The sequence below is a fragment of the Roseibium aggregatum genome (assembly GCF_014692675.1).
Classification (GTDB): domain Bacteria; phylum Pseudomonadota; class Alphaproteobacteria; order Rhizobiales; family Stappiaceae; genus Roseibium; species Roseibium aggregatum_C.
On record NZ_JABFCZ010000012.1, the window covers coordinates 113,788 to 170,743 of the forward strand.

The following is a 56,956-nucleotide window of genomic DNA, read 5'->3' on the forward strand; positions in this document are numbered from 1 at the left end:
TCGGCGGCATGGTCGACGAGTTCCTGACCCAGATCTACTTACGCAAGGCGCCGGCCCTGGCGCATTTCGCGGACGATCCGGAAGCGGTCGCCGATCTCTTGACCGATCTCTGGCTGAAAGGCGCTTACGGGACTGTCAGTCCCTCTTGAAGATGACGCTGGCGAGCCAGCCGGTGAAGATCGCGAAGAACACGGCCAGGAGACCGTAGGCGACCGGCATCTTCTGGGCCAGGTTGTAGGTCACCTGCTCGAAGCCGGTCTTGGCGACATGCATCTTCGCTTCCGTCTTGGAAAGCAGGCTTCCCTGGTGCAGCAGGAAGCTTTTGACTTTGTAGGTGCCGACGGGAATATTGGCCGGCAGGGGAACATTGGTCCGGAACATGGTGCTGGTCAGGAATTCGATGGCCCCGGGGCGTTCGGAAAACAGCCCCTGCTGTTGGCGCAGGCGCAAGAATGCCTGGCGGAAATCGTCCCGCTCCGACAGGGGCACGGAGGAACGGCGGGCAATGGCCAGGTTCAGGTGATTGAGCCCGATCCGATATTCGTCCAGCAGTTCCCGCGAGCCGAGATCGCTCACCTTCGCCGTGCTGGCCAGCGCGTAGAACGCAGGCACGTTCTCGAAGGTCTCGTAATAACGGTTGACCCAGACCCCCAGGAAACGGCCCTTGCGCCGCGTCGTGATTTCCTGGGGCGGCCCCTCGACGACGATCACCAGATCATAGTCCCCGCTCCGGCTGATGCTGTTAACATCGCGCGACACCTGGCCGAAAATGACGATATCCGTTCCGGTAAAGTTGGACCGGATCGAGACGAGGTCCGAAGAGATCGCGGTAACCAGTTCCTCCGCGTGAACCGCCTTCGCGGAGGCGAGGCCGGCGAGGAAAGCCGCGATCGCGAGGGCGAGATAACGGATCATGACCCGGCCCCCGTCACGATCGCGATGGAATAGAGGTCTTCCGGCGTCAGCAGCAGATCGACGGCGAAGCGCATGCCAACGGCAAGTACCAGCAGCGCAAGCAGAAGGCGGAGCTGGTCGCCGCGCAGGTTCTGGCCCATGCGCGCGCCGAACTGCGCGCCGATCACCCCGCCGATCATCAGCGTCAGGGCAAGCACGATATCCACGGTCTGGGTGCTGACGGCATGGAGGACCGTTGCCGACGACATGGTGAACAGGATCTGGAACAGGGACGTGCCGATCACCACGGAGGTCGGGACGCGCAGGAGATAGATCAGCGCCGGGACCATCATGAAGCCGCCGCCGATGCCCAGCACCGTGCCGAGGAAGCCGATGATGCCGCCGAGCGCCAGGATCGGGATAACGCTGACATAGAGCTTGGACTGGCGAAACCGCATCTTGAACGGCAGGCCGTGGATCCAGTTGTGCTGGCCCGGACGGCGCGCGGTGACCTTCGCCCCGGTCTTGCGCCGGCGGATGGCGCGGATCGATTCAAACAGCATCAGGCCGCCGATGGTGCCCAGAAAGGTCACGTAGGACAGCGAGATCACGAGATCGAGCTGGCCGAGGGACTGCAGCAGATCGAACAGCATGACGCCGACGGTCGACCCGCTGACACCGCCGACCAGGAGCATGATGGCCAGCTTGAAATCGATGGCCCTGCGCCGCCAGTAGCTGATCACTGCCGATGCGGAAGAGGCGACGACCTGGGTCGTGACCGTTGCGACCGACACCGCGGGCGGAATTCCGGAAAAGATCAAAAGCGGCGTCAGCAGGAACCCGCCGCCGATCCCGAACAGACCCGACAGAAACCCCACGGCACCGCCCATGCCGAATATGACGAAGATATTGACCGGTATCTCGGCGATGGGCAGATAAAGTTGCACGATGGGCTGCCGGAGTTCATCGCAGCGCACGGCCTGCGCTGCTGGTGATTTCACACCCGGTTTAAGACCTTCCCTTGAAGATCTGTCAACCGGCGAAACTTGTTCAATACCGAATTGACGCGGTTAAATGGACTGGCTGTCCAGCTCCTTGATCAAATCCGCGTCAATCACCCCGGTTTCCTTGAGCCCGAGACTGCGCTGGAACGCCTTCACCGCGCTGCGGGTTCTCGGTCCCATCTGGCCGTCCGGCGTTCCGGTATCGAAGCCGAGCTGGTTGAGCTGGGTCTGCGCCTTGCGCACCATCGCCGTGTAATCGACCCGGTCCGAGCCACCGACCGAAGCGTTGGTCGCCCCGATCCCCGCATCCGCCCATTCCGGATCCGTTGCCACCTTGTTGGCCGACGGGTCAGGCGCCTTCAGCTTGAAATTCTCCACCGCCAGCCGGGCCTTCGCCAGTCCGGCCTGGTCGAGCGAATTGGCGACGCCGTCGCGTTTCTTGGCGGCATCCTGATCGCCCTGTTCGGCGGCGATCGCGAACCACTTGTAGCTCTGGGTCAGATCCTTCTCCACCCCCAGACCCCGGGCATAGAGAATGCCCAGATTGAACAGGCTGTCCTTGATGCCGTAGATGGCGGCGCTCTCGAACCACTTGGCCGCCTTGGCGAAGTCCGGTGCGCCGTCGGCGCCTTCCGCGTAAAGCACGGCAAGATTATGCATGGCCTTGGCGTTGCCGGCCTCGGCCGCCTTGAGGTACCAGTCCTTGGCCTTCGTCAGATCCTTTTCGACCCCGCGGCCTTTCTCGTAGAGGCTGGCCAGACGGTACTGCGCCGGAGCCAGCCCCTGATCGGCGGCCTTCTGATACCATTTCGCGGCTTCAGCCAGATCCGCGGGCACCCCGTCGCCCTCGGTGTATTTCACACCGACCAGGAACTCGGCAGCCGCATTGCCGCTTGCCGCGGCGCTGCGCAGGGCCATGGGCCCGACCGCTTCCGGAGGCAGGCTGGCCACCAGGCTTGCCGGATGGGTATCGGCCTTGGTCCCGGGTTTGCCCGGTTCGAATTTCGTTTCCGGCTGGACCTTTTCGCCGCCGAAGCTGCTGCTGACGCCTGCTGGCGGCGCAAAGGCCAGGTCCTCGCCGCTTTCGGCAGGGGCCATGACGTTTTCGGGAGCCGCGGCAGCGGCTTGTGAGTGCGGCTTGGCCGCAGGACCGGGGGTTTCGGCAGAGGCTGTTGCGGCCCGGACGGGCGCTGGCTTGCGGTCTGCATCGCCGGTCGCCGTCAGGTCCTTGTTTTCAGCACCGGGCTTCGGCGCGCTGACCTTCCCGGGAGCCGCTGCGTGATCGGCAGCGCCTGGCGGCGCCTTGACAGCCTTGTCCGGCATCCCGGCGACCTTGACCGGCTTGGCACCTGCTGCCTTGACGTCCGGGGTTTTGGCATCCGGCACCTTGGCGGCCGTCACCTGCGGCGCAGGTGTCTGGGTCGTCGCGGCAACCTTGGTATCGCCTGCTTCCGGCGCCATGGCCATCTTGAACACCTGAAGGGTGCCGATGGCCAGGACGACGGCGGCCGCCGCGAACAGGAGCGCGCGGCGGCGTCCTCCGCCGGACGGTTGCGGTTCTTCCGGAGCCGGTCGGTCACCCGGCAGCACGTGGCCCGGATCGGCGGACGGCTGAGCGGGTTCGGCAGATGCTGCTTTTTCTTCCGCGACAGAAGCCTCTTCTTCCCGATCCTGTTTCTTCCTGCCGCGCTTCAGTGCGCCCTTGAGCCAGCCGACACGCGCCTCGCTGCGGGCCTCGTCCCGTTCCGTGGACTGCGCCGCCATCGGGCTTTCGGCCTTCAGCTGCGCGGCTTCTTCCGAGGCGGCCTGGGCCGCCCGGCGGGCTGCGGCGATGAAATTCGCCTTGCGGTCACGGACCCGTTCCGACGGACGCTCCTTTGAGGCATCGACGGTCTCACGCGCGCCGGTATTTTCAGCGCCGGCACGCCCGCGTTTCGGAGCCAGGAAGGACCCTGCAGGCCGGCCGCTCGCGCTGCCTGACCGTTCCAGGCTTTCCAGGCGTTCCGTCAGGGAGCTGAGAACGGCCTGAACCCCGTCGAAGGTATTGCGCGTGCGTTCATCGGACCCTTCAGCGGCATCCAGCAGCCGTTTCAGATCGCCCTGGAGACCTTCGATTGCCTCGTCATAGTCCGCTGAACGGGCGGCAGGTGCGCCGCTGACGGCTTCGCGCGCCGCCTTTTGCGCGATATCGACGACATCGCGCCGGGTTTCCTGGAGACCGCTTTCGATGCGCGCGAGAGTTGTCGCCACATCCGACATGTCGCCGGTGCGGTCCGATGAGGTTTCCAGTTGTTCGGCAAGGGCTGCGACCTTCGCACCGAGCTGTTCCAGCCGGCTCTCGTCCAGGCCCGTGCTGCCCTGCTGGATCGCTTGCGCCAGATCGTTGATCCTCTGCTCCAGAGCTTCGGTGGAAGCGGGCGCGGCGACGCTTTCGCGCATCGCGCCGATTTCCGCGCGCAATTTGTCCAGATCCGCGGTCGTAACAGAGTCCCTGGGCTGTTCAAGCTGCTCGGACAGGACGTTCAGCCGTGCCTGCAATTGCGACAGGAGGCTCGTGTCAATACTGCTGCCGCGCGATGCGTCCGCGTCGAGCGCCGGGGCCGGCTTGGCGGCCTTTTTCTCGATCGCCTCGATCTTGCCGGTGATGGTGTCGAGCCGTTCGGCGATCGCGGAATAGGCGCCGTCATTCGCCGCTGCCGGTCCGGCCTGTTCCATCCGCTCCAGCCGGCCGACGATTTCATCGAGCCGGTTGTCGACCCGGTCGATGTCGGCACCCGCATCACTGTGAGCGCGGTCGTCGGAGATCATGCCGACGATTTCCTCAAGCCGGCCTTGCAGGCGGCTCAGGGTTTCCGGCGCCGGCATGCGCTCTTCCATGGCGCTCAGGCGGCTATCCAGTCCCTTCTGCTCGCGCGCCAGTTGCTCCAGGTCATCCAGACGATTGGAGACAAAGCGCATGCGGTCGTCGATGCCTTCGACCAGACCCTTGATGTCGATCTGCTCGATGAACTGGCGAACCTCCAGCAACTCGTTGCGCAGCGGTTCGATATCCGCATGGTTCTTGCGCTGAAGCAGCACTTCCATGCGTTCGGAAATGTCGCCGATCCGATCCTGGAGCACGAGAATATGCTCGCTGCGCGGCAAGGCGGCGAAAGCCTCCTCGATCTCGTTCAACCGGGAGGCCAGATTGCGCAGGGAGCGCGGATCGACCGCCCCCCGGGACAGCTCGTCGAGGCGCTGCAGGATATGGGCATAGCCGTGCTCCAGCGTCTGCAGGGAGCCTTCCACGTTTGTCCTGGCCATCATGGCCTTCAGATCGGAAATCTCCTTGCGGATATCCTTGGCCAGCAGATCGTCGTGACGGTCGACGCGAAGACGCTCGACCATGTCGGCCAGGCGGCGCAGTTCCGCGTTCTGCCGTCCCACCTTTTCATGAGTGCCGCGGGAATAGCCGCCGAGCGCATCGCGCAGGGATCCCAGTTCCTCGCGCACCCGGCCGTAGGCCTCCTCCTGCGGCTGGCGCAGGGCCTCGATCCGACGGCCGAGGTCCCTGTAGATATGGATCGCCGGATCCGGAGACCGTCGTCTGGAGCGGCGACGCGGCTGCCGGCGCGGGCGCTCGTCATAATCGTCCTGTTCGATGTCATCGAAATCATCCGGCTCATAGGCATAGGATGCCGGCCTGGGATCTTCGTAACGCTCTTCCGGGTCGCGTTCGTAACCGTCTTCATAGTCGTCATCATAGTCGGAACCGCCGGTCAGGTCCTGAACCTGCCGGTCGAGGCGCTCGAGAGCGCCGAGCACGTCGTCCAGACGGTCATTCGGGCGGTCGGCCAACCGATCATCCCGGCGGGGCGCTTCCGCCCGACGGCTGCGGCGGGGCTCCGGCCGTTCGCGCCGGACATCCCGGCCGGCCGGCCTATGGCGTCCGCCACGCTCGCGCGTGTCCAGCAGCCGGTCGAGTTCGTCGGCGACCGCTTCCAGTTCGTCTTCCCCGTTCGAATAATCCATGTGACCCGGCCCGAGCGCGGTTGCGGTTCTGGTCAGCCGCTCGATGCGGTCGAGTTCCGCACGGCGGGATCGTCTGGGGCCCGAACCTTCGAAATCATCGCGCAGCGGACGTCCGCGCCGATCCTGCATTTCGAAACGTTCATGCCCGCGGCGTCCTGCATCGCGGTTTTTCCAACCCGGCATGTCTTGACCCTGAACTGACGGTCTTCTGACCGCTGAAAAAGACGCGCTGCGTTGCGCCGAAACAAGGTACAAGTGGCATTGCAGCAGTTGGTGAATCTTTGTCCCTTCAGGGTAAACAGGGCGTTAATCGGAATAGCCAAATGCAAAAACTGCGGGTGCAAGCCTCCGCAAAATGTGCAGAAAGCCTGACCTGACGTCATTTCCAGCGTTAACGTAATTAAACGGTTATCGCCTTGCCCACTGGACGGTGACGTAAACGTAAGCTACACATAACCCCAACGGAAGCGGCTGCCATCCTGCGGTATCGCGATGCGTGAGCGGCTTCCGACACGATCAATCTCAGATACCTCGAGATCATTACGGCCGGCCCGGCCGCAATAAGCAACAATGTGAACACAGGCGAATACCCGATGAGCGAAGCCCTCTCCATCCTGAGCGACAATGAACTGGTCGATGTCGTCGCGGCGCGAGACGAAAGCACCAAGAAAACCCAATTCACGATCGGCGACCTCGCCAAGGAATTCGGCTGCACCTTGCGCACCCTGCGCTTTTACGAAGACAAGGGCCTGTTGAACCCAAAGCGCGACGGCATGAACCGGATCTACAACCGGCGCGACCGGGCGCGGCTGAAGCTGGTCCTGATGGGCAAGCGGGTGGGCTTTTCGCTGACCGAAATCCGCGACATGCTCGATCTCTATGACCTGCGCGACGGCCAGGTGACGCAGCTGCGCGTCGCGCTCTCGCGTTTCAACGAGCAGATCGCCATCCTGGAAGTCCAGCGCAAAGACATCGAACAGGCGATCGAGGAACTGTCGCGCACGGTCGAAATCGTCTCCGGCATGCTGAAGCAGAAAGAAGCCGAAGGCGAGGAATAAGGCCCCGCAGCTTACCCGTTTTCACACCGAAACCTGGCAGCTGTCCGGAAGAATGTCTGCCAGGGTCTCGCATAACATCGAAGCCAGGTGCTCAGCCGTCGGGCTCAAGGTCTTGCCGGCACGATGAAGCGTCAGCCCGAGCGACGGCAGTTCGGGAAGATCATGGGCGGCCGGATCCAGGACCCGCACCCCGTTCGGCAGGCCGATGGCTGTGCGCACGGAGATCCCGAGCCCCGCTGCGACCGCAGCGCCCAGGCCGGCAAGGCCCGGGCTCACGAACGCCAGGCGCCATGACCGGCCCTGCCGGTCCAGCCGATCGCAGGCGACCGACCTGAAAAGGCACGGCGCCTCCAATGCGGCCAGCGCCACCGGACCGCCACCGTCCGGGCGCCAGTCAGCATCCAGATCAGCCGCTCCCAGCCAGCACAACGGGACCTCGGCAATGCGCCGGGCGAAAGGCAATGTCTCCTCACCCGCCCAGGCAATGGCAAGGTCAAGATCGCCAGACCTGACCTTTTCGATCAGTTCGCTGTTGCGGGCGATGCGCCCCTCGATACTGACCCGGGGATGGGAACGGGCAAACCGGCCCAACACCTGGGGCAGAAGCGCGTCGCCGAAATCCTCCTGCAACCCCAGGCGCACCCACCCTTCCAGATCCGCATCCTTTACCGCACCGACCGCCTCGTCGTTCAGATCCAGGATCCGGCGGCCGTAAGACAGAAGCAACTCGCCGCTCGTCGTTGGTGCCAGCCCCCTCCCCGACTTGCGCACGAGGGACACGCCCGCCTGCTCTTCCAGCTTTTTCAGTTGCGCACTGATTGCCGATGTCGACCGGCCGAGACGGTCAGCGGCACGTGCGAAGGAGCCAAGTTCCATGCCGGTCACAAAGCTGCGCAGGGCATCCATGTCGAGATTGGTGAAGCGCATTCAATCATCCATTTTTTCAGGACTAATAATCAAATATTTCCTTATTTTCCGGATAATACTGCTGCTCTAGGGTGCCCGTGTCAATCAATGTCCCCGTTTATCCGGAGAGGAACCCATGAGCGTTGAATTTGGAATGAGCGACGCCTGTCCGCCCGAAATGAAGATTTTTCGTCCAGGCGCCGGCGTCAGCGAAGTTCCCGCGGGCATGTCGAACAAACCGTTCTGGTACGAGATGCTTCTCGGCAGCAAAACGGACGGGGAGAACACCGTCATGCGCGGTTTTGCCGGTCCGGGCGTTGTTACCCACTGGCACAGACATCCGCGCGGACAGGTCCTGATCGTGGTCGACGGTGTCGGCCAGGTGCAGCGGGACGGCGGCGACATCTGCGAAATCCGCGCCGGCGACTGCGTCTGGATCGCTCCGGGCGAACGCCACTGGCACGGCGCCGCACCAACGGCGCCTTTCAGCTACATCAGCATCCAGGGCGTCAAGGACGGCAGCGCCGTGGACTGGCAGGAACCCGTCGACCTTTCGGAGGCAGCACAATGATGGCGATGCAATACCACTTCGTGCTGCCGGCAGACTATGACATGGAGATCATTGCCCGGCGCATTCGCGACAAGGGACATCTGCTTGACGGGTTTCCCCACCTGCGTTTCAAGGCCTATCTCTTCGCCGACCGCAATGACTGCGATATCGGGACCTGCGACAATCTCTATGCACCGTTCTATCTCTGGGATGCGCCGGCGGGCGCCGACCAATTCCTCACGGGCCCCGGGTTCGACGTGCTGTCGCGGGACTTCGGCCGGCCGAGCGTGGAGACCTGGATCGGCTGGCATGCGGAGCTGGGCGACGATCTCTCCCGGGCGCGTTTTGCCAGCCGGGAGATCCGGCCGATCCCTGCATACAGCGACCTGCAGGCCCTGCGCGCCCGGACCGTCGAGGAGACGCAGACCGCGCTGACGGACAGTCAGGCCGTCGCCTGTCTCACTGCCTTCGATCCAACAAGCTGGAATACCTTGCGATTTTGCCTCTGGCAGTCACCGCCGGAACGCGGATCGGAGGAGACACGACTCTACAGGGTCGGCTACGTCGCCCTGCCCTAACTAAGGACAGCGCGCCTTCCGATCCTTTCAACAAGCTGAAACCGGGAAGAAATCTCCGGTTTTTCCATTGCTGATTTCAATCCCGCGCTATTATTCAAAAAAAGAGCACAGGTTGACGTTAGGACATCACTTGTTTCCCAGATGACAAACGCGTATCTGTCTCGCGAGGTTTACGTTTACGCAAACGTAATGTAGCAATCATGCGGAAACGTTCAGGGAGGATTTCATGCCGAGCTACAATGCCCCCGTCGAAGATACGCTCTTCCTGCTCAATGACGTCCTCGGGTTCGAGCGTTACAGCAATCTTCCCGGCTTCGAAGATGCCACGCCGGATCTCGTGGAGGCGATCCTGCGCGAAGGCGCGAAATTCTGCGAGGAAATCGTCCAGCCGCTGAACCGTACGGGCGACCTGGAAGGCTGCAAACGGGCCGACGACGGCACCGTGACCGCGCCGAACGGTTTCAAGGACGCCTATTCGGCCTTTTGCGAGGCCGGCTGGGGCAGTCTTTCCGCGTCTGCCGAGTTCGGCGGACAGGGCCTGCCGCACACGCTTGCCGCGATCATGAACGAGTATCTGTCTTCCGCGAATATGGCCTTTGCCATGTATCCGGGCCTGACGGCCGGCGCGATCGCCGCCCTCACCCTGCACGGGACGGACGAGCAGAAGGCGAAATACCTTCCCAACATGATCGCCGGAACCTGGACCGGGACGATGAACCTGACCGAACCGCATTGCGGCACGGATCTCGGCCTGATCCGGACCAAGGCGGTTCCCCAGGCGGACGGCAGCTACCGGATAACCGGCACGAAGATCTTCATCTCCGCCGGCGACCACGACCTGTCGGAAAACATCATCCACCTGGTGCTGGCGCGCATCGAAGGAGCGCCGGAAGGCACCAAGGGCATTTCCCTGTTCGTGGTGCCGAAGAAGCTCATCGGCGAGGACGGAACGCCGGGCGACGCCAACGGCGTTTCCTGCGGCGCGCTGGAACACAAGATGGGCATTCACGGCAATGCCACCTGCGTCATGAACTACGACGAGGCGAAAGGCTGGCTCGTCGGCGAGGAAGACAAGGGCCTGCGTGCCATGTTCACCATGATGAACGAAGCGCGCCTCGGCGTGGCGATCCAGGGCCTGGCCCAGTCGGAAGTCGCCTACCAGAACGCGGTGACCTATACCAAGGACCGCCTGCAGGGCCGGTCGCTGTCGGGACCCAAGGAACCGGGCAAGGCCGCCGACCCGATCATCGTCCATCCGGACGTACGCCGCGTGCTGATGGGCATCCGGGCCTTCAACGAGGCCGCCCGCGCACTGGTCTTGTGGACCGCGCTCAACGGCGACATCTCCCATCGGTCGGAAGACGAAAAGGCGCGGCAGGCCGCCGACGACATGATGGGCCTGATGACGCCGGTGCTGAAGGGCGTTCTGACCGACACAGGCTTTGCCAATACGGTCAACGCCCAGCAGATGTTCGGCGGTCACGGTTATATTGCCGAATGGGGCATGGAGCAGTTCGTCCGCGACGCCCGTATCGCCATGATCTACGAGGGCGCGAACGGCATCCAGGCACTCGACCTGGTCGGCCGCAAGCTGCCCGCACAAGACGGCCGCGCGGTCATGGGTTTCTTCAACGAGGTCGGATCCTTCCTGCAGGAAAACGCCGAGAATGCGGAACTCGCCGCCTTTACCGGCCCGCTGAAGAACGGCCTGGAAGATCTGCAGAAAGCCACCATGTGGTTCATGAACAACGCCATGACCAAACCCGACAATGCCGGCGCCGGGTCGACCGACTACATGCATCTCTTCGGCCTGGTCGCGCTTGGCTACATGTGGACCAAGATCGCAAAAACCGTGCAGGACAAGCTCGCTGCAGGCGCCGGAGACAAAGAAGACTGGCTCAAGGCCAAGCTGACCTTCGGCACGTTCTTCATGGAGCGGCTGATGCCGGAGACCGGGGCGCATCTGGCCCGGATTTCGACCGGCGCCGACACGATGATGGCGCTGCCCGCGGAGGCCTTCTAGTCTGCGTCGCGGGCAGGAGGAACAGGATGCCCGTGAAATAAAGAACAGAGAATTCGGGAGAAGCAGCCATGGGTGTTCTGGAGGTTCCGGCACCGTCCTATCAGGATGAGGAAATCAATCTTCTGGACGAAGCGTTCGCACGTTTTCTGGAACAGGAGATCGCGCCGGACTACGAGGACTTCGTCACGGCCGGAAGCGTCAGCCGGGAGGCCTGGAAGAAGACCGGTGACGGCGGTTTCCTGTGCCCGGCCATCCCGGAAGCCTACGGCGGCGCCGGCGGCACCTTTGCCCATGAGGCGGCGATCATCCACCGTCTGGGCGTCGACGGCTTCGACCATTTCGGCATCGCGCTGCATTCGGCAATCGTCGCCCCCTATATCCTGCACTACGGATCGGAGGACCAGAAGAAGCGCTGGCTCCCCGGTCTCGTCTCCGGCGATCTCGTCGGCGCCATCGCCATGACCGAGCCGGGGGCCGGTTCTGACCTTCAGGGCGTAAAAACCACCGCGCGCAAGGACGGCAATCACTACGTCATCAACGGCAGCAAGACCTTTATCACCAACGGCCAGCTCGCCAACCTGATCATCGTCGTCGCCAAGACCGATCCCGCCCAGGGCGCCAAGGGCATATCCCTGTTCGTCGTCGAAACCGAACACGTCGAAGGGTTCAAGCGCGGCCGCAATCTGGACAAGCTGGGGCTGAAGGGCAACGACACGTCGGAGCTCTTTTTCGAGGACGTGCGCGTTCCCGCCGACGCCCTGATCGGGGCGGAGGAAGGCCGGGGGTTCTATCAGCTGATGGAGCAATTGCCGCAGGAACGGCTGCTGGTCGCCTGTCAGGCCATGGCGGCGATCGAACGGGCGCTCAAGGTCACGCTCGACTACGTCAAGGAGCGCAAGGCGTTCGGCAAGTCCATCCTGGACTTCCAGAACACCCAGTTCAAGCTGGCGGAAGTCAAGACCGAGGCCACGATCGGCCGGGTGTTCGTCAACGATTGCATTCAGCGCCACATCGAAGGCAAGCTCGACAGCGTCACCGCCTCCATGGCCAAGTACTGGACAACCGATCTTCAATGCAAAGTGATGGACGAGTGCCTCCAGCTTCATGGCGGATACGGTTACATGAACGAGTACCCGATCGCCCGGCTTTACGCGGATGCCCGCGTGCAACGCATCTACGCCGGGACGAATGAAATCATGAAGGTGCTGATCGCCCGCAGCCTTTGAGGCACAAGCGACAGCCAAACCCTGAGAGTTTTTCATGGCCGAATACGTACTGCACTGCTTCGCCCAATCCGGCAACGCCTACAAGCCCGCCCTCATGCTGGAACTGTCCGGGGCCGACTGGGAGCCGAAGTGGAACGATTTTTTCAACGGCGGTTCGCGCGCGCCGAATTTCCGGGAAAGCTATAACGAAATGGGCGAAATCCCGGTGCTGGAGCACGAGGGATTGAAACTGACCCAGTCCGGGGTGATCCTCGATTATCTGGTCGAAAAGCTCGGTACCTTCGGCTGGGCGGACGACACGGAGCGGCGCGAGGTGCTGCGCTGGATCCTGTTCGACAACCACAAGCTGACCAGCTACACCGCGACACTGCGATACCTGCGTGTCTTCGCCAAGACCGGCGAAACCGAGGTGGTGAAGTGGCTCGAAGGCCGGGCCATCGGCGCCTACAAGGTCCTGGAACACCATCTGGAAGGCCGCGACTTCGTCGTCGGCGGCAAGCCGACCATCGCCGACCTGTCTCTTTGCGCCTACCTGTACTGGCCTGAGGAAATCGGCATCGACTTTACACCGTTCAAGAACATCAACCGCTGGCTGGGGAACATCAGTGCCCTGCCCGGCTGGAAAGCGCCCTACGACCTGATGCCCGGCCATCCGCTGCCGGCGTAGGCTGCAACCAAAGCTTTTAGGAGGAAACCATGCCGGAAGCCTATATCTACGATCACGTTCGCACGCCGCGCGGGCGCGGAAAAAAGGACGGCGCCCTGCACGAAGTCCCGAGTGTGCGCCTCGCGGCGACCGCGCTCGAGGCCGTGCGTGACCGCAACGGCCTGGACACCCGCAAACTGGACGACGTCATCCTCGGCTGCGTCGACCCGGTCGGCGAAGCGGGCGGCGACATCGCCCGCGCGGCCGTCTTTGCCGCCGGGTACGACACGACGGTGCCGGGCATGCAGATCAACCGGTTCTGCGCGTCCGGCCTCGATGCGGTCAACACGGCCTCCGCACAGGTCATGGCCGGCCAGCATCAGCTTGTGATCGCCGGCGGCGTGGAAAGCATGAGCCGGGTCGGGATTGGGGCGTCCGGCGGCGCTTGGCCGATCGAACCGCAGGTGGCGCTCCCCGGCTATTTCGTGCCCCAGGGCGTCTCCGCCGACCTGATCGCCAGCAAATACGGTTTTTCCCGCGACGACTGCGACGCCTATGCGGTGGAAAGCCAGAAGCGGGCCGCCAAATCCTGGAAGGAAGGGCGGTTCGCGAAGTCCGTCGTTCCGGTGAAGGACATCAACGGGATCACCATTCTCGACCGTGACGAGCACATGCGACCCGAAACCGACATGCAGTCGCTCGCCTCGCTCAATCCCTCCTTCGAGCTGATGGGCAGCATGGGCGGCTTCGACGCGGTCGGCATCCAGGCCCATCCGGAAGTGGAAAAGATCACCCATGTCCACCATGCCGGCAACTCTTCCGGCATCGTCGACGGGGCTGCAGCCGTTCTGATCGGTTCCAAGAGGGCGGGCAAATCTGCAGACCTGAAACCGCGCGCCCGGATCCGGGCCTTCACCAATATCGGATCGGAACCGGCGATCATGCTGACCGGACCGGTCGATGTGACGGAGAAGCTGCTGCACAACACCAAGATGACCTTGAAGGACATCGACCTGTTCGAAATCAACGAGGCCTTCGCCTCCGTCGTGCTGCGCTACCAGCAGGCCTTCGACCTCGATCCGGAGACCGTCAACGTCAACGGCGGCGCGATTGCCATGGGTCATCCGCTGGGTGCCACCGGCGCCATGATCCTCGGCACCGTGCTCGACGAACTGGAACGGCGCGACCTGAACACCGCGCTCGTCACGCTGTGCATCGGTGCAGGCATGGGAACGGCAACGATCATCGAGCGTGTTTGAGGAGACGGCATGCCCAAGATCGATATCGGATCCATTCCGGTCCGCTCGATGACCATCTATCCCGAGCCCTATGCGAAAGCGACCGAAGGTCGGGAGAAACAGGCGCTCGGCGATGCCGCGAACCTGACCCAGTTCGGGGTCAACCTGACCCGGCTCAAGCCCGGCGCCGGTTCGGCACTGAAGCACTGGCATGAAAACGAAGACGAGTTCGTTTTCATCCTGGAGGGCGAAGCGGTCCTGGAGGAAGGCGACAGCGTCGAGATCCTGAAGGCGGGCGAGGCTGCCGGCTTCAAGGCCGGAGCGGGCCTCGGACACCGTCTTCTCAACAAATCAGATCGGGACCTGGTCTATCTGGAGGTCGGCACACGCGCTTCCGCCGAAAGCGTCCACTACACGGACGCGGACCTGCATTTCGAGCGGATCAACCAGTCGAAGCGGCTGATGCACAAAGATGGAACGCCCTACTGAGTACCGGGTGGTTGAGATGACCGACGAGACCTACAATCCAGAGACCGGCGCCAAAACTGCTGCGATGATCCGGCATGTCTCATGCGCTCAGCCGCTCAAGACCATGAACGGCAGGCAGGCACGCGACCGCGGGCCTGGAGAAATAGTATCCCTGCATCAGGTCAATGCCGATCTCCGAGAGAGTTTCCATCTCGGCTTCGGTCTCGATGCCTTCCGCCAGCAGCGTGATATCAAGCTCGCGGCAGATCGAAACGATACCGTTGACAATCGCGCGGCGCGATTGGCTGGCGTCAATGCCACGAACGAGATCCATGTCGATCTTGACGAGATCGGGCGTGAAATCCGCAAGCAGATTGAGCCCGGAGAAACCGGCGCCGAAGTCGTCGATCGCCGTGACGAAGCCGCGACGGCGGTATTCGTTGATGATCGCCTGCAGGTGGCCGGTATCCTGTACCTGTTCCGTCTCGGTGAATTCGAACATGATCCGGTCGAGGCGGAAGCCGGTCCGCGCCGCCGTGAGAAGCGTCGTGCGAATACAGGCCGACGGTTCATAGACAGCGTTGGGCATGAAATTGATCGACAGCCGGGTTTCGTCATCGGGAAAAAGACCGGCAGCAAGCTCAATCGCCTTGACCCGGCAGTCCTGGTCGAACCGGTAGCGGGTTTCCGGCGTGACCTGGTTCAGCACATGATATGCAGACTCGCCGCCGGAGCCGCGGACAAGAGCCTCATATCCCCAAATTCGCCCGATATTGACATCCACGATCGGCTGGAACGCCATCGTGAAATCAAAATCCAGTACCGCGCCTTCACGGCAGGCTGCGCAGGTCAAAGCAATAAAACTCCTTTGGCGCGACATGAGGTCGACATACCCGTCAAAATTACCGGATTTGCTTTTACAAAGCCTTACCACTGCGATCCCGAACGTTCCGCTGCAGCCTTTGCTTTCGCATGCGTTCACATCGATACGGATCCGCCAAGAACAACCTTCCATTGATCGGGGAGATGCCCATGACCTACAAGAATTTCACCCTGCAGACCGACAATGACGGCATTGCGCTGATCACCTGGGACATGCCCGGCCGCTCGATGAACGTGATCGACATGACGGTCATGGACGAACTCGATGCGCTGGTCGACGAGGTCACCGGCACCGAGGCGATCAAGGGCGCCGTCATCACTTCCGGCAAGTCGTCCTTTACCGGCGGCGCCGACCTGACCATGCTGGAAAGCCTGCTGCAGGATTTCCATCTCAAGCGCCGGGCCGATCCGGAAGCCGCGGCGAAGACCCTGTTCGAAGGTTCCCGCCGCCTGTCGGTGATCTACCGGAAGCTGGAAACCTGCGGCAAGCCGTTCGTCGCCGCGGTCGCCGGCACCTGCATGGGCGGCGGCACGGAACTGGCGCTTGCCTGCCATGCCCGCATCGTCGCCGACGACGACGGCTTCAAGATGGGGCTGCCGGAGGTCAAGGTCGGCCTCTTCCCCGGTGCCGGCGGCACCCAGCGCGTCATGCGCATGACCGACGGCCAGCAGGGCATGCAGTTCCTGCTGCAGGGCAAGACGCTGAGGACCAAGCAGGCGCTCGCCATGAAGCTCGTCGACGGCGCGGCTCCCGCCCGCAAACTGGTCGAGGCGGCGAAAAAGCTGCTCAAGGCGGGCGTCGACCCGGTCAAGCCCTGGGACAAGAAGGGCTTCAAGCTGCCCAACGGCAAGATCTACTCGCCGCAGGGTTTCCAGTTCTGGCCGGCGGCCAACGCCATCTACCGGCGCGAGACCTATGACAACTACCCCGGACCGCGTTACCTGCTGCATTCGGTGGTGGAAGGCCTTCAGTTGCCGATGGATCTCGCCCTGCAGGTGGAAAGCCGCTATTTCGCCAAGGTGCTGCAGACGCCGGAAGCGGCCAACATGATCCGCTCCCTGTTCGTCTCCATGCAGGAACTGAACAAGGGCGCACGCCGTCCGCAAGCCGAGCGGCCGAACAAGATAAAGAAGATCGGCATTCTCGGCGCCGGTTTCATGGGGGCCGGCATTGCCTACGTCACCGCCCAGGCGGGCATTGATGTGGTGCTGATCGACCGGGACCAGGAAAGCGCGGACAAGGGCAAGGCCCATTCCGACGCCTTGCTGACCAAGGCAATTCAGCGCGGCCGGGCGACACAGGAGCAGAAGGACAAGCTGCTGTCGAAAATCCTGCCGACGACCGACTATGAGGAACTCGCCAGCTGCGACCTTGTGATCGAGGCGGTCTTCGAGGACCGCGAGATCAAGCGCGCTGTGACGGAAAAGGCGGAAGCGGTGATGAAGAGCCGCGCGATCTTCGCCTCCAACACCTCGACGCTGCCGATCACCTCGCTCGCCCAGGCCTCCAAGCGCCCGAAGAGCTTCATCGGCATCCATTTCTTCTCGCCGGTCGACAAGATGATGCTGGTGGAAGTGATCATGGGCAAGAAGACCTCCGACCGGGCGCTCGCCATGGCGCTCGACTATATCAAGGCGATCAAGAAGACCCCGATCGTCGTCAACGATAGCCGCGGCTTCTACACCTCCCGCGTGGTCATGACCTATATCCGCGAAGGCCTGATGATGCTCGCAGACGGTGTCCCGGCCGCCATGATCGAAAACGCCGGCAGGATGGCCGGCATGCCGGTCGGTCCACTGTCGCTCGGCGACGAGGTCGCACTGGACCTTGCCTGGAAAATCGTCTCGGCGACCCGCAAGGATCTCGGCATCAAATATGTCGAAGGCCCGCTGGACAACATCCTGGAAGACATGGTGGTCAAGCGCGAACGCTTCGGCCGCAAGAACGGCAAGGGCTTCTATGACTACCAGGGCCGGGACAAGCAGCTATGGCCCGGCATTCCGGAGGTTGTCGGCGCGCCGAAGCCGGCCGAGCAGTTCAACATCGAGGAACTCAAGCAGCGCCTGTTGGTGATGCAGGCTCTGGAGACGGCGCGGATCTTCGAGGAGAAGTGCCTGACGGATGTTCGCGAAGCGGATGTCGGCTCGATCCTCGGCTTCGGATTCGCGCCCTATTCCGGCGGCACCCTGTCCTACATCGACACGATGGGAACGGCGGCCTTCGTCAAGCTTTGCCGGCAGTTCACCAAGAAATGGGGCCCGCGCTTCAAGCCGAACCGGCTGCTGCGCGAAATGGCGAAGACCAACGAAACCTTCTACGGAAAATTCCCGCCGAAGGAATCCGAAAAATCCGCAGAGGCGGCCTGACGCTTCAATCGCGGGAGGGCCGGGTTTTCCTGCCCCTCCCGCGAGGCGACGTTCGTTCCGGAGGATGGTCCGCAGGCCGGAAACATTTCCTCAGGAAAATTTCTTCCAGAGAAAATAATCCATCTCCTCTGTGCAGCCGTATGCATAAATAGACTTACGCAACGTTCGAAACTCGGCTCCGAACGGGAGGATCATGTTTCAGCCGACCGACAAAGCATGGATCCAGGGAAGCCCGGTCGCCCGTCTGGGCGTGCTGGCCAAGGCGCGAGGACTGGACTGGGAGGCCATTTTAAGATCCTACGACATCGACGCGGCAAGGATTGAAGACCCGGACGCGACGGTGGGCATGGCGACCGCACTCGATCTTTTCAATCACGTGGCGGAAGTCATCGGCGACGATGCCTGTATCCTTGATCACTTCTATGAAACGCCTGTCGGTTTCACCCAGGGGTATGACTATGTCGGACTTTGTGCGTCGACCGTCAGGGAGGGGCTGAGCAATTGGGCAAAGGTCACGCTTCTGCGAAGCAATTGCGCCAAAACGATCTACTCGGAAGATGCTGAAACCGCAAAGCTGGAATGGACGATTCCGGGCCTGTATCATGATTTCAGGCAATTTTCCCTGGCCTTCCTGGGTTGGGCGATCAGACGAGCCGAAATGCTCCTGGACGATGCATATTGGAATTTGACGATCCACGTCTCCTCTCCCAGACCCGTTTCGTCGTCCCGGGTGCTGCAAAAATACGGACACAGGGTGAAGTTCAATCAATCCGATCACGGGGTCATCGTACCGGCCGGGCTGCTGGACCGTCGTCCTCCCACCGCAGATCCGGTTTTGCTGCAAATCATCGAGCAGCACGTCTACAGCATCATCAAGGAACACAGCGCGGAGATATCGCCGCTCAGCAGGATCGTGGACGCGATGGACACCCTGCTCACGTCTGGAGACTGCTCGGCCGAGGCTGTTGCCCGAGAGCTCGGCATGTCGCGCCGCAGTCTTCAGAGAACGCTTGGCGATCACGGAACCACCTACAGAAACCTGCTGGCGGAAGTCCGCCGTTCCCTGGCTGAGAAGTATCTGGTCAACACGGAACTGCCGATGAAGGAAATCGCCTACCTTCTGGGCTTCTCCGAAATCAGCGCCTTTTCCCGCGCCGTCAAAAGCTGGTACGGCGTTCCGCCCAGATCCGTCCGGCAGCGCGTGCATGCGTTACCGTCAGCACGCGTTTCCCTGCTCCGCCATCACTAATTTTCGCCCCGACGGGACATTCAAAGTTTTCAACAGGTGAACGCACATATTGCACGCAATATATCGCGCATCACTTAGTATTTTATACAGTATAATTTTTCATTCTTTGATTTTCCACCTCACCCCCTCCAGCAACTCTTGACTCGATCAACTCTTACGCTACGTCATAAATATACATGATTATACATATTCGCCGGAATTGAGATCGAAAGTCCGCTCCTTGCCCGAAAACGTAACCTCCAACCAAACGGCACCGTCAGCCATCCCGGATATCTCCGCCGGCAAGACAGAAGCTGCCGAATGGGTTGTGGCAAGACCGCTTTCGGTGTTGGCCGGTATCGCCAGGTCCAGAGGCTGCGATGCAAATCAGGCAACATATACTTTCGTGGCCTGGATTGCCGGGCGTATCGAACTGGTCCTTGAAACCGTATCGGAACAGATCCGTCTCGAGTTTGCGGTCCCGGCGCCGAAGCAAAGCTGCAGTTTTCTGGAAAAACACGCGACCCGGACCTCTTTCGGACGGACCGCCAACCGCATCCTTATACCTGCACGGCTTCTGGACAGTCGTCCGCCCCGGGCCGACCGCGGCCTTTTGAGGATCATAGAAAACGCCGCCGAGCTGGAATTGCAGGACCGGTTGCGGGGGGTGTCTCCGCTCGCTGAATTAGACGCGATGGTCAAAATTTGCCTGAAGTCCGGCGACTGCTCGATGAACAGGGCGGCCTCCACCATGGGGGTGACCCAAAAGGCCTTGCACAAACCGCTTGAGCGGGAGGGAACGTGTTTTCGGAACATCCTGGAAAATGTCCGCAGTTCAATGGCCGGACACTATCTCATCGACACGGATCTGCCGATGAAGGAAATCGCCTATCTGCTTGGGTTTTCCGAAGCCAGCGCACTTTCCAGAGCCGTCAAGAGATGGCTTGGTCATCCGCCACGCGTTATCCGTCAACAGGGCCGCGACAGGCCATCAGGTGCCTGACCGGCCTTTTCCCGCCCGGCCATCGGCTTCCGCGGTTCATTCAGGAAGATCACTGTCCGGCTTATTTTTGTGATGGGGCCACATGCCGGTATTAAATGATGCTTTCCGAACCTCTGGGAGATGCTGTACAGACCCGGCATCTCCACACGCGGCGATTGAATTAACCGGCTGATTTCACGTCAAAATTTCCGGTCGATTCACTCAAGGATTCCGTGTAAGTGATAATACGTAACTTTCCATATTTTGCAACTTCTTTTGCAAACCACGCCAAATGCCTGCAACAGCTTTGCAGACTGAAACGATCCAACTTGATCCCCGGCGGCCGTATCGCTTCCGATTTTCAACGCCGTGTATTGGTAGTTATCCGGGCTGCAAACTTGGCCAAATAAACCGTAAATTAGACAAAACACGCCATTAGAGATATTTTACAAAAATGCACTTTCTGCGTGCATTTCCGCAAACGGGATATGTCCGTGCCCGCCAAATCCGAATGGATGCGTTCCGACGCATTTAAGGCCCTGAAGTACTATTCCCCGGCCTCCAGGCTGGATTGGCAGGTCATTGCCAAGCTTTATGAATTCGACCCCGCGGTTATCGACGACCCGGAAGGCACCGTAGCGATAACCACCTTGTTCGACGTGTTCGAACACGTGGCGCGGGAACTTGGCAGTGACGCCATCATGTTCGACATTTTCAACAAGATGGACGTCGGGGCGTTTTCGGTTTTCGATTACCTTTTCATCTGTGCGCCGACGCTCAGGGACGCCTGCAAGGCCTGGAAGCGCTTCATGCCCATGCGCACCAATGCTTACGAACTGCAGTATCATGAGGATCAGCTCACCGGCACCCTCGAATGGCCTATCATGGAAGGGCGCGGTATCTGGTATCAAAGCATGTATGCGCGCATTGGCTGGGCGGCCAGACGCTTCGAAATCGTGCTTGAAACCGATCATCCGCCGCTCGACATCGAACTGGCGACGCCGGAACCGAAAGATCCGTCGGAGTTTCTGGAGCGTTACGGCGGGAAAATCAGGTTCAACCGCCTTCGCAACAGTATTTCGGTTCCCGCGTATCTGCTGTCAAAACCCCTGCCGCAGAACGAGGACAATCTGTATGCAATTATCCAGAAGTCGGCGTTCCGCGAATTGGGCCTGTTCCAAAACCGGAACTCGCCACTTTCACGGATTGCGAACGAGATCGCGGAAACCCTGAAGAGCGGCACCTGCAACCTCGCACAGGTCGCTCAGAATCTCGGGATGTCGCAACGCTCCGTCCAGCGGGTCCTGGAACAGCAAGGGACCACGTTTCGCAAGCTGACGGAAGACATCCGAAAGACTGCCGCAGAACGCTACCTGCAGAGCACCGACCTGCCGTTCAAGGAAATAGCCTTTCTTCTCGGCTTTTCGGAATTGAGTACGTTCTCCCGCGCGGTAAAGACCTGGTACGGCGTTCCGCCACGAAAAATCCGCGAAGGCGGCACAAGGCAGATCGGTTAGTTAAGAATACCATTGAATCGAAACTTATTAATCAAGCTTTCGCGGCCCAAACTATTGCACCCGATATTTTATTGGTAGCAGAATGTGCTGGGAGGAATGACGGCTTGGCTGGCAGAAAACTGCATTCCGAAGAATGGGGACAGGCTGAGCAGATCGGCTACCTGGAGCAGCTCCTGATCTCGAAAGGGCGCAGCTGGAATGACCTTGCCCGGCGGTTCCCGCTCCCCAGTCGTGCCTCGGATCTGAAAGACCAGAAGGTGGAAATGTCGCTCATGCTCGAAATATTCGAGTATGCGGCGGAACTCATCGGCGACGATGCGGCGATGCTGGACTACTTCTCCGACTTGCCGCACGGCGCCATTCCGATCTTCGACTATGTCGCCCTTTGTGCACCTTCGCTTCGCGCTGCCCTGCAAAACTGGCAGCGGTTCATAGCGCTTCGCACCAACTGCTATCACATGATTTTCACCGAGGAGCCCCGGTACGGCATACTCAGTTGGGATATTCCGGACCGGCTTGGTCCGAGGACCCAGAACATGTTCGCCAAAATCGCCTGGGCATCGAGCCGTATCGAGAACATCGTTCAGGATCCCGATTTACGCCTCATGATCGAACTGACCGTTCCGCCACCTAAATGCACTTCCCGTTTCCAGAAGAAATACGGCAACCGTCTTTTATTCTCGCAGGCTCAGGACAGGATCCTGATCCCCAGCCCGTATCTCGATGCCGTTCCCCCGAAAAACGAGGCAAATCTTTACAGCCTGGTCGAGTCGACCGCCCTGGCCGAAGTCGAAAAGCTCCTGTCCCTGAACGATCCGATTACCCGGATCAAGGCGGCCATCAACGAACATCTCAAGGCCGGCGACTGCAAGCTGGAGACGGTTGCCAAAAGCCTGGGCATGTCCCAGCGCAGCCTGCAGCGTCACCTTGAAATGGAGGGAACGTCCTTTCGAGAACTCACGGACACGATCCGCCGAACCCTGGCATCCAGATATTTGCGCGAAACAAACCTGAATCTGAAGGAAATCGCCTTTCTGCTCGGCTTTTCCGAGCTGAGTTCCTTTTCCCGGGCGGTCAAGTTCTGGTTCGGGGTCTCGCCGAGCCAATACCGGCGGAACCGTTAGAGCACGTTGCGTGCAAGTGGCGTCCGGCACATCAGACGAAGGACATGAAAAAACGGGCCCCGCACGCCGCACGGGACCCGTTCTTAAATGTCCGGCCTCTCTGGGACTACCTTGCGATAGTCCCTTCTTCTGCGGGCAACGGGCCTGCATCCGCCTTATGCAGGATCGAAGCTCTTCGGTCCACCGGACCAGATTCAGCCTTGTTCTTGTTTATACCGCCGCTTTCGAACCGCAACTAAAAACAGCCGCAGCCAGATGGGGCCATGTGCGGATGCCGGTGCCTCGTCACGATTCGTCTTTCAGCGCGATAGCTGAACCGCGTCAGCCCGGACCGGAGGTTTCAAGGGAGGAACGAAACCAACCGTCCGTCACGACGCAGCTTGGTAAATACCTCAAATACCCACACGGGTAATTGGCAGAACTTGATTCAAATTTACCCAAATATGCCAAATTTCATATAAGTGTCATATCTCATGCAAGCTCAAAGAAAATGCATTTGTCGTTTCCCTGCGAATTCTGCTGAAAATTCCCCGGGGATTGCGGTTGTCATTCGCTCGACTTAAGTATGAAAAATTCATCAGGTCGCATTCCATCCGACCGAAATCCCAGATCCGCACCAACGACAGGATTGAAAATGTCTGACAGCAGCCTCACCAAATTCTTGGGCGGTTCCCCCGGTCAGGTGATTCTCCGGCTTGTGTTCCTGTCGTTCGTGGTCGGCGTGATCCTGTCTGCGCTCGATCTCGATCCGCTCCAGATCGTCGACTACGCCGTGCGCTTCGTCCAGCGGCTGTGGGACATGGGTTTTGCGGCAATCGAAAACCTCCTGCGCTACTTCGCGATCGGCGCGGTGATTGTCGTGCCCATCTGGCTGGTCATGCGGCTGATCAAGTCGGTCGGCAGATAGCAGCTTCACCAATCCCCAACCGGGTGCCCGATGCCGCACAGGCGTAAGGCTTCCCGGTGCAGGGTGACGTGCCTGTCGGACAGTTCTTCGATGTCTGCCGAATAGCCCCCGCCCAGGACGCCTGCGACCGGCAACCCCGCGTCGCGTAAAGTTTCAAGCACATACCGGTCGCGGCGGATCAATCCGTCCCGGCTCAGCCCGAGACGGCCGAGCCTGTCGTCGCGATACGGATCCACGCCGGCGTTGAAAAAGACGATATCCGCCCGCGCCCGTTCGATTGCCAGGGGGAATGCGCGCATCAGGTTTTCCAGATAGGCCTCGTCGCCCGTGCTGTCCGGCAGGGCGACATCCAGATCGGAGGGAACCTTCCTGACCGGATAGTTCTTCTCGCTGTGCATGGACAAGGTGAAGACGCTGTCATCGCCGGTGAAGATATCGGCGGTTCCGTCGCCCTGGTGTACGTCCAGGTCGACGACCAGCGCTTTCCGGATTGCGCCGTCTGCCTGCATCACCCGGATTGCGACCGCCACGTCGTTGAAGACGCAGAAGCCGGCGCCATGAGCGCGCCTTGCATGATGACTGCCGCCGGCGGTGTTGCAGGCAATGCCGTGCTCCAGGGCGAGATACCCGGTCAGGACGGTGCCGCCGGTCGCGCAGCGGGCGCGCCGGGCAATCTCCCCGTTCATCGGAAAACCGATCTCCCGGGCGATCTCCGCCGGAACACGGGCATCAAACACCTGATCGACATAGCGCCGGTCATGGGCCAGGGCGACCCACTCCGCCGGTGCGGGCCGCGGCCTGATAAACTCTCCACCGCAGAGCAGTCCCTCGGCAACGATCCGTTCCGCGACGGCACGAAACTTGTCCATCGGAAACCGGTGGTTTGCAGGCAGGTCGGCGCAATAGTCGGGATGATGTACGATGGGCAGCGTCATGACGGCCGACTATAGCCCGAAAAACCGCCGCGCCAGCGGCGATTTTCATTCCCGCAACACGCCAGGGCCCGAAGCGGCCTGCCGGGTTGCGGAAGCATTCATGTCCGCTTGACGGCGCAGGGCAAATACCGAAGAGTGCGTCATCACCTTCCGGACTTTCCATGACAACGCAGTCTTCCGACATCAGGCCCGAAAAGGCGTTTGACGTGACCCATCGCAGTGTCCTTGCGATCGCGGTGCCGATGACGCTTGCATTCCTGTCGACGCCGCTTCTCGGCGTCGTGGACACGGCCGTGATCGGGCGGCTCGGGGACGCGGCCCTGGTCGGCGGTATCGCCATCGGCGGGGTGATCTTCGATCTCGTCTTCACCACCTTCAATTTCCTGCGCTCCGGTACCACGGGGCTGACCGCGCAGGCCTACGGCGCCGACGATCAAAGCGAGATCAAGGCGACGTTTCTGCGCGCCCTGTTCATTGCCGCGGTTGCCGGTCTTGCGGTCATTCTCCTGCAGGTGCCGTTTCTGGAAATCGGCCTGACGTTCATGGGCGGCAGCGCGGACGTGCAGTCGGCCACCCGCAGATATTTCGAGATCCGCGTCTACAGCGCCCCGTTCCTGCTCGCCAATTACGCGATCCTCGGCTGGTTTTTGGGGCTGAGCCGCGCCGGGACCGGGCTGTTCCTGCAACTGTTCCTGAACGGGCTCAATATTGCCTTGAGCATCTGGTTCGTCATGGGGCTGGGCTGGAGCATCGAGGGTGTCGCCGCCGCCACCGTCTTGAGCGAGGCGGCCGCCTGCCTGGCCGGGCTTCTGCTTATCCTGCGCGCGGCCAGAGGCAGCGTCTGGCCCATGTGGTCCGTCGTTTTCGACCGCCGGCTGCTCCTGCGCATGATGGCGATCAACCGCGACATCATGATCCGCTCGTTCAGCCTGCTGTTCGCCTTCGCCTTCTTCACCGCCCGCTCTGCGGATCAGGGCGATGTCCTTCTGGCGGCAAACGCCATCCTGGAGAAGTTCTTCCTGGTCGGCGGCTATTTCCTCGACGGCCTGGCAACCGCGGTCGAACAACTGGCCGGCCGGGCGGTCGGCGCGCGCTACCGGCCGGCGTTCGACCGGGCGGTGAAGCTGACCACGCTCTGGGGTTTCGCGCTGGCGCTTTGTCTCGCGCTTGTCTATTTCGCGACCGGTCCGCTCCTGGTCGACCTGATGACCGTTTCCCCGGGCGTCAGGGAGCTCGGGCGCGTCTACCTGCCCTGGGCGGCGCTCACGCCGCTTTTCGGCGTGCTCGCCTTCCAGATGGACGGGGTCTTCATCGGCGCGACCTGGTCGCGCGACATGCGCAACATGATGTTGTTGTCGCTGGCGATCTATATCGCCGCCTACTACACCCTGTTTCCGCTCATGGGAAACCACGGTCTGTGGCTGTCGCTGGAAATCTTCCTGGGCGCGCGCGGCATCAGCCTGGCCGCCATGTGCCGCCACCGCGCCAACCAGACGTTTCAGCCCGCTTGAGGGCTCTCTTAGAGATCCAGACCGGCCCAGGCGTCCAGATTGACGCCGCGCGCCTCGGAAATGTGGTTCAGTCCGTGCCGGTCGAGCTTGTCCGACAGGCCCTTCAGGATCTCTCCGACAAGACCGATGCCGTGATAGGTCAGCGATGAATAGAGCTGCAGCAGGTCGGCGCCCGCGGTAATTTTGGTCCAGGCGCTTTCCGCGCTGTCGATCCCGCCGACACCGATGATCGGCAGATCGGGACCGGCGAGCCGGCGCGCCTTGGCAAGGGCAATGGTGGATTTGCGGAACAGGGGCCGGCCCGACAGTCCGCCGGTTTCCCGCGCGGTCGCCGTGTCGGTCAGGCCGTCACGGGAAACCGTCGTGTTGGAGACGATCAGTCCGTCGACGCATTTGGCCTGCACTTCCTCGATGATGTCGGCAAGCGAGGCCTCGTCCACGTCCGGTGCGATCTTCAACAGGACGGGCACATGCCGTCCGACGACCTGCGTACGTTCGTCCCGCGCGGTAATGACGCCGGTCAGAAGTTCCGCAAGCGCCTCCCGCGCCTGCAGGTCGCGCAGGCCCGGCGTGTTCGGCGAGGACACGTTGACGGTGAAATAGGAGGCGAGATCGGCGAAGGCGTGAATCCCCGCCACGTAATCGGCGACCCGATCCGTGGCATCCTTGTTGGCGCCGACATTGACGCCGACGATACCGGTCTGACGCCTGCGCCCGTCCAGCCGGCGGCGCAGCGCCTCATGGCCTTCGTTGTTGAAACCATAGCGGTTGATCACGCCCTGATCGGCGGGCAGACGGAACACGCGGGGCTTCGGATTTCCCGGCTGTGGCCTCGGCGTGACGGAGCCGACCTCGGTGAAGCCGAAGCCCAGTTTCAAAAGCGCATCGGGAACCTCGCCGTTCTTGTCGAAACCTGCCGCCATGCCCAGAGGATTGGGAAAGCGCAGATCCCAGAGCCGCACTTCCAGGCGCGGATCGGCGGCGACCGGGCACTTCGGCATCAGACCCGTCTTCAGCGCCTTGATGGTCAGGCCGTGGGCTGTCTCCGCGTCCAGAAAATGAAGCCCGGCCAGGGCCAGTTTTTCAAACGGAGACGCGGTCATTGTCCAAGGTCCGGAAAGACATGCGCACCATCGGCTCCGAGCGGCAACTGCCGGACCCAGACGGCAAGCGATGTCGGCAGATCGGCATAAAGATGCGGGAACAGGTCCCCTCCCCGCGACGGCTCCCATTTCAGGTCCGGGCCGAGGCCGTCCGCATCGAAAGCGGCAAGCAGCAGGCCGTCCTGACCGGCGAAATGTTTGGCAGCGGTTTCCCGCGCCTGGTCCGCGGTGGAGAAATGGATGAAGCCGTCGGCCAGATCCACCGGTGCGCCCTTGAAGACGCCAAGCGCTTCGGCTTCCTGCCAGAGGTCTTCGGGCACAATCTTGAAAATCAGTCGCATGCGGATCACGTCCTGGAAGTCGGGTTGGTCGCCCGGCTCCGTCACCGGAACCGGGCGGCGCGGACCCTATCGCCTGACGCACCGCAGAACAAGCGTGGGCAATGGCCTACCGGGCTTTGACAGAAATTTTCGCCCCGAACATAATTATCAAAAGGGATATTCCTGCCGCACCAATGCCCGTAATCAAAAAACCAATCGGAGCACGGATTGGGATTGCTTAAGCAGCTCCGCCCGGTCCTGATACCGGCCATTGTCCTGATTGCCGGAGCGAGTTTGCTTGCCTGGCTGCTTCTGGCCGAACCGCCGGCGCCGCCGAGCGCCCAGAAAGTGGCTTCCGCTGATACGGGGCACGAAGCCTCCTCTCCGCCTCCCACCCGCAAAACCGCTGCACCGCAGGCGGATTCGCAAAGCGAAACCACCGGATCGCACATACCGTTGCCGAGCGAAATCCGGGACGTCTCTCCGGAAGGAATCAGCCCGCCGGACGTCACGGGCAGGCTGACACGCATCAGGCCGTCGCAGCGCCTCCTCGACCTTATCAATCCGCCGGTGGAACCGGTACCCGACGGAGAGTTCGAATTGCGCCGGCCGCAGGTGATCGATGCGGGGACCCTCGGGACCGAAGATCTTGTTGTCCGCATTGCCCATGTCAACGCCCTGAAGGCGGACGAAACCTGCGTTTCCCGCGTGGGCGGCACATGGCCCTGCGGCGCGCGCGCCCGAACGGCTCTGCGCGGGCTGGTTCGCATGTTCACGGTCGTCTGCCAGAAGACGGAAGACCTCGGCCCGCGGCAGATCGCGGCGACCTGCACCCGCCGCAAGATCGATATCGGCGAATGGCTCGTCCGCTATGGCTGGGCGGCCCCGGCGGCGACTGCGCCGGAGCCTTACGCTGCGCTGGCGCAAGAGGCGAAGAAGCACAAGCGCGGCAAATGGCAGGCGGAGTGGCTGAAGGATTTGCCGGAACCGGCAGCGGATCTCTCCCTGCCGGACCTCCCGTCCGGCCTGCCCGGAGACTTGCCGGATGACGGTAGCAATATTCTGGTCAGCCCCCAGGATCCGCCGTCGACCGGCCCTGGTCTGCGCGAGACGCTGCCGCCGAACGGCTGACGCCTGCCCCCGAACGCGAAAAGCCGCGCAAACCGCGCGGCTTTTGCCAATCCGATCAGGGGAAGGACGTGCCTTAGGCCGTCAGTTCGCCCTTCAGCGCCTTTTCGATCAGCGCCCGGGTTTCCTTGATGCCGTAAAGAGCCACGAAGGATCCGAAGCGGGGTCCGCGTTCCTGGCCGAGCAGAACCTGGTAGAGGGCCTGGAACCAGGCCACCGAAACGCCGGGACCGCCGTCCGGGCTCTTCTTGTTGTGGTCCTGGTAACGCTCGATCGCACGGGCCACATCGAGGGCGGCATCCTGGATCATCGCGCCGTCCGCATCGGCGGGAAGGGCTGCAAGCTGGGCGTCCAGTTGCTCCAGAGCGGCCCGCTCCACCTCGTCCGGTGCGCGGAACGACTTGGTCGGTTTGACGAAATCGTCGAAGTAGCGGATCGCATAGCCGACCAGCGCATCAAGTTCCGGATGGTTCTCCGGCGTCACACCCGGGGCATAGCGGGAGATGAAGGCCCACAGCACGTCCTTGTTCTCGGCGTTGGAGGCCGAGACCAGGTTGAGCAGCATGGAGAACGGCACCGGCAGATCGATCGCCGGCACCTTGCCGGAGTGAATGTGCCAGGCCGGGTTGCCGAGCTGCTGGTCGAGCGGCATCGACGGGTACTTCTGGGCGAAGGTGTAATATTCGTCGACCGCCTTCGGAATTACGTCGAAATAGAGCTTCTTGGCCGTGCGCGGCTTCTGGAACATGTAGAGCGACAGGCTCTCCGTCGGCGCGTAGGTCAGCCATTCGTCGATGGTCAGGCCGTTGCCCTTGGATTTGGAGATCTTTTCGCCGTTCTCGTCGAGGAACAGTTCGTAGACATAGTGTTCCGGCGGCCGGCCGCCGAGCACCTGGCAAATCCGGTCGTAGACGGCCATGTTCGGGCCGTGGTCCTTGCCGAACATCTCGAAATCGACATCGAGCGCCGCCCAGCGCGCACCGAAATCCGGCTTCCACTGCAGCTTCACATTGCCGCCGGTGACCGGCAGGGTGATGTCGGTACCGTCTTCGTCGGCGAAGGTGATCGTGCCGTTCTTTGCGTCGACATCCTTCATCGGCACATAGAGCACGCGGCCGGAGGTCGGCGAGATCGGCAGGAACGGGCTGTAGGTCGCCTGGCGCTCGGCGCCGAGCGTCGGCAGCATGACATCCATGATCGCCTGGTATTTTTCCAAGGCCTTCATCAGGATCGCGTCGAACTTGCCGGACTTGTAGTACTCGGTCGCACTGGCGAATTCGTAATTGAAGCCGAACGTGTCCAGGAACCGGCGCAGCATGGCGTTGTTGTGCGCGGCAAAGCTGTCGTAGTCGCCGCCGAAGGGGTTCGGCACCGAGGTCAGCGGTTTGTGCAGATGCGGCTCCAGCATTGCCCGGTCCGGCACGTTTTCCGGGATCTTGCGCATGCCGTCCATGTCGTCGGAGAAGCACAGCAGCCGGGTCGGGATCTTGTCCTCGGTGATCAGCCGGAAGGCGGTGCGCACCATGGTGGTGCGGGCGACCTCGCCGAAGGTGCCGATGTGGGGCAGGCCCGAGGGTCCGTATCCGGTCTCGAACAGAACCGGCCGGCCCGGATCCCGTTTCTCGATCCGTTTGACCAGTTTCCGCGCTTCTTCGAAGGGCCAGGCTTTGGAAGCCCGGGCCGCCTCGACAAGATCTTGCGAGAGGTCAAGCGGTGGCAGGGATTGGTCGGTCATAATGTGTTTTCAGTTCTGTTGAGGTGAAGAAATCCGCGCTGCGTGGCCTCAACGAAAGCCCGCAAACCGCGGCGACAGACGCGTAGAGCATAGCCGACGCGATGGTCAAGTGTCTTTTGCCCGCAGGAGAGCGCCCGAAAGCGCGCCTTCGTGCCGGTTAACAGGGGGCTTCCGGTCACTCGATTGTCGACCTTGTGTGACTTGAAGTGCGATGCGTGAGCGGGTACCACACGCAAAACCTATAGCTGGCGACAAGGCAATACACTCAATGAGCGACACAATCAGCATTCAGGAAGCCCTGATCTACGTCATGGTCATCACATCGGCATCCGACGCCAGCATGACCGATAGCGAGCTGGCCACCATCGGCGAAGTGGCCAAGACCCTTCCGGTGTTCCGCGACTATGATTCCGCGAATGTGCTGCCGGCCGCCCAGCGTTGCGGCGAGAGGCTTCAGGCAGAAGACGGCCTGACCGAAGTGCTGCGCCTGGTGGCCGACACTTTGCCGGTCCATCTGTTCGACACCGCCTATGCGCTGGCGGTTGAGGTCGCTGCAGCCGATCTCGGCGTCTCCAAGGAGGAATTGCGCATCCTCCAGCTGCTGCGCGACCGCTTCAACCTCGACAAGCTGACGGTGGCCGCCATCGAGCGCGGCGCGATCGCCCGGCACCGGACGGTATAATCTTTCAGTTCATGCTCCGGATCGCATCCGGCAGGTCGAGCGAAAAGGCCGGGATGGCCACGTCGAAGGTCGTCCCGTCCTGGCGTTCCATGCCGTAGCTGCCCTGCATGAAGCCGGAGTCGGTGGAAAGCGGGCATCCGGAGGAATATTCGAAGGTCTCGCCCGGGCTGATCACCGGCTGTTCGCCGACAACGCCTGCGCCGCGCACTTCCTCCACGCGCCCCTGCGCATCCATGATTTTCCAGTACCGGGTCTTGAGCTGAACCGGCTCGTCGCCGTCATTGCGGATTTCCACCGCATAGGCCCAGATATACTCGTTTTCCTCCGGATTGGATTCGTCATCGAGGTAATAAGGCTCGACGGAAACCTCAATTCGGTTGGTGACCGCGCGATACATTCCAAAACTCCAGTCGTCTCGTGCAGTGTGTCTGTCTGCCCTTTATGCGCTTATAGGGCCGATGACGCATCCGTGAAAGGGATCGGCTGTTCAAAGTCTCGATATTAAGTAGTTAGACGGAAATAATGCCGGTCCCGAAGTGAGAGAACCATGTTCGATAGCCGTCTGCGCCCCCTGATCGACCCGCCGCTGAATGCAGCCGGCAAGCGCCTTGCCCGCACGGGGATCAGCGCCAATGCGGTCACGGTATCGGGTTTCGTCTTCGGCATGGCGGCCGCCGTCCTGATCGCCCTTGGCGCCCCGCTGGCAGGCCTCGTGTTCGTGCTCCTGAACCGCCTGGCAGACGGTCTGGACGGCGCGGTCGCAAGGGTCAACGGCAAGACAGATCTGGGCGGCTACCTCGACATCACTCTCGATTTCTTCTTCTACGGCGCAGTGCCCTTTGCCTTCGCAGTCTTCGATCCGTCAAAGAACGCACTTGCCGCCGCGGCCCTGCTTTTAAGCTTCTACGCCAATGGCGCGTCGTTTCTCGCCTTCGCTATCATGGCGGAAAAGCACGGCCTCGAAACCGACCGGCAGGGATCCAAGTCGCTCTATTATCTGGGGGGGCTGGCAGAGGGCGCGGAAACCATCGCCCTCTTTATCCTGATGTGCCTGTGGCCGTCCGGCTTCGTCCTTCTCGCGTGGACCTTCGCCGCCGTCTGCATCGTCTCCGCCGGCGCCCGGATCCTGATCGGCGTCCGGACGCTCAGGCGGATGCCGACTACTTGATTGCGTCGAGTGCGCCCTGGATGTCCTCCAGCAGGTCTTCTGGATCCTCCAGGCCGATGGACAATCGGAGCAGGCCGTCGGAGATATCGAGCTCGGCCCGCGCCTCCTCGCCGATCGACTGGTGGGTCGTCGTCGCCGGATGGGTGATCAGGCTCTTCGCATCGCCCAGGTTGTTGGAAATCTTCACGATCTCCAGCGCATTGGTGAAACGGAACGCGGCCTCCTTGCCGCCGTCGATCTCGAAGGCGAGCATGGTGGAGCCGGCGCGCATCTGCCGCTTCGCGACGTCCGCCTGAGGGTGATCGTCCCGGCCGGGATAAATCAGCCGCGAGACCGCGGACTGTCCGGCAAGGAAGTCGGCGATACGGCCGGCGGTGGCGGTCTGCTTCTCGACCCTGAGCGGCAGGGTTTCCAGACCCTTCAAGAGCACCCAGGCGTTGAACGGGCTCATATGCGGCCCGGTGTGCTTGACGAAGGGCATGACCTCGTCGGCAATCCATTCCTCGTCGGACAGCACGATGCCGCCGAGACAACGGCCCTGGCCGTCTATGTGCTTGGTCGCCGAATAGACGACCACATCGGCGCCGAGCGTGAGCGGCGCCTGATAGATCGGCGTCGCGAAGACGTTGTCCACGATGAGCCGTGCGCCGACCGAATGGGCGATGTCGGCCACAGCAGCGATATCGATCACTTCCAGCGTCGGGTTGGTCGGGCTTTCCAGGAACAGGGCCGCCGTATTCGGTTTCACCGCCGCCTTCCACTGGTCCAGGTCGGTGCCGTCGACCAGGGTCGATTCAACGCCGTAACGCGGCAGCAGCGTTTCGACGATATAGCGGCAGGACCCGAACAGGGCCTTGGCGGCGACCACGTGATCGCCCGCCTTGACGGAGGCCATGAGCGCCAGATTGACCGCGGCCATGCCGCTGGCGGTCGCCCGCGCGGCCTCCGCGCCTTCCAGCACCTTCATGCGGTCCTCGAACATGGCCGTCGTCGGATTGGCATAGCGCGAATAGACGAAACCCGGATTCTCGCCGTTAAACCGGGCTTCCGCCGCTTCGGCATCCGCATAGACGAAGCCCTGCGTCAGAAAAAGCGCTTCGGACGTCTCCCCGTGTTGAGAGCGGGATGTTCCGCCGTGAACCAGCTCCGTCGCCGGGCGCCAGGTCTTCTTCGCTTTCGTGTCGTTGGTCGTCATAGAAATTCACCCCAAAATGCAAAAACCCCGGCCTGGACCGGGGTTTTTTACAACCCGGCCTTTTTAGCTACTTGTTTAACGTGGCTGCAAGCCGGCCGGCCCAAATCACCACGGATCCCGGACACGAATAGGGTAAAACCCCTCGCAGGTCAAATAGCTCAGGTCGAATATGTGTTGGCCTCCATGTGCCGATCCGCTAAGCACGGGGGTAAGGAACGCATTGAAACGGGAAGAACGGATGACAGCGGCACCGACGGGCATATTGCCGGCGCATACGATCGAAGCAATGTTCGGCGACAATACGATCTTCGCCGAAAGCGCACCGGTGAAGGGGCAGATCCAGCCGGCAAGTCTCGATCTGCGTCTGGGCCACACCGCCTACCGGGTCCGCGCCAGTTTCCTGCCCGGACCGGGCGCCACGGTTGCCGAAAAGCTCGAAGCGCTGGAACTTCATGCGTTCAATATTTCCGAGGGCGCGGTTCTGGAAACCGGCTGCGTCTATATCGTTCCCCTGCAGGAAAACCTCGCTTTACCGGGCGACATTTCGGCGACCGCAAATCCGAAAAGCTCCACCGGGCGGCTTGACGTGTTCACCCGGGTGATTGCCGACCACGGGCTTGCGTTCGACACGGTTCCCGCCGGCTACAGCGGCCCGCTTTACGCTGAAATCTCGCCGCTGACTTTCCCGATCCTGGTGCGCGCCGGTTCGCGCCTCAGCCAGATCCGATTCCGGCGCGGCCATGCGGCGGTATCCGACGAGGACCTGCAAAAGGTTCATAGCGCGCACACGCTGGTTTCCGGCGGCAACGAACGTATCGGCGGCGGCGTCCAGCTTTCCATCGACCTGGAGGGCGAAGGCGAAGGCAGCCTGGTCGGCTACCGCGCCAAGCACCATTCCGGCCTGATCGACGTGGATCTGCCGGGCGAAAAGGACCCGCTCGACTTCTGGGAACCGATCTACCGGCGCGGGGCTGCCGAACTGATCCTCGACCCGAACGAATTTTATATCCTGGTCAGCCAGGAGGCCGTTCATGTGCCGCCGGAATATGCAGCGGAAATGGTGCCCTTCGATGCGCTGGTCGGCGAGTTCCGGGTCCATTACGCCGGCTTTTTCGACCCGGGCTTCGGCCATGCGGGCGCCGGCGGCATCGGTTCGCGCGCCGTCCTCGAAGTCCGTTCCCACGACGTGCCGTTTATCGTGGAGCACGGGCAGACGGTCGGCCGCCTGGTTTACGAGAAAATGGCCGAACGGCCGAAACAGCTCTACGGCGAAGGCATCGGTTCCAACTACCAGGGCCAGGCGCTGAAGCTTTCCAAGCATTTCAAGGTGCCCTCCTGAGGGCCGTCATGGACCTCTTCACGGTATCAAGCGAAGCCACCGGCGAGCTGGAAGACCGCAAGTCGCGGTTTCTGGCGTTTCTGGTGCCCTATGCCGATTTCGCGGCCCGGCTGGAAGCGTTGCGCAAGGAGCACCGCAAGGCGAACCATTTCGTCACCGCCCATCGACATCTTCTTGATGACGATCGGATCGAGGAAAGCGGCAAGGACGACGGCGAACCCGCCGGCACCTCCGGCATGCCGACGCTCAAGGTGCTGCAGGGCGCGAAGCTGATCGATGCGGGCGTCATCGTCGTGCGCTATTTCGGCGGCGTGAAGCTCGGCGGCGGCGGTCTGGCACGCGCCTATTCAGGTGCCGCGGCCGATGCCATTGCCAACGCGAGGCTGGTACCGTTTCAGAAGCTGGCCCGCAAGACGGTCAGTGCGGAGTTCGCCCACAGTTCCGACCTGGAACGGCAGGTGGAAACGCTCGGCTTGACCGTGATATCCCGCGACTACACCGCGACGGGCGTGACGCTTGTGGTCGAGGGGCCGGAAGACCTGATTGAACAGGTCTAGTTTGCGCTGGAAAACAATGCCTACTGGCTCGCCGCTCCATCAAGGACGTGGATGCACAGGCCGGGGCCGACATTCATAAGCGTCTTGTCCGTCAGCTCAAATCCGCCGCCCGCCATGCCGCCGACCACGGAGAAGACGAGATCGCTGACAAGTATCGCCTCAATGTCCGAAAACGGATAGTCCTTCTCTCGTTCCAGTACTGTCTTCGCCACTGTCGGCCCCAACTGGGATTGCATTTCATCTATGTCCTCCTGGCTGGAGACCTGAAAGCGGTTCATCATCCCCAGGACAATGGACGCGTTTTCCATCACGTTCTTGCATACGTAAAAGCGAAACTCCCAGTCATTGAGACGCTTTATGGGAATTCCCTGCGCCGCAACAGGCAATGAATGACAGATGCCGATGGCAAGAGCCAAAATCGGTATGAAAACTCTTTTCAACTCAAGGAAACGCGCCTTTGCGGCCGACTTAAAACATTCGAACAATTCACTGCCCCCGGTTCAACTCCACTTGCGGCGGGTCCATATCCCGGATCTGCCGCATAGCCGGGAAAGACCATACAAATATTGCCTCCGGGGCAACAGCCTGAGATTGAGAAAATCTTCAGAAACAATCAGAACTTGGCTTCAGGCGTGATCAGGCCCGTTCCAGCAGCCAGTCCCGCACCTGTTTCGCCGGGTCCGACAGGGTCCGGGTCTTGTGCCAGACCACATAGAACGCCTTGCCGGTCTTCAGGGTGTGGCCCGTCACCCGCTGAAGCAGGCCTGCGCCGACCATGTGTTCGGTCAGATGGGTCCAGCCGAGGGCGATCCCCTGCCCTTCGATGGCCGCCTGCATGACCAGTGCGTAGTCGTTGATCACCAGGCCACGGAGCGGACGCGGCGCCTGCACGCCGGCGCTTGCAAGCCAGTCGGCCCAGTCGATGGCGTCGCGATAGGGCTCTTCCAGATGGATCAGGCGGTGGCTCAGCAATTCCTCCGGCGTATCGGGCAGGCCCGCGATTTCCTTGTATCGGATACCGGCGACCGCGATGATTTCCTCTTCGGCCAGAAAGGCGCAGTCGTATTCCGGCCAGTCCTCGGGCTGGCCGCCGCGAATGCCGAGCGGGATACCTTCCGTCAGAAGGTCCAGATCCCGGTCCGCACTCTGAATCCGTAACTCGATATCCGGCAGGTCGTTTCTGATCCGCTGCAGCTTGGGCATCATCCAGAAGGATGCGAAGGCTGTGGAGCCGACCAGCGTGACGTGGGTTTCGGTCGCAAAGGACCGCAGCTCTTCCGCCGATTTTCGAATATGCGACAGACCCAGGGTCACATCGGCGAAGAACCGTCGCCCCGCGTCGGTCAGAACGACCTTCCTGTGCTCGCGCCGGAACAGGCTCACACCCAGTTGCGCTTCCAGGGAGCGGATCGCCTGGGAGACGGCCGCCTGGCTCATGCCGAGTTCCCGCCCGGCCGCAGTGAAACTCTGCAGGCGTCCGGCCGTTTCGAATACGATCAGGGCGCCCGCGGAGGGCACGAGGAAACGCAGGTTTCGCATAAGTCCAGCTTATCTCACTAATTAGAATTTTCCAGCTTCACCGCGCATTTTTCCGCTCCTAGGCTGAACCGGTCAGCGAAGGAGATGCGCCATGGAACCGTTGCGGAGCGTCGACGAAAACACCCTCACCACCCCACGCCGGACAAGGGAAGGCGGCCGTCAGGGAAGACGGGAGAAACGCACCGCCCCATCGCAGGCCCTGCACCGGCCGTTCATTGCCCGCAACATTCCACCTTACGAGGTTCTCTCAGAAGAAAATCTTATGCGGATCGAGGCAGCCGCCGACCGGATTCTGGCCGAGGTCGGGATCGAGTTTCGCGGCGATGACGAGGCTCTCGCCATGTGGCGAAAGGCCGGTGCCGATGTTTGCGGAGAGCTGGTGCGCTTCGCGCCGGGCATGCTGCGGGAAATCCTGAAGACAGCGCCGGCGGAATTCACCCAGCTTGCGCGCAACCGGGAAAACAGCGTCCGGATCGGCGGGAAAAATGTCGTCTTCGCCCCGGCCTACGGGTCACCCTTCGTCATGGACCTGGACAAGGGCCGGCGTTACGGCACGCTGGAGGATTTCAGGAACTTCATCAAGCTCGCCCAGAGTTCTCCCTGGCTGCACCATTCCGGCGGAACCATCTGCGAGCCGGTCGACGTGCCGGTCAACAAGCGCCATCTCGACATGGTCTACAGCCATATCCGCTATTCCGACCGGCCGTTCATGGGGTCCGTCACCACAGACGAGCGGGCGCAAGACTGCATCGACATGTGCCGCCTCCTGTTCGGCGAACAGACGGTGGAGGACAACTGCGTTATCCTCGGCAACGTCAACGTGAACTCGCCCTTGGTCTGGGACGGCATGGCGACAAAGGTCATCCGGACCTATGCCCGCGCCAATCAGGCCGCCGTGATCGTGCCCTTCATCCTGGGCGGTGCCATGGGACCGGTAACCAACGCGGGCGCCATCGCCCAGGCGCTGGCGGAAACTATGGCAGGCTGTGCCCTGACCCAGCTGGAACGGCCCGGCGCGCCGGTGATCTTCGGCAATTTCCTGTCATCCATTGCGCTGCGCTCCGGTTCGCCCACATTCGGTACGCCGGAGCCTGCGGTCGGGTCGCTGGTGGTGGGCCAGCTTGCCCGCCGGCTCAAGCTGCCGTTGCGCTGTTCGGGAAATTTCACCACCTCCAAGCTCCCCGATGCCCAGGCCATGGGCGAAGGGACCATGTCCATGCTCGCCGCCGTCCACTGCGGCGCGAATTTCATCCTGCATTCGGCCGGGTTCCTCGACGGCCTTCTGTCCATGTCCTACGAGAAATTCGTCATGGACACCGACCTGTGCGGCGCGCTGCACACCTATCTCGACGGCGTCACCGTGGACGACAATTCGCTGGCGCTCGATGCCTTCCCGGAGGTCGGCCCTGGCAACCACTTCTTCGGCTGCGCCCATACCATGGCCAACTACCAGACGGCCTTCTGGGATTCCGACATGGCCGACAACGAGCCCTTCGAGAAATGGTCGGACGCGGGATCGGTCGATGCGGCGACCCGCGCCAACCGGCTTTGGAAGAAGCGGCTTGAGGACTATCAGGCGCCGGAAATCGATGGCAGTGTTGACGAAGCCCTGCAAGCTTATGTCGCTCGGAAGAAAGCCTCGGTGGAGGACCAGTGGTATTGAGGCCTTGTGAAGCCACGTAGCCGGAGACCAGGAAAGAGAATGTCGAACGATCCGCTGCTCCAGCCGTTTCAGCTCAAGCACTTGACGCTGAAGAACCGCATCATGTCGACGGCCCACGAGCCGGCCTATGCGGAAGACGGCATGCCGAAGGAGCGCTACCGGCTCTATCACGCGGAAAAGGCCAAGGGCGGCATTGCCATGACCATGACGGCGGGCTCCGCGCTGGTCTCGCGCGACAGCCCGGCGGCCTTCGGCAACCTGCATGCCTATGACGACGCGATCGTGCCGTGGTTGAAGGACCTCACCGATCACTGCCACGAATACGACTGCAAGGTGATGATCCAGCTCACCCACCTCGGCCGCAGGACCGGCTGGAACACGGCCGACTGGCTCCCCGTGCTCGCTCCGTCGCTTGTCAGGGAAGCAGCCCACCGCTCGTTTCCGAAGATGGCGGAAGACTGGGACATCGAACGGATCATCGGCGACTATGCCGCAGCTGCCGGACGGATGCAGGCCGCCGGTCTCGACGGCTTCGAGATCGAAGCCTACGGCCACCTCATGGACAGTTTCTGGTCGCCGGCGACCAACCACCGGGACGACGACTACGGCGGCTCGCTGGATAACCGGCTGCGGTTCACCTGGCGGGTGATCGAGGCGATCCGCAAGGAGGTCGGTCCGGATTTCATCGTCGGCATCCGCATGGTCGCCGACGAGGATTGGGACAAGGGTCTTTCCCGCGACGAGGGTGTGGAGATCGCCCGGCGCATTGCTGACAGTGGCAACTTCGACTTCATCAATCTCATTCGTGGCCATATCGACAGCGACGCGGCGCTTTCCAAGGTGATTCCGATCCAGGGTATGCGGTCAGCGCCTCACCTGGACTTTGCCGGTGAGGTGCGCGCGGCAACCAAGTTCCCGGTGTTTCATGCCGCCCGCATCAGTGATGTGGCGACCGCGCGGCATGCGGTCGCCGAAGGCAAGCTCGACATGGTCGGCATGACCCGGGCCCATATTGCCGACCCGCATATCGTCGCCAAGATTACCCGCGGCGAGGAAGCGCGCATCCGTCCTTGCGTCGGTGCCACCTATTGCCTCGACCGGATCTATGAGGGCGGCGGGGCGCTGTGCATTCACAATGCGGCGACGGGACGGGAAGCTGTTATTCCGCACCAAATCGCGAAAAGCGAAACGCCCGGCAAGCGCGTCGTCATCGTCGGTGCAGGTCCGGCCGGACTGGAAGCCGCACGGGTCGCCGGGGAACGGGGCCATGCTGTCACGGTGCTGGAAGCCTCCGGACGCGCCGGCGGACAAGTCAGCCTTCTCGCCCAGAACCCGCGGCGGAAGGAAATGATCGGCATCGTCGACTGGCGGCTTGAGGAACTTGACCGGCTCGGCGTGGAGATCCGCTACGACACCTATGCGGAGAGCGGAGACGTGCTGGCGCTCGAGCCCGATGTGGTCATCGTCGCCACCGGCGGCATTCCTCAGAACCCGCCGCTGGAGGCCGGTGACGATCTGGTCGTGTCCTCCTGGGACATCATCGGCGGCACGGTCAAGCCGGCCGGTACTGTCCTCGTCTATGACGATTCGGGCGGGCACCAGGGCATGACCGCCACGGAAATGATCGCCAACGCCGGCGCCTCGCTCGAACTCATCACGCCGGAACGCTTCTTCGCCCCGGAAATCGGCGGGCTGAACCATGTGCCCTACATGAAGGCCTTCCAGGAAAAGGGTGTCCGGATCACGATCAACACCCGGCTGACGGCGGTCCGGCGGGACGGAAACGGCCTTGTCGCGACGCTTGGATCGGACTATGCCGACGGCTGGTCGGAAGAACGGCAGGCGGATCAGGTGGTCGTCGAACACGGCACCTGGCCCATGGACGAGCTTTACTTCGACCTGAAACCGCTGTCGTCCAATCTCGGCGCGGTCGACTACGACAGGCTGGTCATGGGCGGGGACGTGTTTCCGGCAGCGTCGAACGACGGAAAGTTCATCCTGTACCGCATCGGCGACGCGGTCTCGGCCCGCAACATCCATGCAGCCATCTACGACGCGCTCCGCCTCGGGATCCGCTGGTAGTTCGTCCGAAAGCCGCATTATAATGCACAGTGTTTCGCGACTCGGGGGCCTGACCGAATGTATCGCATTACCCTGGATTGCCACGGCGTTCCTGTTGCAGCAGGCGCAGAAGCGGCGCGCGACATCATGGAGGCCTTCCGACTCCACTATCCGCACGAAAACAACGTCGTTTGTACATTCGAGGGAAGCACGTTGAGGCTTGTCGCCGAAAACGATTATGATCCAGAGGGGCTCAACCTCATGGATGAATTTTCAGACAACATTTCCGCATGCATAGCTGAGCCGTTCGACGGCGATATCGAACTGGTCAGCGTCGAAACCCTCGATTGAAATCGTCCACACCGCCCAAGAACGGGATTGGTTCCATTCATCCGTTCCAGCGCATTCAATTCGCCGGAACAACAGGCTTCGTCGCCTCCGCTTCCAGCGCCGTCCACAGACCGACTTCCATCGCCTGCTGACGGCCGCGGATGGCGACGGTTTCGGTGCGGGGGGCCTGCAGGTCGGCACGTGCTTCGCGGCTGGCCGCCTCCATCAGCTCCGATGACATGGCCACCAGGGAGTCATGCGCCTTGGCCACCTCCATCAGGCGGCTCGCCACGTTGACGCAATCGCCGGTCACGGTGATCTGCTGTTGGTGTTCGTGGCCCAGGCGCGACAGAACGACAGGGCCGAAATGCACACCGGCGCGCAAGGCGCCGACACCCGATCTCAAACCGGTACCGGCCATCCATTTGCCGACCTCACGGACAAGGTCGAAGGTGCATTGCCAGGCATTGACCGCGTCCGATGGTCCAGGGTCAGGGACACCGAAGCAGATCATGGCGCCATCACCCATGAAGGACATGGCAAGGCCGTTGTGCCGTTCGGTTTCATTGACCACGATCGTATGAAACGCCTTCAGGAATTCCCGCGTTCCGGCGGGGCCCATCTGCTCGCTCAAGCCCGTGTAGCCGGCCAGATCGACGAAGAGCACAGCCGCGTCCTGTTCGCGAGGCTCAAGCAGAAAGGTCGGGTCCTCGGCAATGCGCCGCGCCAGTGCGGGCGCCTGGAAGCGGCTGAGAGCATCCTGAACGGTCTCGAGCCGCTTCAACTGATAGCGGTCGAAAACCTGGCGGAGAATGGCAAGACCGATGACGGGCGGCACGCCTGCGGCAAGGGGCAGCGCCGCGCTGAACCAGTATCCTTCGCCGAGCATCAGCGTCACGGCTGCCAGCCAGCCGCACAAAAGCAGCACGAAAAAGATGGAAGCGACGGCGAGCGGAAAAAAGGCCGCTGCCGCCATTCCGGCCACGGTGATCAGGATGGCGGCGGCCGCATCCACGCGCCGGACGGTCCCATCCCTGATCAGGGCCGACCCGTCGAGCAGATTGGAAACCCCGGTCGCAAGCGCCTCGACCCCCGGCAATATCTGGTCAAAAGGCGTGCTGAACCGGTCGCCGACACCGGTCGCCGTCACCCCCAGCAGAACCAGGCGGTCCTTGACAGCGGCAGCCGCCGCTCCCCCATCGAAAAGATCCTGTGCGCTGATGGTCCTGATGGTTCCGCCAGGACCGTAATAATTCAACGGCAGATGCCAGCCGAGATCGAGCGGCTGGACCCGGTCCGGAAAACGAAGCCCCTCGCCGGTCAAGGCCGGCATCTCTCCCAGATACAGGCCAACCGCACGCAGGCTGAGGGACGGCGCCAGGCCCTCCGGTGTTTTGAACAAAAGCGGGATATGCCGTGGCGTGCCGCCCGCATCCGCCGCAACGTTGACAAGCCCCACGGACGCCGCCGCCGCGAATTCCGGCAGCGGGCGCAGAACGTACCGGGAGTTGGGACGATCGAAACAGGACGGTTTTCGCCCTTTCCGTTTTCGTCCTTGAAGACGCCTGCGGCGGCGATGACACTGGGCAGGCTGCCGAGGGCGGCGGTCAGTTTCACATCGGCCGTTTCATCCGTTTTCCCGACCAGCAGCATGTCGATACCAAGCGCCTTTGCACCGGCATCGCGTATCTTTCCGACCAGATCCGCCAGGCGGTCCCGTCCGATCGGGTAGCGCCCCGCCTTTGCGACGGTGTCGTCATCGATCCCGACGATGACCACATCCTTTGGAGCCGGACGGGAGCCGACCGCCAGGATCCGCATGTCGAGAAGCACGGTCTCCGCACGATCGATAGGGCTGGCCAGCCCCTGCAGGTGCCGTTGCCCGAGCCAGCCGGTCCAGACGACGCCAACGAGCACGGCAAGAGCAACAGACCAGTAAGGCAGGCTTGATTTCATCGAGCGAAGCGGGCGAGCAGCCTATCGACCTTTTCCTGGGGCCAGCGCTTGACGACCAGCGGCTCGCCGGTCGTCACGGTCACCCCTTCGCCCGGGGCAAGTGCAACTGCTTCCGACCCGTTCGGGCGGGAAACGCCGACTTCGCCGCGCACCACGAAGACGGACGTTACCGCGTCCTCCACATCCACCGCGTAGACCGTTCCGCGCACGGCGGCAATCGCCTGCGGCGTCAGGATCTGAAACGGCCCGCTCCCGGGCTCGACCTCAACCAGGACGCCCTTTCCGGACAGTTCGGCCGATTGGGGGCGCCCCTGGCTTCCCGAGCCTATGTCGAATGCCGCGGCCGCCTCGGCCTCCAGAACCAGGCCACCCTCGCATGTATAGACAACCCGGGCGGGATTGGTCAGTTCGCTTTGGACGCAGCCGTTGACCTGTTGCGCCATGGCGGCCGACGGGGCGATGGCCAGAAACCACGCGAAGGCTGGCATTAGGGTGAGAATTCGCATTGGCATCCATCCCTTGAAAGACTTGTAAAAAATAACGGTTCGACCTCATAAATCAGGCGAAGGTCACGAATTTCTTCTGCGATGGCCACCGTGTTATTGACACCATACCCAAAGATGAAGGCGCAGGGAATGAGCGACGAGGGCACCGCCGAAAAAGAAAGATTGCTGGGCCAGAGCTTCATCTTCAAGGCGCTTGACGATCAGAGCAAACGCGACCTGGCCGCCTTTGCCTATCTCAAGCGGTATTCTGCCGGTGACGTGATTTTCAACATGGGGGCTCCCGGCCAGAGCATGATGGCCATCGCGGAAGGCACGGTCCGAGTAAGCATGCTGACGCCGACAGCGCGGAATGTCACTCTCGCAGAGCTTCACGCCGGGGACGTCTTCGGAGAAATCGCCCTGCTGGACGGGCGGGAAAGGTCGGCCGACGTTCGGGCGTTGACCAATTGTACCGTGGCCGTTCTGGAAAGGCGGGCGCTGCTGGACATCCTGAAACGCAATCCGGACCTGTCGATCAACCTCATCGGGTTGCTGTGTCAACGGGTGCGGCGGTCCGATGAGCGGATGATGGAAATTGCCTTTCTCGACCTCCCCTCACGCCTGGCCCGCCTTTTGTTGCGCGTGACCGTGACCGCTCCCGGAAGCGAGGCAAAACCCCTGACGCGCCTGTCCCTTTCCCAGTCCGAAATCGCCAGCATGATCGGCAACACCCGCGAGAACGTGAACCGCTGCCTGCGCAAATGGCAGCGTTCGGAGCTTATCGATCTGAAGGACGGCTGGCTGATCGTGCGGGACAGATCCGGGCTCGAGGACATCGCTGAAAGCGTGTGACTGGTGGTCTGCTCTCGACCGTCCGCATCAGAGACTGTTCCCCAAACTACTGATTTTAGTCATTAATTGTTGCCCGTGTTCGGGGAGTGTCGCGCGTCACAGGTACCGGGGCCGGATCACGCCTAGGTTCTGGACATCGGCGGAGGGAGCTTCGCCGGAGTTCAAACCAAGAGGAAAATGAACATGTTTCGGAAGTCCATTATCTCGGCATTCACAATCGCAATCCTGGGAACCACTGCCGCCGCGTTCGGCACGACCGCGGCTTCGGCCGGCGGCTATGGCTACGGCGGCAACACCTACGGCAATGGCGGTTACAACGGCGGCCACAATGGCGGCTACCAGCAGCCCTACCGCAACGGCCACAACTGGCAGAAGCACGTCGACTGGTGCTTCAACCGCCACAACAGCTACAACGCACACTCCAACACCTACCGGCCGTACAGCGGCCCGCGCCAGCCGTGCTACTCACCGTATTACAAGGGCTGACCCGGCAATGGTCTGACCGCAGACCCATCCCCTCCCCTGGCCCGGCATCAGACCGGCAGCACCCCCCGGCCTCGGCCGGGGGTTTGTGCTTTTGCTTCCCGCTGCAGAATGACCGGCAAATTATCCCGGCTTTTCCGGCCGGATCCGGAAGAACGGGCCTCTGCAAATGCGTCTTGACAGAAGACGCCGCGGAGCGCAGAAAAGCGCTTCCCAACGCGGGTGTAGCTCAATGGTAGAGCAGAAGCTTCCCAAGCTTAAGACGAGGGTTCGATTCCCTTCACCCGCTCCAGCACTTCATTTCGCGAATAATGGCACGTCCTCGATATTGGGCGTTTCTCCGGAATTTCGGGGAAGCGACCGGCAGCGGCACGCCGAATTCCGGTCTTGCCTTAAGGCTCGCAGAGAGCAGCGCCCCCAAGATCCCGGAAGCCCCCTCGCCTCAGAAGTGTATTGCGAAACTCATAAACATCTACGGTTCTAGTACATTTTGACTTCGGGAAAACCACTTATTTCTTGCTGAAACCTGTCGAGCGGCTACCGACAGACGCGTCTCCCCATTCAAATATATAATATTCACGCCTTTTCACGTGGGTGAAAATAAGTTTATTTAAGTAATAAAATTCCTCGAGAAACCGACAGATTGCCGGACGGGGTTGATCTCATCGTACATGTATAATAATGCTGCCCCGCAACATTCAAACGCAACTGCTCAGCTTACAAAAATTTAAAAAATGAATTTTTCCAAAGGGGTGGCCGAACGCGATAGTTCGTGTTTTGCTAGGAACATGTCGCAAATAAGCATTTCGATATTCAAAAAACGTCGGATGCTACCTTAGGACATCCAATTTCAGAACGATCAATTCCAGAACGATCAAGGACAATCCGAAAGGGGAGACAGGATGACAAAGTCCAAAGACGATGGGCAACTGACCCGTCTTGCAGACGCGGCCCGCACGGGCGGTATCACCAAACGTGAATTTATCCGCTACTCCGTGCTGGCCGGCATCACGGCATCCACGGCAACGGGACTGTGGTCCACCCAGGCGAAAGCCGCGCCGAAGAAAGGCGGGACCTTCCGCTGGGGCGTTCATGACGGCAACACGTCGGACACGCACGATCCGGGCACCTACGTGACGCGGCAGATGATCTTCCTGGCGCATCAGTACCGGAGCTATCTGACCATGATCAATCCGGACAATTCCCTCGGTCCGGATCTGGCAACCGAATGGGAAGCGACACCCGACGCGGCACAGTGGACGTTCAAGCTCAACCCGAACGCCCATTTCGGCCTCAGCGGCAACAAGGTGATGGCCAAGGACGTCGTCGCCTCGATCAACCACCATCGGGGTGAAAAGACGACTTCCGCGGCCAAGGCCCTTTTGACCGATGTCACGGACGTGATGGCCGCCGACGATCATACGGTTGTCATCAAGCTCGGCCGCGGCATCGCGGATCTGCCGTGGCTGATGACCGACTATCACCTGGCCATCTGCCCGGCCAATGACGACGGTACGATCGACTGGCAGTCCGGCGACGGCTGCGGCCCGTACAAGATCGACAGCGGCGAGTTCGGCGTACGCTGGTCCCTGAGCCGCAATGACGGCTGGCACGGCGAGGGCGCTTATTTCGACAAGGTCGAGATGATCATCCTCAACGACCCGAATGCCCGCCAGACAGCCCTTGTCACCGGCGATGTCGACTGTGTGTCGCTGGTCGAGCTGAAGACGCTGTCCCTGCTGGAGCGCAATCCGAACATCAAGGTGGACAACATTCCGTCCGGTGCCGCGATCACCATGCCGATGTTCTGCGATACCGCACCGTTCGACGACGTGAACGTGCGTACCGCCCTGAAGCTCGCCATGGACCGCAAGGAAATCATCGAAAAGATCGCCTTCGGCGCCGCCACGATCGGCAACGACTTCCATCTCTCGCCGGTGCAGCCGTACTGGCCGGACGATATTCCGCAGCATGAATACGATCCTGAAAAGGCCAAGTCGCTGCTGAAGAAAGCCGGCCACGACAACCTGAAGATTTCGCTGTCGACGGCCGACAGCGTCTTCTCCGGCGCCGTCGACATGTGCGTGCTCTATGCCGAACAGGCCAAGAAGGCCGGCGTCGAGCTCCAGGTCGTGCGCGAGCCGAACGACGGATACTACTCCGACGTCTGGCTCAAGAAGCCGTTCACCGCGGTTTCCTGGGGCGCGCGCCCGACTCCGGACGTGATGTTCACGCTCGCCTACAAGGACGACGCGGCCTGGAACGAGAGCCACTGGCACAACGAGAAGTTCAACAAGCTTCTCCTGGAAGCCAAGTCGGAGCTCGACGACACCAAGCGCGCAGAGATGTACCGCGAGATGTGCCTGCTCATGCATGACGACGGCGGCACGATCATCCCGTTCTTCAACAACTTCGTTTACGCACGCCGTTCCAACGTCATGCACGGCGATTCCGTTGCCGCAAGCTGGGCCTGCGACGGCGCGCGCGCGCCGAGCCGCTGGTGGTTCGAAGACGCCTAAGGTGAACAGCACTGGCGCGGCCGGCATCACAAGCCCGGCCACGCCGGACGCACATGACGGCATGCCCGCATCAGAACGGGCTGCCGGAAGGGGCTGGCTGGAGGCGTTGAGTTTTGTTTCATTGACATCACCCGGCATTCTCCAGCACTGGCGGCAGCGCGAACCGGCGTCTGGCGCAAACATCTGGAGGGACATATGGGCGATATCCTGAGGCTCGTTCTCAAACGACTCGGCCTGGGCCTGCTCACGCTATTCGTTGTTTCAATCTTGATCTTCTTCGCGGTCGAACTGCTGCCCGGGGATATCGCCCAGGCGGTGCTCGGACAGAGCGCGACGCCGGAAACGGTTGCCGCCCTGCGCGAGCAAATGGGCCTCAACCAGCCGGCGGTCCTCCGCTATCTGCACTGGCTGGCCGGCGCCCTGACCGGCGATTTCGGCGTCTCGCTCGTCTCCGGAGAACGGGTGACCGCAGCGATCACCGGCCGGTTCATCAACACGCTGTTTCTTGCGACCTATGCGGCCGTGATCGCGGTTCCCATTTCGATCATACTCGGGGTGATCGTCGCGCTTTTGAGAAACACCCTGTTCGACCGGGTCGCCAACGTCCTGACGCTGACGTCCATCTCCTCTCCGGAATTCTTCCTCGGCTACATCCTCATCCTCTATCTGGCCGTGAAGTCGAACTATTTTCCGGCGATCGCAAGCCTGAGCGGGGACATGACCTTTGCCGAGCTGCTGCAGCGAACGTTCCTGCCCGCCCTCACGCTTGTGCTTGTCGTCACCGCGCACATGATGCGCATGACGCGAGCGGCAATCATCAACCTTTTGGCCTCGCCTTATATCGAGATGGCGCGGCTGAAAGGGGTTCCGCCCTGGCGGGTGATCGTCAAACACGCCCTTCCGAATGCCTGGGCGCCGATCATCAACGTCGTGGCCCTGAACCTTGCCTATCTCATTACCGGCGTGGTGTTGGTGGAAGTGGTGTTCGTTTATCCGGGCATCGGCCAGCTTCTGGTGGACGCCGTTGCGAAACGCGACTTCCCGATCGTTCAGGCCTGCTGCCTGATCTTCGCCGCAACTTTCATCCTGCTCAATCTGGCGGCCGATGTCGGAGCCATTTTGACCAATCCGCGGTTGCGGCATCCGAAGTGAGGGCAGCGATATGAACACATTTGTAATCGGATACTACGCGCTGCTGATCGGAGCCTCCTGTCTGGCAGCCTATTTCAAGAAACGCGAAGTCTTCCTGCTGATTTTCTCGCTGACGCTGGCGTCGTTCATCATGGGAATTATCGGTGGTGTCCCCGCGCTTCGCTTCGTGACGATCGCTGCGGGCATGCTTGCCCTTGCAGCCGGAACGTCTTTCGCCTTCCGCGAATTCCTGATCATGATCAGTCCGGAATGGATGGCGAAGGAACTGAGGACGGCTCCGCTGACAGCGGCGTTCGGCATGTTCGTGATCTTCACCTATGCCATTGCCGGCGTTTTCGCCCCGATCATCGCACCGCACGGGGAAGCGCAGGTGATCGCATCGGCCTTCGCGCCGCCAGATGAGAACATGCTTCTGGGGGCCGACCAGCTCGGACGCGACATGTTCAGCCGCATCATTTTCGGCGCCCGCAACTCGGTCGGGCTTGCCCTCCTGGCAACGGCCCTCGCCTTTCTCATGGGTGCGGTCGCCGGCCTTTATGCGGCCACGAAAGGCGGCTGGTTCGACCAGATCCTCGGACGGACGGCCGATGTGATCATGTCCGTACCCTCGCTGATCTTCGCCCTTTTGATGCTGAGTATCTTCGGCACCAATCTGGCCGTCATCGTCATCGTGGTCGCGGTCATCTATTCACCCCGCGTCTTCCGGCTCACACGCGCCGTTGCAGGCAATGTGGTGGTGATGGACTATATCGAGGCGGCAAAACTGAGGGGCGAAGGCACCTGGTACCTGATCCGCCGGGAGATCCTGCCGAATTCGACGGCGCCTCTGATTGCCGAATTCGGCCTGGAATTCTGCTTCGTGTTCCTGCTGATCGCCGGCCTGTCGTTCCTGGGTCTCGGCATCCAGCCGCCAACAGCCGACTGGGGCTCCATGGTGCGGGAAAACGCGACGCTGATTTCCTTCGGTGAAATGACACCGCTGATCCCGGCCGCCGCCATCGCCCTTTTGACGGTTGCCGTCAATTTCGTTGTCGACTGGATGCTGTTCCGGTCCTCCGGCCTGAAGGAGGTTTGACCATGAGTTCGAAGAAAGACGTTCTGCTCAAGATCACCGATCTTCGTATCGAAGGTTTTTCGGACGAAGAATGGATCGAGATCGTCCACGGGGTCGACCTCACCCTGCACAAGGGCGAGGTGCTCGGCCTGATCGGCGAGTCCGGGGCCGGCAAGTCCACGATCGGCCTGGCGGCGATGGGTTTTGCCCGGGACGGCTGCCGGATTTCCGGCGGATCGATCGAATTCGACGGCATGGAGCTGACGACGACGCCGGAGAGCGACCTGCGCGCCCTGCGCGGATCACGGATCGCCTATGTGGCCCAATCCGCCGCCGCCTCCTTCAATCCGGCGCATCGCATCATCGATCAGCACACCGAAGCCCCGATCCAGTACCGGATCCAGAAGCGCATGGAAGCGCAGGAAGACGCCATGCAGCTTTATGAGCGCCTGCGCCTTCCAAATCCGGACGAAATCGGCTTCCGCTATCCGCACCAGGTGTCCGGCGGACAGCTGCAGCGGGCCATGACCGCCATGGCGATGGCCTGCCGTCCCGACCTGATCATCTTCGACGAGCCGACGACGGCCCTCGACGTGACCACCCAGATCGAGGTGCTGGCGGCCATCCGGGATATAGTCGACCAGTTCAACACCGCCGCGATCTACATCACCCACGACCTCGCGGTCGTCGCCCAGATGGCCGATACCATCAAGGTGCTCCTGAAAGGGGAAGAGGTCGAGGAAGCTCCAACGGAGGAAATGCTCGACAATCCGAAGGAGGAATATACCAAGAGCCTGTGGGCGGTGCGCAGCTTCAAGCGGCCGCAAAAGCGCCGGCCGACAGGCCCGGATGCAACGCCGATCGTCTCTGTCCAGGGCATCGATGCCGCGTATGGTCCGACCAAGGTGCTGGACGACGTATCCTTCGATATCTATCCGGGGATGACCGTGGCCGTGGTCGGTGAATCCGGGTCCGGCAAGTCGACGACCGCCCGCTGCATCACGGGTTTGCTGCCGCCGACCAAGGGACAGATCCTGTTCAACGGCGAGGTCATGCCGCCGAAATATCAGGACCGGACCAAGGAACAGCTTCGTCAGGCCCAGATGATCTACCAGATGGCCGACACCGCGCTCAATCCCAAGATCCGGATCAGCGAGATCATCGGCCGCCCGGCCCAGTTCTACGGCGGTCTGAAAGGCGCCAAGCTCAAAAGCCGGGTCGACGAGTTGCTCGACCTGATCGAACTGGAGCCGTCGAAATTCTACAGCCGTTACCCGCCGGAGCTCTCCGGCGGTCAGAAACAGCGTGTCGGAATCGCCCGTGCGCTTGCGGCAAATCCGTCCTTCATCATCTGCGACGAGGTCACCAGCGCGCTGGACCAGCTCGTGGCGGAAGGCATTCTGAAGCTGCTTGACCGGCTGCAGCAGGAGTTCAACCTGGCCTACATGTTCATCACCCACGATCTGGCGACGGTCCGTTCCATCGCGGATGAGGTCGTGGTGATACAGAGAGGCAAGGTCGTGGAACAGGGGCCCAAGGACGAAATGTTCACGCCCCCGCACCATCCCTATACGGATCTGCTCCTGTCCTCGGTTCCGGAAATGGATCCGAACTGGCTCACGACGCTCCTGGAAGAACGCGGCGTCGACGATATCGGCGAAGCCGCCGATGTTTGACGCTCCGGCGGCGACGCCGGAGGTGCGGACAAACAAAACCGCTCCCGGTCCTGACAGGACCGGGGGCTCAGCCTGATTTAAGGGAATTGATCGGCCTGTGCCGGATCAGCCGACCATCAAATAGCCGGACAGCAGCATCGTACCCACGATCACGCCGTAGACGCCGACAAGGGCCGGCCAGGTTCCGCTGTGCTCTTTGTATTCGCGAATAAGTTCATCACGGGTCATGTCGACCTCCTGAAACGCCCGAACTCCGCCGGGGTGATGCGTTGCCGATTTGTGCGACCACTACTAGACGGAAGTTAAGAATTCAATGCGGAAATTCAAGAAATTCTACCGTATTTTTGCATAGCTGATGCGCCTGGCATTTACGGCAGGCATGGCGGAAGCACCTGATCGGAAACGGGCGGCGAATGCCACGGCAACAGAAATGCCTGAAATCGCCGCCGCCCGACGAAAGCCCCTGCAACCGTCCGCAAAAACGCTATAAAGAGTTTCGAGACTCACGGAGCGCGAATGGGGCGCGGCTCAGTCGGGACGGTCGAGGCACAAGCGGCAGGCAATGGTCACTCATTTCAGAAACATACTCCTTGTTTTCCTGGCCCTTTGCGCCTTTCTCACGAGGGTCAATGCGCAGGAGACGGTCGTGGTGCCCAATTTCTGGGACCCGAAGGCGGTGCATGACCGTCCGGCCGACATTCCGGGCAAGATCCAGTTTCTGGCGACCGACGGCTATCCGCCGTTCGTGTACCGCGATGCTGAGGATCGACTGACGGGCTTCAACGTCGACCTCGCGCGCGCCATCTGCCAGGAACTCGATACGTCCTGCTCCCTGCGCATCAAGGAATTCAGCGGCCTGTTGCCGGCCCTGGAGGAAGGGGAAGGCGATGCCATCATATCCGGCCTCGCGCGCACCGACGACCTTGTGGAGCGCCTTTCGTTCAGCGACGACTACCTGAAGCTTCCGGCGCGGTTTATCGTCCGGACGGGGAAGGAAAAGGCCTTCGGGGCGGATGCGATCGCCGGCGCCCGGATCTCCGTCGAAGCCGGCTCCCGACACGAAGCCTTTGCCGCGCGATTCTGGCCGGAGGCCTTCCTGATGCCTTTCGATACGGTGGAGGCGGCGCGCACGGCGCTGGTCAAAGGCGACGTAGATGCCCATTTCGGCGACGGGCTTTCGCTTTCCTTCTGGCTCAACAGCACGGATGCGGCAGACTGTTGCCGGTTTGCCGGCGGCCCCTGGCTGGAGCCCGGCTATTTCGACGAAGGCCTGTCGATCGCCATGCGCAAGGACGACGCGTCCACGCGCGAGGCCATCAACTACGCCCTTCGCCGGCTACAGCAGACAGGCGTCTACCGCGAGCTTTACCTGCGCTACTTCCCGGTCAGCTTTTTCTGACCCAAGAAACCTCCAACGGACCCCGATCCACATGCCCGACTTTCTCTGGACCCGCCCGGACACCTCAGCCGTTGCCACCCTCCTGCTCGCTCACGGGGCGGGAGCGGCCATGGATTCCGCCTTCATGAACAAGCTGTCGGCGGCACTGGCCGCCAACGGGATCGCCGTCGCCCGGTTCGAGTTCGCCTACATGGCCGGACGCCGGACCGGCGGGTCCAAACGGCCGCCGCCGCGGGCCGACAAGCTCATCGGCGAATTCCAGACCGCCCTGCAGGCGCTCATGTCTGAAAGCGACGGCCCGATCCTGATCGGCGGCAAGTCCATGGGCGGGCGCGTGGCCGCCATGCTGGCGGGCGGGGCTTCCCTGCCCGGCCGTGTCAAGGGCGTGTGCTGCTTCGGCTATCCGTTCCACCCGACCGGGAAAGCGGAGGCGGACTGGCGCCTGGAGCCTCTTCAGGGAGCCAAACGGCGGGTCCTGATCTGCCAGGGCGACCGCGATCCGTTCGGATCGCGCGCCGAGCTGGACGAGATTTCCCTGCCGGAACACGTTGCGATCACTTACCTGGAAGATGGCAATCACGACTTCGGACCGCGCGGCAAGTCCCCGGCGACCCTCGATGGCAACATTGCCGAGGCTGCAAAGGCAGTCGCCGATTTTGCCGGGAAGGTGAGCTAGCCGGCGGCTTCCTCGGGATCGAATTCGTAGCGGGTGCTGCAGAATTCGCAGGTGACCACCACCTTGCCGTCCTTTTTCATGTCCGCCATTTCCTCGGCGCTGAAGCTCTTCAGGATGCCGACGACCTTTTCGCGCGAACACCGGCAGCGGTCGACGATCGGCTGCGGTTCGAACAGGCGGATCCCGCGTTCGTGGAACAGGCGGAACAGCAGCCGCTCGACGGTCACTTCCGGGTCGGTCAATTCGACGTCCTTGACCGTTTCCACAAGGGCTTTCGCCTCCACCCAGGCATCGTCCTCGTCGATGTCATGCAGGACCGTGCCTTCCGGCGCGTCGCCGGGTGAGAAATCCGCCTGGCGCATGCGTTCCGGCGCCTCGGGCAGGAACTGGGCGATGACGCCGCCGGCAATCCAGCTGTGCGACGGCCCTTCGCCCTCGTTGCGGGTGAAGAGTTCGCCGACGGCAAGGCGGACCTCGGTCGGGATCTGTTCGGAACGGGCGAAATAGCGACGTGCCACTTCCTCCAGCGAGATCCCGTCGAGCTCCACCAACCCCTGATAGCGCTGCATGTGCCGTCCCTGGTCGATGGTCATGGCAAGGTGACCGCGGCCGAGCAGCTGTTCGGCCGAGGGCGGACCGTTTTCCATCGCCTTCGCCAGTTTTTCCTGGTCGAAGGTCGCGCAGGCGCGCACCGCGTCGGGCGAGGTGAAATCGACGACCAGCATGGACACCGGCCCGTCGGTCTGGGTCTGCAGGGTAAAGCGGCCATCGAACTTCAGGGAGGTTCCCAGAAGGCATGTCAGGACGATCGCTTCGGCCAGCACCCGCGAGACCGGCTCCGGATAGTTGTGCCGCTCCAGGATCTTTTCCACCACGGGGCCGAGCGAAACGGCCCGACCGCGCACGTCCAGTCCTTCCACGGCAAAGGGACGCACCGCGTCCTGCCCTGCGGGGCTTACGCCATAATCCTCAATATTGAATGCCACGCTTAAAGCCTTTCCAACCGCGTCTTAAACGGCGTCAAAACACCAGGCAAGGATACCCTTTTGCGCGTGCAGGCGGTTTTCCGCCTCGTCGAAGACCACGGAATTCGGCCCGTCCATCACTTCAGACGTCACCTCTTCACCCCGGTGGGCGGGAAGGCAATGCATGAAAAGCGCATCCGACCTGGCTTCCTGCATCAGGCGCTTGTTGACCTGATAGGCGCTGAGAAGATTGTGACGGTTTTCCTCGTCATCGTCTCCCATGGAAACCCAGCAGTCGGTCACCACGCAATCGGTATCCTTTACCGCTTCATATGGGTCGTCGGTGACGATAATCGAGCCCCCGTCGGCGCGGGCTTTTTCGATCAGGTCCGTCGGCGGGGCGAGTTCCTTCGGCGTGGCGATCCTGAGTTCGAAGTCGAAGCGCGGGGCGGCATGAACCCAGGAGGCCAGCACGTTGTTGCTGTCCCCGGTCCAGGCAACACTCTTGCCGGAAATAATGCCGCGGTGTTCCTCGAAGGTCAGAAGATCCGCCATGATCTGGCAGGGGTGAGACACCTTGGTCAGGCCGTTGATCACCGGCACGGTGGCGTTTTCCGCCAGTTCATTGAGCTGCTCGTGGTCCAGGATCCGGATCATGATCGCATCGACAAAACGGGACAGGACGCGCGCGGTATCGGCGATGGTCTCGCCCCGGCCGAGCTGCATTTCCGCACCGGTCAGCATCAGCGTCTCGCCGCCGAGTTCGCGCATGCCGACGTCGAAGGAAATGCGGGTTCGTGTCGACGGCTGTTCGAAAATCATCGCCAGCACCTTGCCGGCCAGGATCCCCTCGCCGCGGCGCACACCATTGCGGGTCTTCTTGATGCGCTTACAGGCGTCGAGGATATGGCGAAGCTCGTCGCCGCCGAACTGGGTCAGGTCGAGAAAATGCCGCGACATACCGGTACTGGTCACTCTGCCGCTCCTTTTGCTGTCAGTGTCTGCTCGATCGCCTTGGCCGCGGCCTCAAACCGCGCAACGGCTTCGCCGATTTCTTCTTCCGTGATGGTCAAAGGCGGCATGACGCGCGCCACGTTGTCACCGGCGGGCACGACCAGCACATCGGCTTCCCGGGCCGCACCGACGAAATCGCCGACCGGGACCACGCATTTGATGCCCAGCATCAGGCCGGCGCCGCGCACCTCGGAAAAGACCGTCGGATGGCTGTCGACCAGTCCGGCGAGTTTCTGCTTGAAGGACAGGCCCTTGGCTTGAACGGCTTCGAGGAAGCCGTCTGCGAGGACGACATCGAGGACCGCATTGCCGACGGCCATGGCCAGCGGATTGCCGCCGAAGGTCGTGCCGTGGGTTCCCGGCACCATCGGCGCGGCAGCCTCTTCCGTCGCCAGGCAGGCGCCCATCGGGAACCCGCCGCCGATGCCTTTGGCAATCGCCATGATATCCGGCGCGATGCCGGCCCATTCGTGGGCGAAAAGCTTGCCGGTCCGGCCGACACCAGTCTGGATCTCGTCGAAAATCAGCAGGATGCCTTCGTCGTCGCACAGCTTGCGCAGCTGGCGCAGGAAATCGACCGGGATCTCGCGGATACCGCCTTCGCCCTGGATCGGCTCGATGGCGATCGCCGCCGTCTGCGGGCCGATAACCTTCTTCAGGGCCTCCATGTCGCAAGGGGGAACCTGGTCGAAACCGGGCGCCTTGGGACCGAAGCCTTCCAGGTACTTGGCCTGGCCGCCGGCCGCGATCGTGGCGATGGTCCGCCCGTGAAATGCGCCTTCGAAGGTGACGATATGGTAGCGTTCGGGCTCACCCCGGTCATAATGATAGCGGCGTGCGGTCTTGATGGCGGCTTCCATCGCTTCCGCACCGGAATTGCAGAACATGACCTTGTCCGCGAAGGTCGCCTCGGCCAGGCGGCGGCCGAGCCGTTCCTGATCCGGCACCCTGTGCAGGTTCGAGACGTGCCAGAGCTTTTCAGCCTGGCTTTTCAGGGTCTGGACCAGATGCGGATGGCAATGGCCGACGGAGTTCACCGCGATGCCGGAACCGCAGTCGAGGAAACGTCGGCCGTCGTTCGTCACGAGCCAGACACCTTCCCCGTGATCGAACTCCAGGCTCGATCTTGCGTAATTCCCAAACAGCGCAGTCGCCGACATTGTTTCAACTCCTCTGGAGACCGGATTCCCCGGCTCGCCTTCGGCCCTTTACCGGCCAAAACGAAACGTGCCGCCCCAAAGAGGCGGCACGCGCAATTCAGGTCTCCTTATACACTGCTTCCCCGGCTTTGTGTCAATGCAAATGGCTCAAATCAGCCACTTCCGGAGCGCCCGACGATTTGCGCCATTTATGGGGAAAAGTCGGTTCTTCCCCATCTCATTCAGGCGGGCAACTTGCCTGCCCTTTTCTCCCTATTGTAATCTCCAACCCATCAGCCACGATATCTCGTGCACATAATCAAATCACGGCACTATATATGCCATGACTGGCGCGTTCATACGCGCCTTAACACCGGGTTAATGCCTTCTGGCATGTGCCACGGACCAAGGGGTGCGGCAAATGAGTTGGACGACGGAACGCGTTGAGCTTTTGAAGAAACTCTGGAGCGAGGGCCTGAGCGCAAGCCAGATCGCCGGCGAGCTCGGCGGCGTCACGCGGAATGCGGTCATCGGCAAGGTTCACCGCCTCGGCTTGTCGGGACGGGCGAAGACGCCGTCTCCGGCCAGCAAACCGCGCCGCAACCGTCCGTCGTCGCCATCCTCTCCGGCCTCTTCCGCCGGCCGCCAAAGCGCGCCGCAACCGCAGACGCGCGGAGCGACGGCGCTGAAAATGGCCCCGGCTCCCGCTCC

The 56,956-nt window shown here is 61.8% G+C and carries 53 protein-coding genes, 1 tRNA gene and 1 riboswitch (2 of these 55 running past the window's edge); of the genes, 34 read left to right on the forward strand and 20 right to left on the reverse strand.

The genetic code is table 11. The annotated features are described in order from the left end of the window. Positions 1–149: the 3' portion of a hypothetical protein gene (locus HK439_RS12315; protein WP_190291806.1), read on the forward strand. 556 nt of this gene lie to the left of the window's left edge; the window shows 149 of its 705 coding nt (coding positions 557–705); the start codon falls outside the window, past its left edge; it ends in the stop codon at positions 147–149. Here HK439_RS12315 and HK439_RS12320 read toward each other — a convergent pair. From HK439_RS12320 to HK439_RS12330, 3 genes are all read right to left on the reverse strand, one after another. Then, a complete protein-coding gene (locus HK439_RS12320) occupies positions 136–915 on the reverse strand; it encodes a TIGR02186 family protein (RefSeq protein WP_190291807.1) in 780 nt (259 codons plus the stop codon). The two genes, HK439_RS12315 and HK439_RS12320, sit on opposite strands and share 14 nt — an antisense overlap. Further along, positions 912–1,841, reverse strand: a complete 930-nt coding sequence (locus HK439_RS12325; RefSeq protein WP_190291808.1) for a sulfite exporter TauE/SafE family protein — start codon at positions 1,839–1,841, stop codon at positions 912–914. The genes HK439_RS12320 and HK439_RS12325 overlap by 4 nt, the downstream gene beginning before the upstream one ends. A gap of 123 nt (positions 1,842–1,964) precedes the next feature. Continuing rightward, positions 1,965–6,038, reverse strand: coding sequence for a peptidoglycan-binding protein (locus HK439_RS12330; protein ID WP_209011764.1), 4,074 nt, complete (start codon positions 6,036–6,038; stop codon positions 1,965–1,967). A 464-nt stretch (positions 6,039–6,502) separates the two neighbouring features. On the opposite strand from HK439_RS12330, the gene HK439_RS12335 reads away from it, so the two are divergent. After that, entirely contained in the window at positions 6,503–6,967 is a 465-nt protein-coding gene (locus HK439_RS12335) for a MerR family transcriptional regulator (protein WP_190291810.1), read from the forward strand. 21 nt (positions 6,968–6,988) lie between these two features. On the opposite strand, the gene HK439_RS12340 is transcribed toward HK439_RS12335, so the two are convergent. Then, positions 6,989–7,894, reverse strand: coding sequence for a LysR substrate-binding domain-containing protein (locus HK439_RS12340; RefSeq protein ID WP_190291811.1), 906 nt, complete (start codon positions 7,892–7,894; stop codon positions 6,989–6,991). A 133-nt stretch (positions 7,895–8,027) separates the two neighbouring features. Here HK439_RS12340 and HK439_RS12345 point away from each other — a divergent pair, with 133 nt between their 5' ends. From HK439_RS12345 to HK439_RS12375, 7 genes are all read left to right on the forward strand, one after another. Continuing rightward, positions 8,028–8,444 carry a cupin domain-containing protein gene (locus HK439_RS12345; RefSeq protein WP_190291863.1) on the forward strand — a complete coding sequence of 139 codons (417 nt, stop codon included), beginning with the start codon at positions 8,028–8,030 and terminating at the stop codon, positions 8,442–8,444. Next, positions 8,441–9,001 carry a DUF4865 family protein gene (locus HK439_RS12350; protein WP_190291812.1) on the forward strand — a complete coding sequence of 187 codons (561 nt, stop codon included), beginning with the start codon at positions 8,441–8,443 and terminating at the stop codon, positions 8,999–9,001. The genes HK439_RS12345 and HK439_RS12350 overlap by 4 nt, the downstream gene beginning before the upstream one ends. Before the next feature lie 226 nt (positions 9,002–9,227). Then, positions 9,228–11,024: an acyl-CoA dehydrogenase C-terminal domain-containing protein gene (locus tag HK439_RS12355; protein ID WP_190291813.1), complete on the forward strand. Its 1,797-nt coding sequence runs from the start codon at positions 9,228–9,230 to the stop codon at positions 11,022–11,024. A 68-nt stretch (positions 11,025–11,092) separates the two neighbouring features. Next, positions 11,093–12,250: an acyl-CoA dehydrogenase family protein gene (locus HK439_RS12360; RefSeq protein ID WP_190291814.1), complete on the forward strand. Its 1,158-nt coding sequence runs from the start codon at positions 11,093–11,095 to the stop codon at positions 12,248–12,250. A gap of 34 nt (positions 12,251–12,284) precedes the next feature. Further along, on the forward strand, positions 12,285–12,917 hold the full coding sequence (locus HK439_RS12365) for a glutathione S-transferase family protein (protein ID WP_190291815.1): 633 nt from the start codon (positions 12,285–12,287) through the stop codon (positions 12,915–12,917). Positions 12,918–12,946: 29 nt separating this feature from the next. After that, complete coding sequence (locus HK439_RS12370; protein WP_190291816.1) at positions 12,947–14,155, forward strand: acetyl-CoA C-acetyltransferase; 1,209 nt, start codon at positions 12,947–12,949, stop codon at positions 14,153–14,155. A 9-nt stretch (positions 14,156–14,164) separates the two neighbouring features. Continuing rightward, on the forward strand, positions 14,165–14,623 hold the full coding sequence (locus tag HK439_RS12375; RefSeq protein ID WP_190291817.1) for a cupin domain-containing protein: 459 nt from the start codon (positions 14,165–14,167) through the stop codon (positions 14,621–14,623). 79 nt (positions 14,624–14,702) lie between these two features. Here HK439_RS12375 and HK439_RS12380 read toward each other — a convergent pair whose 3' ends face one another. Next, a complete protein-coding gene (locus HK439_RS12380) occupies positions 14,703–15,404 on the reverse strand; it encodes an EAL domain-containing protein (protein WP_419247586.1) in 702 nt (233 codons plus the stop codon). Between the two features lie 230 nt (positions 15,405–15,634). Between HK439_RS12380 and HK439_RS12385 the strand changes: the two genes are divergently transcribed. The 6 genes from HK439_RS12385 (at position 15,635) to HK439_RS12410 (ending at position 23,609) form a co-directional block, all read left to right on the forward strand. After that, on the forward strand, positions 15,635–17,851 hold the full coding sequence (locus HK439_RS12385; RefSeq protein WP_190291819.1) for a 3-hydroxyacyl-CoA dehydrogenase NAD-binding domain-containing protein: 2,217 nt from the start codon (positions 15,635–15,637) through the stop codon (positions 17,849–17,851). Between the two features lie 193 nt (positions 17,852–18,044). Beyond that, on the forward strand, positions 18,045–19,100 hold the full coding sequence (locus HK439_RS12390; protein ID WP_190291820.1) for an AraC family transcriptional regulator: 1,056 nt from the start codon (positions 18,045–18,047) through the stop codon (positions 19,098–19,100). Between the two features lie 220 nt (positions 19,101–19,320). Continuing rightward, entirely contained in the window at positions 19,321–20,082 is a 762-nt protein-coding gene (locus HK439_RS12395; protein WP_190291821.1) for a helix-turn-helix domain-containing protein, read from the forward strand. Between the two features lie 473 nt (positions 20,083–20,555). Next, positions 20,556–21,578: an AraC family transcriptional regulator gene (locus HK439_RS12400; RefSeq protein ID WP_190291822.1), complete on the forward strand. Its 1,023-nt coding sequence runs from the start codon at positions 20,556–20,558 to the stop codon at positions 21,576–21,578. A 104-nt stretch (positions 21,579–21,682) separates the two neighbouring features. Further along, positions 21,683–22,702 carry an AraC family transcriptional regulator gene (locus HK439_RS12405; RefSeq protein WP_190291823.1) on the forward strand — a complete coding sequence of 340 codons (1,020 nt, stop codon included), beginning with the start codon at positions 21,683–21,685 and terminating at the stop codon, positions 22,700–22,702. A gap of 634 nt (positions 22,703–23,336) precedes the next feature. Continuing rightward, positions 23,337–23,609: a DUF6460 domain-containing protein gene (locus tag HK439_RS12410; RefSeq protein WP_190291824.1), complete on the forward strand. Its 273-nt coding sequence runs from the start codon at positions 23,337–23,339 to the stop codon at positions 23,607–23,609. A gap of 5 nt (positions 23,610–23,614) precedes the next feature. Here the strand turns inward: HK439_RS12410 and HK439_RS12415 are convergent, their stop codons facing one another. After that, positions 23,615–24,544 carry a histone deacetylase gene (locus tag HK439_RS12415; RefSeq protein ID WP_190291825.1) on the reverse strand — a complete coding sequence of 310 codons (930 nt, stop codon included), beginning with the start codon at positions 24,542–24,544 and terminating at the stop codon, positions 23,615–23,617. A 161-nt stretch (positions 24,545–24,705) separates the two neighbouring features. Between HK439_RS12415 and HK439_RS12420 the strand changes: the two genes are divergently transcribed. Beyond that, positions 24,706–26,055, forward strand: coding sequence for an MATE family efflux transporter (locus tag HK439_RS12420; protein ID WP_190291826.1), 1,350 nt, complete (start codon positions 24,706–24,708; stop codon positions 26,053–26,055). Between the two features lie 8 nt (positions 26,056–26,063). Here the strand turns inward: HK439_RS12420 and HK439_RS12425 are convergent, their stop codons facing one another. Together HK439_RS12425 and HK439_RS26880 are read right to left on the reverse strand one after the other, a co-directional pair. Then, a complete protein-coding gene (locus HK439_RS12425; RefSeq protein WP_190291827.1) occupies positions 26,064–27,158 on the reverse strand; it encodes a quinone-dependent dihydroorotate dehydrogenase in 1,095 nt (364 codons plus the stop codon). Beyond that, positions 27,155–27,499, reverse strand: a complete 345-nt coding sequence (locus HK439_RS26880) for a DUF952 domain-containing protein (RefSeq protein ID WP_190291828.1) — start codon at positions 27,497–27,499, stop codon at positions 27,155–27,157. The genes HK439_RS12425 and HK439_RS26880 overlap by 4 nt, the downstream gene beginning before the upstream one ends. Positions 27,500–27,706: 207 nt before the next feature. On the opposite strand from HK439_RS26880, the gene HK439_RS12435 reads away from it, so the two are divergent. Beyond that, a complete protein-coding gene (locus HK439_RS12435; protein ID WP_190291829.1) occupies positions 27,707–28,609 on the forward strand; it encodes a thermonuclease family protein in 903 nt (300 codons plus the stop codon). Between the two features lie 73 nt (positions 28,610–28,682). On the opposite strand, the gene HK439_RS12440 is transcribed toward HK439_RS12435, so the two are convergent. After that, positions 28,683–30,341 (reverse strand): lysine--tRNA ligase, encoded by a 1,659-nt coding sequence (locus HK439_RS12440; protein WP_190291830.1) that lies wholly within the window; start codon positions 30,339–30,341, stop codon positions 28,683–28,685. A 268-nt stretch (positions 30,342–30,609) separates the two neighbouring features. Between HK439_RS12440 and HK439_RS12445 the strand changes: the two genes are divergently transcribed. Then, positions 30,610–31,023 (forward strand): tellurite resistance TerB family protein, encoded by a 414-nt coding sequence (locus HK439_RS12445; protein WP_190291831.1) that lies wholly within the window; start codon positions 30,610–30,612, stop codon positions 31,021–31,023. Between the two features lie 4 nt (positions 31,024–31,027). Here the strand turns inward: HK439_RS12445 and apaG are convergent, their stop codons facing one another. After that, positions 31,028–31,420, reverse strand: coding sequence for a Co2+/Mg2+ efflux protein ApaG (apaG, locus tag HK439_RS12450; RefSeq protein ID WP_190291832.1), 393 nt, complete (start codon positions 31,418–31,420; stop codon positions 31,028–31,030). A 150-nt stretch (positions 31,421–31,570) separates the two neighbouring features. Between apaG and HK439_RS12455 the strand changes: the two genes are divergently transcribed. Beyond that, a complete protein-coding gene (locus HK439_RS12455) occupies positions 31,571–32,191 on the forward strand; it encodes a CDP-alcohol phosphatidyltransferase family protein (protein WP_190291833.1) in 621 nt (206 codons plus the stop codon). Here the strand turns inward: HK439_RS12455 and HK439_RS12460 are convergent. Beyond that, positions 32,184–33,386 (reverse strand): O-succinylhomoserine sulfhydrylase, encoded by a 1,203-nt coding sequence (locus HK439_RS12460; RefSeq protein ID WP_190291834.1) that lies wholly within the window; start codon positions 33,384–33,386, stop codon positions 32,184–32,186. The genes HK439_RS12455 and HK439_RS12460 overlap by 8 nt on opposite strands. Positions 33,387–33,428: 42 nt before the next feature. Continuing rightward, positions 33,429–33,508: riboswitch (SAM riboswitch) on the reverse strand. A 116-nt stretch (positions 33,509–33,624) separates the two neighbouring features. Between HK439_RS12460 and HK439_RS12465 the strand changes: the two genes are divergently transcribed. Then, positions 33,625–34,725: a 2'-deoxycytidine 5'-triphosphate deaminase gene (locus HK439_RS12465; protein WP_190291835.1), complete on the forward strand. Its 1,101-nt coding sequence runs from the start codon at positions 33,625–33,627 to the stop codon at positions 34,723–34,725. Between the two features lie 8 nt (positions 34,726–34,733). After that, the gene (locus tag HK439_RS12470) at positions 34,734–35,282 is read left to right on the forward strand and encodes a YigZ family protein (RefSeq protein ID WP_190291836.1); all 549 of its coding nucleotides are present in this window, start codon (positions 34,734–34,736) and stop codon (positions 35,280–35,282) included. 20 nt (positions 35,283–35,302) lie between these two features. Here HK439_RS12470 and HK439_RS12475 read toward each other — a convergent pair whose 3' ends face one another. Together HK439_RS12475 and HK439_RS12480 are read right to left on the reverse strand one after the other, a co-directional pair. Beyond that, positions 35,303–35,767 (reverse strand): hypothetical protein, encoded by a 465-nt coding sequence (locus HK439_RS12475; RefSeq protein WP_190291837.1) that lies wholly within the window; start codon positions 35,765–35,767, stop codon positions 35,303–35,305. A gap of 151 nt (positions 35,768–35,918) precedes the next feature. Further along, positions 35,919–36,821 (reverse strand): LysR substrate-binding domain-containing protein, encoded by a 903-nt coding sequence (locus HK439_RS12480; protein ID WP_190291838.1) that lies wholly within the window; start codon positions 36,819–36,821, stop codon positions 35,919–35,921. Between the two features lie 91 nt (positions 36,822–36,912). Here HK439_RS12480 and HK439_RS12485 point away from each other — a divergent pair, with 91 nt between their 5' ends. From HK439_RS12485 to HK439_RS12495, 3 genes are read left to right on the forward strand one after another with little or no spacing between them, the layout of a single operon-like run. Continuing rightward, on the forward strand, positions 36,913–38,484 hold the full coding sequence (locus HK439_RS12485) for a trimethylamine methyltransferase family protein (RefSeq protein WP_190291839.1): 1,572 nt from the start codon (positions 36,913–36,915) through the stop codon (positions 38,482–38,484). A 39-nt stretch (positions 38,485–38,523) separates the two neighbouring features. Continuing rightward, entirely contained in the window at positions 38,524–40,566 is a 2,043-nt protein-coding gene (locus HK439_RS12490; protein ID WP_190291840.1) for an NADH:flavin oxidoreductase, read from the forward strand. 57 nt (positions 40,567–40,623) lie between these two features. Further along, a complete protein-coding gene (locus HK439_RS12495; RefSeq protein WP_190291841.1) occupies positions 40,624–40,896 on the forward strand; it encodes a hypothetical protein in 273 nt (90 codons plus the stop codon). 55 nt (positions 40,897–40,951) lie between these two features. Here the strand turns inward: HK439_RS12495 and HK439_RS26885 are convergent, their stop codons facing one another. Genes HK439_RS26885 through HK439_RS12505 form a run of 3 tightly spaced genes read right to left on the reverse strand, consistent with a single transcriptional unit; the run spans position 40,952 to position 43,319 of the window. Further along, entirely contained in the window at positions 40,952–42,286 is a 1,335-nt protein-coding gene (locus HK439_RS26885; RefSeq protein WP_419247587.1) for a CHASE2 domain-containing protein, read from the reverse strand. Then, complete coding sequence (locus tag HK439_RS26695; RefSeq protein WP_209011767.1) at positions 42,196–42,831, reverse strand: CHASE2 domain-containing protein; 636 nt, start codon at positions 42,829–42,831, stop codon at positions 42,196–42,198. The genes HK439_RS26885 and HK439_RS26695 overlap by 91 nt, the downstream gene beginning before the upstream one ends. Next, positions 42,828–43,319, reverse strand: a complete 492-nt coding sequence (locus tag HK439_RS12505) for a FecR family protein (RefSeq protein ID WP_235987828.1) — start codon at positions 43,317–43,319, stop codon at positions 42,828–42,830. The genes HK439_RS26695 and HK439_RS12505 overlap by 4 nt, the downstream gene beginning before the upstream one ends. Before the next feature lie 147 nt (positions 43,320–43,466). Here HK439_RS12505 and HK439_RS12510 point away from each other — a divergent pair, with 147 nt between their 5' ends. The 7 genes from HK439_RS12510 to HK439_RS12540 all read left to right on the forward strand — a co-directional run bounded on the left by HK439_RS12510 (position 43,467) and on the right by HK439_RS12540 (position 51,052). Further along, entirely contained in the window at positions 43,467–44,168 is a 702-nt protein-coding gene (locus HK439_RS12510; protein ID WP_190291843.1) for a Crp/Fnr family transcriptional regulator, read from the forward strand. A gap of 177 nt (positions 44,169–44,345) precedes the next feature. Beyond that, positions 44,346–44,654 carry a BA14K family protein gene (locus HK439_RS27355; RefSeq protein WP_190291844.1) on the forward strand — a complete coding sequence of 103 codons (309 nt, stop codon included), beginning with the start codon at positions 44,346–44,348 and terminating at the stop codon, positions 44,652–44,654. Between the two features lie 215 nt (positions 44,655–44,869). Further along, positions 44,870–44,943 (forward strand) — tRNA-Gly (locus HK439_RS12520). Between the two features lie 610 nt (positions 44,944–45,553). Next, a complete protein-coding gene (locus tag HK439_RS12525) occupies positions 45,554–47,170 on the forward strand; it encodes an ABC transporter substrate-binding protein (RefSeq protein ID WP_190291845.1) in 1,617 nt (538 codons plus the stop codon). A gap of 195 nt (positions 47,171–47,365) precedes the next feature. Continuing rightward, on the forward strand, positions 47,366–48,322 hold the full coding sequence (locus tag HK439_RS12530) for an ABC transporter permease (RefSeq protein WP_190291846.1): 957 nt from the start codon (positions 47,366–47,368) through the stop codon (positions 48,320–48,322). Positions 48,323–48,332: 10 nt separating this feature from the next. Further along, positions 48,333–49,397 carry an ABC transporter permease gene (locus HK439_RS12535; protein WP_190291847.1) on the forward strand — a complete coding sequence of 355 codons (1,065 nt, stop codon included), beginning with the start codon at positions 48,333–48,335 and terminating at the stop codon, positions 49,395–49,397. Between the two features lie 2 nt (positions 49,398–49,399). Further along, complete coding sequence (locus HK439_RS12540; RefSeq protein ID WP_190291848.1) at positions 49,400–51,052, forward strand: ABC transporter ATP-binding protein; 1,653 nt, start codon at positions 49,400–49,402, stop codon at positions 51,050–51,052. Between the two features lie 105 nt (positions 51,053–51,157). Here HK439_RS12540 and HK439_RS27115 read toward each other — a convergent pair whose 3' ends face one another. Next, the gene (locus HK439_RS27115; protein WP_268956893.1) at positions 51,158–51,280 is read right to left on the reverse strand and encodes a hypothetical protein; all 123 of its coding nucleotides are present in this window, start codon (positions 51,278–51,280) and stop codon (positions 51,158–51,160) included. Between the two features lie 418 nt (positions 51,281–51,698). Here HK439_RS27115 and HK439_RS12545 point away from each other — a divergent pair, with 418 nt between their 5' ends. Further along, complete coding sequence (locus tag HK439_RS12545; RefSeq protein ID WP_209011768.1) at positions 51,699–52,451, forward strand: transporter substrate-binding domain-containing protein; 753 nt, start codon at positions 51,699–51,701, stop codon at positions 52,449–52,451. 31 nt (positions 52,452–52,482) lie between these two features. Further along, on the forward strand, positions 52,483–53,127 hold the full coding sequence (locus HK439_RS12550) for an alpha/beta family hydrolase (RefSeq protein WP_190291850.1): 645 nt from the start codon (positions 52,483–52,485) through the stop codon (positions 53,125–53,127). On the opposite strand, the gene HK439_RS12555 is transcribed toward HK439_RS12550, so the two are convergent. The 3 genes from HK439_RS12555 to HK439_RS12565 are packed head-to-tail and all read right to left on the reverse strand — an operon-like array spanning position 53,124 to position 56,266. Beyond that, positions 53,124–54,113 carry an Hsp33 family molecular chaperone gene (locus tag HK439_RS12555; RefSeq protein WP_190291851.1) on the reverse strand — a complete coding sequence of 330 codons (990 nt, stop codon included), beginning with the start codon at positions 54,111–54,113 and terminating at the stop codon, positions 53,124–53,126. The genes HK439_RS12550 and HK439_RS12555 overlap by 4 nt on opposite strands. 24 nt (positions 54,114–54,137) lie before the next feature. Next, complete coding sequence (argF, locus tag HK439_RS12560; RefSeq protein ID WP_190291864.1) at positions 54,138–55,052, reverse strand: ornithine carbamoyltransferase; 915 nt, start codon at positions 55,050–55,052, stop codon at positions 54,138–54,140. Between the two features lie 11 nt (positions 55,053–55,063). Beyond that, positions 55,064–56,266 carry an aspartate aminotransferase family protein gene (locus HK439_RS12565; RefSeq protein WP_190291852.1) on the reverse strand — a complete coding sequence of 401 codons (1,203 nt, stop codon included), beginning with the start codon at positions 56,264–56,266 and terminating at the stop codon, positions 55,064–55,066. A gap of 400 nt (positions 56,267–56,666) precedes the next feature. On the opposite strand from HK439_RS12565, the gene HK439_RS12570 reads away from it, so the two are divergent. Then, positions 56,667–56,956: the 5' portion of a GcrA family cell cycle regulator gene (locus HK439_RS12570; protein WP_190291853.1), read on the forward strand. The gene runs 250 nt beyond the window's last position; only the first 290 of its 540 coding nucleotides appear in the window; it begins with the start codon at positions 56,667–56,669; its stop codon lies beyond the right edge, outside the window.

What these genes read in the sequence shown, in the direction of transcription:
- HK439_RS12385 (WP_190291819.1), top strand. Translation starts at nt 15,635, where the DNA reads ATGACCTACAAGAATTTCACCCTGCAGACCGACAATGACGGCATTGCG.
- HK439_RS12360 (WP_190291814.1), top strand. Translation starts at nt 11,093, where the DNA reads ATGGGTGTTCTGGAGGTTCCGGCACCGTCCTATCAGGATGAGGAAATC.
- HK439_RS12540 (WP_190291848.1), top strand. Translation starts at nt 49,400, where the DNA reads ATGAGTTCGAAGAAAGACGTTCTGCTCAAGATCACCGATCTTCGTATC.
- HK439_RS12390 (WP_190291820.1), top strand. Translation starts at nt 18,045, where the DNA reads ATGTTTCAGCCGACCGACAAAGCATGGATCCAGGGAAGCCCGGTCGCC.
- HK439_RS12455 (WP_190291833.1), top strand. Translation starts at nt 31,571, where the DNA reads ATGTTCGATAGCCGTCTGCGCCCCCTGATCGACCCGCCGCTGAATGCA.
- HK439_RS12410 (WP_190291824.1), top strand. Translation starts at nt 23,337, where the DNA reads ATGTCTGACAGCAGCCTCACCAAATTCTTGGGCGGTTCCCCCGGTCAG.
- HK439_RS12380 (WP_419247586.1), bottom strand. Translation starts at nt 15,404, where the DNA reads ATGGCGTTCCAGCCGATCGTGGATGTCAATATCGGGCGAATTTGGGGA.
- HK439_RS12535 (WP_190291847.1), top strand. Translation starts at nt 48,333, where the DNA reads ATGAACACATTTGTAATCGGATACTACGCGCTGCTGATCGGAGCCTCC.
- HK439_RS12425 (WP_190291827.1), bottom strand. Translation starts at nt 27,158, where the DNA reads ATGACCGCGTCTCCGTTTGAAAAACTGGCCCTGGCCGGGCTTCATTTT.
- HK439_RS12490 (WP_190291840.1), top strand. Translation starts at nt 38,524, where the DNA reads ATGTCGAACGATCCGCTGCTCCAGCCGTTTCAGCTCAAGCACTTGACG.
- HK439_RS12525 (WP_190291845.1), top strand. Translation starts at nt 45,554, where the DNA reads ATGACAAAGTCCAAAGACGATGGGCAACTGACCCGTCTTGCAGACGCG.
- HK439_RS12510 (WP_190291843.1), top strand. Translation starts at nt 43,467, where the DNA reads ATGAGCGACGAGGGCACCGCCGAAAAAGAAAGATTGCTGGGCCAGAGC.
- HK439_RS12365 (WP_190291815.1), top strand. Translation starts at nt 12,285, where the DNA reads ATGGCCGAATACGTACTGCACTGCTTCGCCCAATCCGGCAACGCCTAC.
- HK439_RS12465 (WP_190291835.1), top strand. Translation starts at nt 33,625, where the DNA reads ATGACAGCGGCACCGACGGGCATATTGCCGGCGCATACGATCGAAGCA.
- HK439_RS12375 (WP_190291817.1), top strand. Translation starts at nt 14,165, where the DNA reads ATGCCCAAGATCGATATCGGATCCATTCCGGTCCGCTCGATGACCATC.
- HK439_RS12485 (WP_190291839.1), top strand. Translation starts at nt 36,913, where the DNA reads ATGGAACCGTTGCGGAGCGTCGACGAAAACACCCTCACCACCCCACGC.
- HK439_RS12340 (WP_190291811.1), bottom strand. Translation starts at nt 7,894, where the DNA reads ATGCGCTTCACCAATCTCGACATGGATGCCCTGCGCAGCTTTGTGACC.
- HK439_RS12415 (WP_190291825.1), bottom strand. Translation starts at nt 24,544, where the DNA reads ATGACGCTGCCCATCGTACATCATCCCGACTATTGCGCCGACCTGCCT.
- HK439_RS12505 (WP_235987828.1), bottom strand. Translation starts at nt 43,319, where the DNA reads ATGCCAGCCTTCGCGTGGTTTCTGGCCATCGCCCCGTCGGCCGCCATG.
- HK439_RS12550 (WP_190291850.1), top strand. Translation starts at nt 52,483, where the DNA reads ATGCCCGACTTTCTCTGGACCCGCCCGGACACCTCAGCCGTTGCCACC.
- HK439_RS26695 (WP_209011767.1), bottom strand. Translation starts at nt 42,831, where the DNA reads ATGAAATCAAGCCTGCCTTACTGGTCTGTTGCTCTTGCCGTGCTCGTT.
- HK439_RS12530 (WP_190291846.1), top strand. Translation starts at nt 47,366, where the DNA reads ATGGGCGATATCCTGAGGCTCGTTCTCAAACGACTCGGCCTGGGCCTG.
- HK439_RS12565 (WP_190291852.1), bottom strand. Translation starts at nt 56,266, where the DNA reads ATGTCGGCGACTGCGCTGTTTGGGAATTACGCAAGATCGAGCCTGGAG.
- HK439_RS12440 (WP_190291830.1), bottom strand. Translation starts at nt 30,341, where the DNA reads ATGACCGACCAATCCCTGCCACCGCTTGACCTCTCGCAAGATCTTGTC.
- HK439_RS12445 (WP_190291831.1), top strand. Translation starts at nt 30,610, where the DNA reads ATGAGCGACACAATCAGCATTCAGGAAGCCCTGATCTACGTCATGGTC.
- HK439_RS12355 (WP_190291813.1), top strand. Translation starts at nt 9,228, where the DNA reads ATGCCGAGCTACAATGCCCCCGTCGAAGATACGCTCTTCCTGCTCAAT.
- HK439_RS12320 (WP_190291807.1), bottom strand. Translation starts at nt 915, where the DNA reads ATGATCCGTTATCTCGCCCTCGCGATCGCGGCTTTCCTCGCCGGCCTC.
- HK439_RS12470 (WP_190291836.1), top strand. Translation starts at nt 34,734, where the DNA reads ATGGACCTCTTCACGGTATCAAGCGAAGCCACCGGCGAGCTGGAAGAC.
- HK439_RS12420 (WP_190291826.1), top strand. Translation starts at nt 24,706, where the DNA reads ATGACAACGCAGTCTTCCGACATCAGGCCCGAAAAGGCGTTTGACGTG.
- HK439_RS27355 (WP_190291844.1), top strand. Translation starts at nt 44,346, where the DNA reads ATGAACATGTTTCGGAAGTCCATTATCTCGGCATTCACAATCGCAATC.
- HK439_RS12350 (WP_190291812.1), top strand. Translation starts at nt 8,441, where the DNA reads ATGATGGCGATGCAATACCACTTCGTGCTGCCGGCAGACTATGACATG.
- HK439_RS12345 (WP_190291863.1), top strand. Translation starts at nt 8,028, where the DNA reads ATGAGCGACGCCTGTCCGCCCGAAATGAAGATTTTTCGTCCAGGCGCC.
- HK439_RS12480 (WP_190291838.1), bottom strand. Translation starts at nt 36,821, where the DNA reads ATGCGAAACCTGCGTTTCCTCGTGCCCTCCGCGGGCGCCCTGATCGTA.
- HK439_RS26880 (WP_190291828.1), bottom strand. Translation starts at nt 27,499, where the DNA reads ATGCGACTGATTTTCAAGATTGTGCCCGAAGACCTCTGGCAGGAAGCC.
- HK439_RS12330 (WP_209011764.1), bottom strand. Translation starts at nt 6,038, where the DNA reads ATGCAGGATCGGCGCGGACGTCCGCTGCGCGATGATTTCGAAGGTTCG.
- apaG (WP_190291832.1), bottom strand. Translation starts at nt 31,420, where the DNA reads ATGTATCGCGCGGTCACCAACCGAATTGAGGTTTCCGTCGAGCCTTAT.
- argF (WP_190291864.1), bottom strand. Translation starts at nt 55,052, where the DNA reads ATGTCGCGGCATTTTCTCGACCTGACCCAGTTCGGCGGCGACGAGCTT.
- HK439_RS12370 (WP_190291816.1), top strand. Translation starts at nt 12,947, where the DNA reads ATGCCGGAAGCCTATATCTACGATCACGTTCGCACGCCGCGCGGGCGC.
- HK439_RS12460 (WP_190291834.1), bottom strand. Translation starts at nt 33,386, where the DNA reads ATGACGACCAACGACACGAAAGCGAAGAAGACCTGGCGCCCGGCGACG.
- HK439_RS12335 (WP_190291810.1), top strand. Translation starts at nt 6,503, where the DNA reads ATGAGCGAAGCCCTCTCCATCCTGAGCGACAATGAACTGGTCGATGTC.
- HK439_RS12495 (WP_190291841.1), top strand. Translation starts at nt 40,624, where the DNA reads ATGTATCGCATTACCCTGGATTGCCACGGCGTTCCTGTTGCAGCAGGC.
- HK439_RS27115 (WP_268956893.1), bottom strand. Translation starts at nt 51,280, where the DNA reads ATGACCCGTGATGAACTTATTCGCGAATACAAAGAGCACAGCGGAACC.